This window comes from Alteribacillus persepolensis (assembly GCF_900099605.1).
Classification (GTDB): domain Bacteria; phylum Bacillota; class Bacilli; order Bacillales; family Marinococcaceae; genus Alteribacillus; species Alteribacillus persepolensis.
Genome location: NZ_FNDK01000004.1, coordinates 115,343 through 158,299, shown reverse-complemented (window position 1 = coordinate 158,299; position 42,957 = coordinate 115,343). Strand labels below are relative to the sequence as shown.

Below are 42,957 nucleotides of genomic sequence, written 5' to 3'. Positions count from 1 at the left end.
GCAGGTTGCCCACGTGTTACTCACCCGTCCGCCGCTCGTTCCACAATCGTCACCCCGAAGGGATCAGACTGCTTCCCGCGCTCGACTTGCATGTATTAGGCACGCCGCCAGCGTTCGTCCTGAGCCAGGATCAAACTCTCCATGAAAAATACATCATAAAGTGTTTAATACAGGCTGTTGCTTCTTGTATAAAGAAATTAACAGACGCTTGACTTTCATTCAATTTTCAAAGGACAACTGCTCGCCGCCTTTCAAAGCGACAATTAATATCATACCAAGTTGTGCAATTAATGTCAACAACTTTTTTGATGTTTTTTGTCGTTTCTGCGCTGTCTTTTCAGCGACAACTAATAATATAGCATCTGAGATAATGAAACGCAATAGTTTTTTTAAAAAGATTTTTTCAGAGACGAATAATCGCTCTTGTGCAATCTGTGTTTCTCATTCTAAATATATATCTTCTATAATGCAACCCTTTTTCGACAGGAATTTTTTTGAAACGACATTAGGTTTATACCCATTATACGCCAGCAGCTCAGTTCGGTTCCAAAAAAAATCCTATGAAAGTTGAGCCCCTTCATAGGAATACTGTTCTCTTTTTTTATTTAACTTTCGCAAACGTTTTTTCCGCTGCTTCGACGGTTTGTTCAATATCTTCTTCCGTATGAGCCGTCGACAGGAACAAGCCTTCAAACTGAGAAGGCGCTAAAGAAATACCTTGCTGCATCATTTCTCTAAAGTACCTGCCAAACAAGTCAAGATCAGATGTTTTAGCCGTTTCAAAATTAATCACTTTTTCATCCGTAAAGAAAAGACCAATCATTGAACCTGCTCGATTAATATGATGCGGGATACTATGTTTTGCAGCCGCTTCCTCCAGTCCATCAGCCAATTGTTTTCCCAGCTTTTCAAACCGGTCATAATCCTCTGGAGTCAACTGCTGCAGCGTTTCATACCCCGCAGTCATAGCAAGAGGATTCCCTGACAATGTACCAGCTTGATAAATAGGTCCTGTTGGAGCTATTTGTTCCATAATTTCTCGCTTACCACCATAAGCACCTACCGGAAGTCCGCCGCCGATCACTTTTCCTAAACATGTTAAGTCCGGTGTCACACCAAATGCACCTTGTGCGCAGTTATAGCCTGTACGAAAACCTGTCATCACTTCATCAAAAATCAAAAGGCTGCCGCTTTTTTCTGTGATATTGCGAACTTGCTGCAAGAAACCTTCTTCCGGAGGCACAACTCCCATGTTTCCAGCCACAGGCTCCATAATGACTGCTGCAATATCTTCTCCGTATTTTTCAAACGCTAACTGTAAACTTTCAATATCATTATAAGGAACGGTTAAGGTGTTTTCCGCAATCGATCCTGGCACCCCGGGGCTGTCTGGGAGTCCCAGCGTTGCTACACCAGACCCCGCCTTTATTAACAATGAATCACCGTGGCCATGGTAGCAGCCTTCCATTTTGACAATTTTGTCGCGCCCTGTGTATCCACGGGCCAGGCGAAGAGCGCTCATCGTTGCTTCCGTGCCTGAATTCACCATACGTACCACTTCTACCGATGGTACTCGGTCTATAACGAGTTCTGCTAGTTTGGTTTCCATTTCATGGCTCGTTCCAAAGCTTGTTCCTTTTTCTGCTGTTTTTTTCAGCTGCTCTACAACATGATCATCTGCGTGGCCCCGAATGAGAGGTCCCCATGACAGGACATAGTCAATATATTCGTTGCCGTCCAAGTCTTTGATTTTGCTGCCTTTCCCTTCCGTCATATAGACCGGTGCGTGATCGACAGAATTATAGGTTCTTACTGGACTGTTTACTCCTCCAGGCATTAAAGGTTCCGCTTTGTTATACGCTGCCTGTGATTTTTCAAATGTTCTCATGTCAAGCACTCCTTTTTTCAAGCAACATTATCTCATACGTCTGCAAATAGAATCGGTTATTTTTCTTCGTCGATCCAGCGTGCTGCATCCAGGGCGAAATACGTTACAATTAAATCAGCGCCAGCTCGTTTCATGCTCGTTAATTTTTCCATGATAACTTCTTTCTCATCAATCCAGCCTTTTTCTGCAGCAGCTTTAATCATCGCATATTCGCCGGAGACGTTATACGCAACAACTGGCACGCCCGTTTTATCCTTTACATCCCGAACGATGTCCAAATAAGAAAGCGCTGGTTTGACAATTAAAAAATCAGCTCCTTCGCTTAAGTCGGACTGTGCTTCGCGGAGGGCTTCCAGGCGGTTGGGAGGGTCCATTTGGTACGTTTTGCGGTCGCCAAATGATGGAGAACTGTGGGCCGCATCGCGAAACGGACCATAGAATGCAGATGCAAATTTCACGGCATAGGACATGATTGGAATATCGGTGAATCCAGCTTCATCTAATCCTTGTCGAATCGCAGCAGTGAATCCATCCATCATGTTTGACGGAGCAATAACATCCGCCCCTGCTTCTGCCTGTGATACAGCTGTTTTTGTCAATAATTCAAGCGATGGATCGTTTAGAATCACACCATCTTCAATGACACCACAATGGCCGTGGTCGGTGTATTGGCACAAGCATGTATCGGCAATTACCGTCAGACTGGCATGATCTCTTTTTATTTGTCGAATCGCACGCTGAACGATTCCATTTTCCGCATAAGCTTCACTGCCGCAGTCATCTTTATGATTTGGGACGCCAAAGACGATAACAGAAAGTACACCGTGCTCTTCTAATTGATTCATTTCTTCGGTTAAGTTATCAAGTGATACTTGGTAGACCCCTGGCATCGATGGAACTTCATTTTTGACATTTTCTCCTTCAACGACAAAGATTGGATAAATGAGATCTTCTTTTTGAAGAATTGTTTCTCTTACCATCGCACGCATGCCGGCTGAGCGGCGCAGACGGCGATGACGATGAAAGTTTAATTCTCCCATTGCGCTTTCCTCCTCCGTTGCTTCTTTTTCCTTACCTATTTCCGATCTAGTAACGCCTGCAGCATCCCTTCTACTGTGTATGACTTTGCAACGTCAACCTGAGTGAAACCTTGTTTCATGGCTTCTTTTTCTGTCACTGGACCGATACAAATAACAGGAATACTTTCCCAAAGCGAGCGGTCTATATCTTGTACAAACTCACAAAATGCCTCTACAGTAGACGGGCTCGTAAAAGTCAGGACGTGGAGCTGCTTTTCCTGAATCTTTTGCATTAATAATGGTTTATTTTCATAAAAAGGTTCACTCGTATAAAGGGGCATGTCTGTTACCTCTGCACCTTGCTGCCTTAGAACGGGCGGGATGACATTTCTTGCTCGAGCGCTTTTTGGGAACAGAACACGCTCTCCCGGCTTCACATGATTCACTAATACCCTTGCGAGTGATTCAGCATCAAACTTGTCTGGTACAACTTCAATCGAATATCCTTCACGACGCAGCACATTAGCTGTTTTTTTGCCAACAGCTGCAATACGTGCCTGACCCGTAATATCGTGTTTGCATTCACGGAGCCATGTTTGAAAATAGCGTACGGCATTTGCGCTTGTAAACACAATCCAGTCAAATAATGCTGATTGTAACACATTGTGATATTGCTCCCACGCTGTTTGCAGGCGGACTGTATGAATTAAGGGAAGAACGCTGGCTGTCCCCCCCTTTTCTTCAATACGTTTGGCAAAATAAGATGCCTGCCGAAGCGGCCGGGTGACAAGAACCGAATACCCGGTTAACGGCAAACTCATTGGCCATCAAGCTCTGCTTTCACTTTATCCAAAATCTCTTTTGCTCCTTGTTCAAGCAAAAGGTGGGCGGCATCTTGTCCAACTTGCACAGGATCATATCCGCTCCGCATTTCTTTTAAAATTGTTTTCCCATCAGGGGAACCAACAAGAGCTGTCAGTTTTATCTCTCCATCGGCTTCTAATGTTGCGTATCCCCCAACTGGCACTTGGCAGCCGCCTTCTACCGCCTGCAAAAATGCCCGTTCTGCTGTTACTCTTTTGCGTACTGCTTCGTCATTTAGATGAGAGAGAATCTCCAGCACTTCCTTGTCATCTTCCCGGCATTCAAGACCGAGTGCTCCCTGGCCGACTGCCGGGAGAGACACGTCTGGATCTAAGTATTGAGTGACAAGTTCCTCGCTCCACCCCATTCTCTCTAAGCCAGCAGACGCTAAAATAATCGCATCAAAATTTTCTTCACGAAGCTTACGTAATCTCGTTTCAATATTGCCGCGAATCCACTTCACTTCTAAATCAGGACGGTAAGCAAGGATTTGAGCCGACCGGCGCAGGCTGCTCGTACCAACAACAGCCCCTGCAGGCAAATCTTCTAAGCGGACATGATTATTCGCAATGTAGGCATCACGCGGGTCAACACGATTTGTGATTGCACCAATCGTAAATCCATCCTGCAATTCACTTGGCATGTCTTTCATGCTGTGTACAGCGATGTCAATTTCCTTATCACTCATCGCCTGCTCAATTTCTTTGACAAACAGACCCTTGCCCCCTACTTTTGAAAGCGTAACGTCCAAAATTTTATCACCTTTTGTGACAATCTTTTTTATGTCATAACGATATGGCAGATCAAATTTTTCTAGCTGCGCAATTACCCACTCTGTCTGCTTCATTGCTAAGTTGCTTTTTCTTGTTCCTAAAACAATCGTGCGCATGGTTTACCTCCAAATGTTTGTCATCAAGCTAAAAATACCAAAGATGAAAGTCAGTTAACTCTCCGGATAAAAAATAATTAATTAGCACCACTAAAAAGCCAGCTATATTTAACACCACCATGTTGTACCCTCGGCGCTGCCTTACTGCCCATAAGTACATATACAGGCTGTAAACGACTAGTACCGCTAACGAACCGATTACTTTTGCGTCCAGCCAAGGCATTTCCTGAAGCTGAATCGAAGCCCATACAAACCCTAAAATCAATCCAAGAAGCATACAAGGGACGCCAATTAAAGTCATTCGAAAAGACCACTTTTCCATTTTTGGTAAATTTTCCATCCTTAATAACTTTTTTCCCCATTGCTTCCGTTTTAATAACTGATGTTGCAAAATGTACATCAATGCAAATGCAAGCGCTACAGTAAACGCTGCATAAGCCAGCAAAACGAGCGTAATATGTACAACGAGCAGTTCCGATATTAATAAATCATGCAGCCCTGCTGGCACATCTCCACTTGGACGAAACAAACTAAACGCCATCATTGCAAAACCAACAATGTTCATAAAGAAGACGAGAAAGTCTATTCGAGCAAAGCGGTTGATAACGAGAGAAACTGTGACCAGGAGCCAAGCATAAAAAAATAAACCTTCAAAAGGTGTAATAATGGGAGGGCGGTCATATTCCAGCGCCCGAATAAAGAAAAAGACGGTTTGCAGCACCCAAACAATAGAAAGCAACCAGAAGGCGATACGGTTCACCTTCCGGTTGTTCTGCATAAAATCAATGAAATATCCAAGTACACTCAAGCTGTATAACACAATGGTTACAACATAAATGACACCTGCAGCAACCATATGTTAAAACTCCTCTCTCAGGAGCGGACTTTGACATCTTTTCCATAGGCGTAAGGAAGAAGAGAGTGTTTTTTGCGTTTATTCCATTGTGACTCTGCTTCCTCTACTTTTGCCTGCTGTTCTTCCGCTTCCTTGGCCAATTCGACCTCTTCTTCTAACGCAAATATCTCTGTAAACAATGCTAGAGTTTCATCGGCATCCGGTTCTGCAGCAAGTTCTTTTGCTCTTGTAATTGGGTCACGAAGCATTTGGTTAATAATACTTTTTGTGTGTTTGCGCAGGACCTTCTTTTCTCGTTCACTTAAGTCAGGCAGCTTTCGTTCAATGCTGTCCATTGTTTCAGCTTGGATGTTTAACGCTTTGGTTCTTAAAGCAGATATAACCGGCACCACACCAAGTGTGTGAACCCATTCTTTAAAGCGTTTGAGTTCATCTTGAATCATTTCTTCAATTTTGGCCGCTTCTTGCTTGCGCTCTTCTAAGTTAGCTGCAACGATTCCTTGTAAATCATCAATATCATACAAAAAGACATTGTCCAAGCTGTCCATCCCTGGGTCTAAATCTCTTGGAACCGCAATATCCACCATAAAAAGCGGGCGGCCTTTACGCTTTTTCAATACATGTTCCATCATGTCTTTTTTGATGACGTACTCGTTTGCCCCAGTTGAAGAAATCACAACATCCGCTTTTTGGATGCTTGCTTGAAGCTCTGTCATGCTTTCTGCTTTGCCTAAAAACTTCTCCGCCAGCTCCGCAGCTTTTGCATACGTACGGTTTAATACCGTGACGTCTTTGGCACCATTGGCATGCAGATGCTTTGCTGTTAATTCACTCATTTTGCCGGCACCAAGAATCATGACGTGCTTGTCCCTAAAATCGCCTAAGATTTTTCTGCCAAGCTCGACTGCAGCATAGCTGACCGATACAGCATTATCATTGATTTCTGTTTCATGGTGAACTTTTTTTGCAAATGTCACAGCTTGTTTCAATAACTCATTAAAGACGGTACCTGTTGCACCTTGTTCTTGAGCTAATAAAAAGCTGTCTTTTACCTGACCTAAAATTTGCGTTTCTCCTAGTACCATAGAGTCCAGGCCAGTAACAACCCGCAGCAAATGCTGCACAGCAGCATCGTTTTCACGAATATTTAAATAAGAGTTGAACTCTTCAACAGGCACATTAAACCATTGTGATAGAAACTTTTTAATAAAATGGCGGCCGGTATGCAGCTGGTCGCATACAGCATACACTTCCGTCCGGTTACAAGTTGAAACAATGGTGCACTCTAACACGCTTTTCATGCCGCGAAGCTGCTGAAGGGCTTCCGGAAGCGCATCATCTTGAAAAGCCAATCTTTCTCTTATTTCCACAGGGGTTGTTTTATAATCTAGTCCAGCTGCTAATATATGCATGGTTGTTCCCCCCACATTCCTTTCCACATCAAACATAAAATCATTTCAACAGCTTAAACAGGCGAAAATACATGCCCCTTTGCATTAAGTTGCTGTTCGTCTATTCCTTGTTTTTATTATGCTCTATTTATAACAATTATTATTATAACACGCATGGCAAGTGCCGCAAAAAATTTAATTTGAACACTCCTTGACATTCATTAAAACAGGCACTCAACTCCTTTATATGCACGCTTTACGTACTCATTAAATGCCTGATTTCTTTCCACGCTTCTTCTTTTCCTTGTCCCGTCTCAGCAGAGAACAAAATAATCTTATCCTCTTTTTCAAGCTGCATTGCTTCTTTTACTTGTTTTACATGTTTTGGGCGTTTATTTTTTGATACTTTATCTGCTTTTGTTGCAATAACAATGACCGGGAGCTGAAAATATTTTAAGTACTCATACATCTGCAAGTCTTCAGCGCTCGGTTTGTGCCGGACGTCGACAATTTGGACCACACCGCGCAGCTCCTTACGCTCTGTTAGATATGTTTCAATCATTTCTCCCCAAGAAGCCCTTTCTGCTTTGGATACTTTTGCATATCCATACCCTGGGACGTCAACAAAAGTAAGCTCATCATTGATGTTATAAAAGTTCAGTGTCCGGGTTTTTCCGGGCTTGGAAGAGGTGTGAGCCAAGTTTTTTCTTGTCAGCAGTGTATTAATAAACGTTGACTTTCCAACATTGGACCGTCCTGCCAGAGCGATTTCCGGCAGACGGTTCTTTGGATACTGTTCGGTTTGCACGGCGCTAATAATCAGCTCCGCTTTATTTACTTTCATGTTTCTCCCCCAATGCATGCTCTAATACTTCGTCTAAATGTGTAACAGTCACATAGGTTAAGTCTTCTCTGACGCTTTCCGGGATGTCTTCTAAATCTTTTTCATTTTCTTTTGGAATAATAACTTTTTCCAAGCCAGCTCTATGAGCACTCATGCTCTTCTCTTTCAAGCCGCCAATCGGAAGGACTCTGCCGCGCAGGGTAATCTCCCCTGTCATCCCTACTTCTTTCTTCACTTTTCTGCCAGTGAGTGCAGAAATCAGTGCTGTCGCCATAGTAATACCTGCAGATGGTCCGTCTTTTGGTGTAGCTCCTTCTGGCACATGGATATGAATATCATATTTTTCGTGAAAATCCGGGTCAATTTCCAGGTCGTCCGAGCGCGAGCGGATATAGCTAAATGCTGCCTGAGCAGACTCTTTCATGACGTCTCCAAGCTTACCGGTTAATGTCAGCTCGCCTTTTCCTTTGGCAAGCGATACTTCAATCGACAACGTATTGCCGCCCCCAGTCGTATAAGCCAGACCAGTAGCAGCACCAACCTGGTCTTCTGCTTCCGCTTGCCCGTACCGAAACTTTGGTTTGCCAAGCATTTCCTCGACTGTGTTTGGCGTAACAACAACGCGTTTACGCTCTCCTGACACAATTTTTTTAGCTGCTTTTCGGCATACCGTCGCGATTTCACGTTCTAAGCTCCGTACGCCCGCTTCTCTCGTATAGTAGCGAATCAGCTTTAATAAAGCATCATTTTTAACTTGAATTTTCCCTTTCGTCAGGCCATGCTCTTCAACTTGCTTTGGCAGCAAATGCCCTTTCGCGATACCTTGCTTTTCAATTTCTGTATACCCAGCAATCGAGATAATTTCCATTCGGTCTAAGAGCGGCTCTGGAATCGCCGAAACATTATTTGCTGTTGTAACAAACATGACCTTGGATAAATCATATGTTTCTTCAATATAATGGTCACCAAACGCGTTGTTTTGTTCTGGGTCCAGCACTTCAAGCATCGCAGAAGAAGGATCACCGCGAAAATCGCTGGCCATTTTGTCAATTTCATCAAGCAAAAACACAGGATTAATCGAGCCGGCTTTTTTCATGCCTTGAATAATTCGTCCCGGCATAGCTCCAACGTACGTCCGTCTATGTCCGCGGATTTCTGCTTCATCCCTTACACCGCCTAATGAAATACGGACAAAGTTCCGCTCTAACGCACGGGCAATTGAACGAGCAAGGGAAGTTTTTCCGACACCTGGAGGGCCGGCTAAACATAAAATCGGACCTTTCAGAGATTGCGTCAGTTCTTGTACCGCAAGATATTCGAGAACACGCTCTTTCACTTTATCTAATCCATAATGGTCTTCATCTAAAATATCTTGTGCGTGGTTAATGTCAAGCCGGTCGGTCGTTTCTTCCTTCCACGGAATTTGAGTAAGCCACTCAATATAGTTTCGAATGACGGAACTTTCTGCAGATGTAGACGGCATTTTCTCGTAGCGGTCCAGCTCTTTGTAAGCCTTTTCTTCTACATTTTCAGGCATGTCTGCTTCTTCTATTTTTCCGCGCAGTTCCTCTACTTCTCCCAATTTACCTTCTTTTTCACCGAGTTCTTTTTGAATGGCTTTCATCTGTTCACGCAAATAATATTCTTTTTGCGTTTTTTCCATGGATTTTTTTACACGCTGGCCAATTTTCTGTTCTAAACCCAGCACTTCTTTTTCGTTATTTAAAATTTCTAAAATGCGCATCAGTCTATCACGCACATTGATGGTTTCTAGCAGTTCTTGTTTTTCTGCTACCTTCAAAGGAAGATGTGATGACACAATATCGGCTAGTCTCCCCGGTTCCGATATATCTTGCACAGATTGCAGCGTTTCATTTGATACTTTCTTCGAAATATTAACGTACTGCTCAAACTGCTCAATAACGTTACGCATCAGCGCTTGTTCTTCGGAATCTTTTCCACTGTCTTCTTCTTCTAAAACGGCCATTTCGATTTCAAAATAGTCTTCTCTGTCCATGAAATGGTTGATTTTGGCCCGCTTCAACCCTTCAACAAGGACACGTATCGTGCCATTCGGGAGCTTTAGCATTTGCTTTACTTTAGCTAATGTTCCGTTATGATACATATCATCTTCTTCGGGCTCATCTACAGACAAATCAATCTGGCTCGTTAGAAAAATCTCGCTATCGTCTACCATTGCTTGTTCTAAAGCCTGTACCGATTTTTCCCGTCCCACATCAAGATGAAGCACCATCGTTGGAAAAACAAGCAAGCCTCTAAGCGGTAGTAATGGTATCGTTCTCGTCTTTTGATCGCTCACCAGACAGCACCCCCAATAATCTTATCTTAGTATACCTGACAAGGCAGGATTGTCATACATAAACGTCTTACATATGTATTCAATGTTGTGATAAAAAAGCCCGCTTTTTGTGGATTTCATGAAGCGGGCTTAAGCTTTTTTATTTTCAACACCCGAAAGACACTGTATCAATTCTATCCTATTTATAGAGTGTTTGTCTAATAACGGAACTATCGCTGTTTTGCCCAGCTGGATATTCTTTTATGACAGACTTGCCGGAGAAACTGGCGCTTCATGCAGGGGAAGCACAGGCTCTTTCCATTCTTCCTTTTCGTCTACCAGGAGTGCTTCTTTTAGCAGTTCTTCCATCCGCTTTAACGGCTGCACCGTGACGCCTTCATACATGTGAAATGATTGCTGGTCATTGTCGATTGGTACGAAAACGTGCGTAGCTCCTGCTTTCACCGCTGCGTCTACTTTTGCAGCAACACCTCCAACAGGCTTAATATCTCCGTGAATACCTAATTCTCCTGTTACAGCAACTTTTTCACTTACTTTAAAACGCTTAATACTTGAATAAATAGCCAACGCCATCGCTGCACCTGCAGATGGTCCATCAATTGGTATTCCTCCTGGGAAGTTCACATGAATGTCGTACTCTTTCACTGGCAAGTGAAACGACTGCAAAACGGTGACAACATTTTCAACAGAGCTTTTGGCTAGACTTTTTCGTTTCATGGAATACGTTGCACTGCCATGGTTTTCTTCTTCAACAATACCAGTTACCGTTACCTCTCCTTGACTTTTGACTTTTTTGGCTGTTGCTTCAATTTCAATGAGCATGCCATTGCCAGCTCCAGTAACAGCTAAACCATTCACCACACCTACTTGCGGCTTCTCTCTCACTTGCTTTTCTAAACGAGGACTAAGTCTGCTTTGTGTAACAACCCACTCAATGACGTCTTTTGTAATTTCTTTTTTGTTCTCTTCCGCGGCAACCCCAGCTGCTATTTGCACGGTGTTCACAGCTTCTCTTCCGTTGTGTGCATATTTAGCAACTAAGTCAGCCGCTTCTTCGCTTAGCACAATCCGGCTCTTTTTAGCAGCATCTTTAGCAATTGTTTTAATTTCATCCGCATCCAATCCACGAAAATATATTTCCATGCAGCGCGACCGTAAAGCTGCTGGCAGCTCTTCTGGCTTCCGTGTTGTTGCACCGACAAGCCGGAAATCAGCTGGAAGGCCGTTTTGAAAAATATCGTGAATGTGGACTGGAATCTGACGGTTTTCTTCACTGTAGTAGGCACTATCCAAATAGACTTTTCTATCTTCCAGTACTTTTAATAATTTATTTAATTGTATACTGTGAAGCTCCCCGATTTCATCTATAAAAAGCATTCCCCCGTGTGCTTTCGTGACAGCCCCTTGTTTCGGTTGCGGAATCCCTGCCTGTCCCATTGCACCGGCACCTTGATAAATCGGATCATGCACCGATCCTATTAATGGATCTGCTATCCCTCTATCATCAAAGCGCGAGGTAGCACCGTCCATTTCTACAAACGCCGCATCTTGTTTAAACGGAGATAATGAATTTTTTTTAGCTGCCTCCAGCACTAATCGTGCAGCCGCAGTTTTCCCTACACCGGGTGGTCCATAAATCAATACATGCTGAGGGTTTTCCCCGCACAGTGCCGCTTTCAATGCTTTGACTCCTTCTTTTTGTCCAATGACTTCATGCAGTTGAGACGGGCGGACTTTTTCTGATAAAGGTTCTGAAAGAGACAGTGCACGCAGACGTCGCAGCTGCTCCATTTCTTTTTTTGACTCACGGTCAACAGTAACTTTTTGAGAGCGTTGGTTTTTTAGCAAGTTCCAAAAATACATCCCGATAATAACACCGAAGACAAGCTGTATCAGAAGTGCAATCGTTGTGAAATTCATATGGATTTCCCCCTATTTCATCCGTCTGTGTGGTCTTTAGTATGGTTGATCGTTTGAAAAATCATACGAGACCTAATGACACAAATCCTCTTGCTGATGACCGATTGTACTAACGATGCTTTTCCTTCCTCCACTTGTTTGATATATAACACTTTTCATAAGGAAATTCCGTCGAGAGCATATTTTCTGGAAACGAATGTTTTTGGTTACTCCGCTTATTACGCCGTTCCCACCCAGCATTGGATGCAGAATCTTTTTCTAAAACCCCAACAAATATTGTCGAGCAAAAAAAACGTCCCGGCTAAAAACCGGGACGACTTTCACTATTTCCGTTAGGCACTTTCACTTTTTTTCGTCTCTGCCTGCTCTAATGAAATTTCTTTTCCATCTTTTGTCTTAAGCACTGGTGATGCTCCATCTGTTACGCTCTCTGCTGTAATCACACAAGTTGCAATGTTTTCTTTTGATGGAAGATCATACATTACATCAAGCATGATTCCTTCGATAATAGAGCGAAGACCGCGTGCCCCTGTTTTTCTTTCAATGGCTTTTTGCGAGATTTCTTTCAGTGCATCATCTGTAAATTCTAATTCCACATCATCAATCTCGAGCAGCTTTTGATATTGCTTCACGAGTGCATTTTTCGGCTGGGTTAAAATTTCTACCAGCGCTTCCTCGTCAAGCTGGGAAAGACTTGAAATAATAGGCAGGCGCCCGATAAATTCAGGGATTAAACCATAGCGCAGCAAGTCTTCCGGTAAAATCCTGCTCATATACTCATCCTTATCCAGATCAGACTTTTCCGTTTCTGACCCAAATCCAATAACTTTTTTACCGAGACGTTGTTTTACAACTTGATCAATGCCATCAAAAGCACCGCCGCAAATAAACAAGACGTTTGACGTATCAATTTGAATAAATTCTTGGTGAGGATGTTTACGTCCACCCTGCGGCGGTACACTTGCTGTCGTTCCTTCTAAAATCTTTAACAAGGCTTGTTGTACACCCTCGCCAGATACATCACGCGTAATCGAAGGATTCTCTGATTTTCTAGCTACCTTATCAATTTCATCGATGTATATAATGCCTTTTTCAGCTTTTTCAACATCATAATCTGCTGCTTGAATGAGCTTCAAGAGAATATTCTCCACGTCTTCACCAACATAACCAGCTTCTGTTAGAGACGTTGCATCCGCAATCGCAAACGGAACGTTTAAAATACGCGCTAATGTTTGCGCAAGCAATGTTTTCCCGCTTCCTGTCGGACCAATTAAACAAATATTACTCTTTGACAACTCAACATCTTCCGTTTTTGTAGAAGAATTAACACGTTTATAGTGGTTATACACTGCAACAGACAGTGATTTTTTCGCTCGCTCCTGACCAATAACGTAGTCATCAAGAATTTCATTAATTTCATAAGGTTTCGGAATTTCTTCAAATTCTACTTCTTCTTCCGTACCAAGTTCTTCTTCCACAATTTCCGTGCAAAGTTCAATACATTCATCACATATATAAACACCTGGACCAGCTACAAGCTTGCGCACTTGATCCTGTGTTTTTCCGCAAAAGGAACATTTCAACTGCCCTTTTTCATCGTTAAATTTTAACATGGTCTTCACCCCTTACTTATATATTGTACACGAACGATTTATTTTCAGTACACTAAAAAGGCTTTTCCTGCATTTTTCTAAAACGCCGTGCACCCAAATTCCACTTCTTTGAATAGGTTATGGTTTGCATTGTATCACACAAACATACCCGACATGAAATAATACGATAAACCACCTGAAATATCCTGCCTCAAAACATAACTATCAGCAGAATGCTGTGTCTATTCTTCCCTTCCTGTTAAAAAACATCCAGTTTCATCAATAAATTCTTGTTATGTAAACACCCTTTTTAAATAGCTGCTTTGTTCCTACTATACATGTTTTTACCGAGAGATAAAAGTCAGAGCTATATCTGTTATGTGTAAAGGAAAACAAGCCCTAAAAGTCAAGTTTGGCTTTCAGGGCTTGTTTTTTTTATTATTCTTCGCTGTCACTACCCTCTTCGTCACTGTCTTCTTTCTTTGGAACAGTTTTGCTTTCTTCTACGAGGAAGTCAATGGCCTTTTGAATGCGAAGATCACCTTTCAAGGCATCCGTTCCTCCTTGCATAGCAAGCAGATTGCGGATTTCTTCTTTATCGCGCTGGTACATTTCAGCCATTTTGTCTAATTCTTTTTCTGCATCTTCATCTGTTGCTTCAACATTTTCTGCTTCAGCGATTGCTTCTAGTGTTAAATTCATGCTAACACGCTTTTCTGCTTCTGGCTTGAATTGTTCCTTCATGCCTTCTTCATCTGTGCCAGCAATTTGGTAATACATGTCTAGAGATATTCCTTGTGCTTGCAAGCGTTGATCAAACTCTTGCATCATACGGTCCATTTCTGTAGAAATCATTGCTTCTGGTATATCAACACTCGCATTTTCCGCAGCTTTTTCTACAACGGTGTCGCGCTCATGATGCTCTTTGGCATGCTCTTTATCATGCTTTAGTTTTTCTTCTTGCTTCTTCTTCAATTCCTCTAGCGTTTCCACTTCTTCGTCTGCATCTTTTGCAAATTCATCATCCAGTTCTGGAAGCTCTTTGCGTTTTACATCATGTACTTTCACTTTGAATGCCGCTTCTTTTCCAGCTAGTTCTTCCGAATGATACTCTTCAGGGAATGTTACATTGACTTCTGTTTCATCCCCAGGATTCAATCCTACCAGCTGCTCTTCAAATCCAGGAATGAAAGAGCCAGAACCGATTTCAAGAGAGTAGTTTTCTGCTTGTCCGCCTTCAAATGCTTCACCGTCTACAAAGCCTTCGAAGTCCATCACAACGGTATCTCCGTTTTCAATAGTTCCTTCTTCTACAACAACAAGTTCCGCTTGGTTTTCTTGCAGTTGTTTCAATGCTTCTTCCACTTCTTCTTCAGTAACAGTCGTGTCATACTCTTCTACTTCAAGCCCTTTATATTCGCCAAGCTCAACTTCTGGCTTAACGGTAACTGTCGCTTTAAAGATGAGGTTTTGACCTTTTTCTACCTGTTCCACATCAATTTCAGGACGGTCTACCGGTTCAATTCCAGTTTCTTCCACTGCCTGGGAATATGCTTCTGGAAGAATGATATCCACAGCATCTTGGTAGAGTGCTTCAACACCAAAGCGCTGTTCAAAAATTTTGCGTGGTACTTTTCCTTTTCGGAAACCAGGTACATTCACCTGTTTTCTTACTTTTTGAAATGCTTGATCCAGAGCATTGTCGAATTTCTCAGATTCTACATCGACAGTTAATACGCCCTGGTTGCCTTCTTGCTTTTCCCAATTGGCGCTCATTTATCTTTTCCCTCCAAGTTTCATAGGTAGTTATCCGTATTTACAACCATTACATTATAACATATCGCCTATTCATTTCAATGGATAACATTGATTGAAATACGGTTGGCTCATTTTTCCATTGCTTATATCAAATGTCTGATAATGTCGGTTTTATTTTTTCATAATCTTGCAGCACCTGGCAAAACTGGTCGTCTGATACGTCATATTGCTGTGTGATGTGTGACACATCCGTATGTATTCCGCTCTGTCTGGCAGCCTCATAATGCAGAACCGCTGTTAACGGTTCAATTTGCATAGAAGGTGGAAAGGGATAATAAAACAATAAAATTTCTTTTAACAATTCCAGTGCATGGTGCATTAATACTGGGTTATCGTGACCAAGGGCTTTCTCAAGCCACTGTGATGACTTTATGTAAGAAGTGCTGTCTTTTACTGGTCGAAGGGTAGCAGGAGAAAATTCCCCTTTGCGGCCTAACTTTTCTACCCATACACTGTCTTCCACTTTCCAATCTTTTAACAAAAACAACATAAAACTTTGCAGAAGCGGCGATGCTTGCTCGTTGCCCAGAAGTTTTTTTAAAAGCGGCAGGACTTCCTGCGGCTGACGTGTCCGCATATCATGTATCGTCTTTAATTTTTGTTCGGAACCACCGTGCCAAAAAGTATTTTCCCAGCTGGCAAGCTGTTCTTCTAAAACAGGTTCCAACTCTTCTGTTGGCATTGGCTCCGCTTTTGTTTCACTCATATGGCGGGACAGCTCTAGCAGTTCATAAAACTGTTCAGCCATCCGCGCTGGAAAAGGCTGCTCTGCCAGTACTGCTTCGAGCATGGTGACAATATGTTCATATTCTCCTAATTGAGCGAGAATAGAAACATATACTTGCAGCACTTCAAAATAATCGCCAATAGCTTCCTGCATCATTTTTTCCGCCAGTTGTTTTCCCTCTTGAAACTTTCCTGTATCGGCATACGCCAGCAAAAGTCCATAAGAAGCTTCTTCATGACCAGGCTCGTGCTGCAGCGCTTCAAGAAACTGACGAAGAGAGTCGTGCTTATCACCTTTTTTTAAAAGTTTCAAACCGTCATTTACCAGTTTGTCTGCTGATCCAGGGAAAGGGACGATCTTTTTAGCTGTGTCTTCCCTCTTCATCCCATGTCCTCCTTATTCCAGTACGACAAACTGCTGTATGTACAAGAAGACGGCCTTATGACAGGCCGTCTTTCCTGCTTTATGCATTCATCTTCTCTTCGTACTGGGAAATCTTATCTTCATACTGGAGTGTAAGGCTGATTTCATCCCAGCCTTTTAACAGCATTTCCTTCCAGTATGGATCGATATCAAAACTTGCTTTGAATTCATTACCGTCTGTAATCGTCTGGCTTTCAAGGTCAACGGTTACTTCGTATATATCATCTTTCCCATTTTCCATTAATTTATAAACATTTTCTTCATCTAATCTAATAGGAAGGATACCATTTTTAAAACAATTATTATAGAATATGTCAGCAAAGCTTGGGGCAATAATAACGCGAAAACCATAATCTTGCAATGCCCAAGGCGCGTGCTCTCTAGAAGAGCCGCAGCCAAAGTTATGGTCAGCTATTAAGATTGTTGCGTCTTTTGCCTGCGGTTGATTTAATTCAAAATCTGGGTTGTCTTTTCCATTAGCAAGAAAACGCCAGTCAAAAAAGAGAAATTGTCCAAAACCAGTGCGCTCTACACGCTTTAAAAACTGCTTTGGAATGATTTGGTCTGTATCTACGTTAACACGTGGCAGTATCCCAGTGTTCCCTTTATGTTTAGTAATAGGTTCCATATTCATCACCTTCTTTGTTTTGTTCGAAGCACGTACGCGTATCTCTTAAACCGTAGCTTCTTCCATCTCACGGATGTCGACAAATTTACCGTTCACTGCAGCAGCCGCTGCCATTGCCGGGCTGACTAAGTGTGTTCTTGCCCCTTTTCCTTGACGGCCTTCAAAGTTACGGTTCGACGTAGAGGCACAACGCTCTCCTTCCGGCACGAAGTCTGGATTCATACTCAAACACATGCTGCAGCCGGACTGCCTCCAATCAAAGCCGGCTTCCATAAAGATTTTATCAAGCCCTTCTTTTTCTGCTTGCAGCTTGACTTTTTGAGACCCTGGAACAACCATCGCTCTTACACCATCTGCCACTTTACGCCCTTCTGCTACTTTGGCAGCTTCGCGCAAGTCACTGATACGAGCATTCGTACAGGAACCAATAAATACATGCTGAATGGAAACATCCGTCATTTTTGTTCCTGGTTTTAAATCCATGTACTCTAGTGATTGTTCAATGGCTTTACGTCCGGCACTCGAATCTGCTTCTTCCGGGGACGGTACGCTTCCGCCAACACCGACACCTTGTGATGGATTCGTTCCCCATGTAACCATTGGTTCAATCTCACTGCTGTCAATTTCTACGACTGCATCGTACTGAGCACCTTCATCCGTCGCTAGCGCTTTCCACTCTTCTACTTTGCGCTCAAATGCTTCACCAGAAGGTACTTTTTCGCGTCCTTCAAGGTAATCAAATGTTACTTGGTCCGGGCTGATTAAGCCAGCACGTGCACCAGCTTCAATCGACATGTTACAGATAGTCATTCTTTCTTCCATCGTAAGTCCGCTAATCGCTTCACCAGTGTATTCCAATACATGTCCTGTACCAAAGTCAACACCGTATTTAGCGATAATTGCTAGAATAATATCTTTTGCTGTGACGCCTTTGGACAAACGGCCATTGACGCGAACTTCCATTGTTTTTGGCTTGGACTGCCAAAGCGTCTGTGTTGCTAGTGTGTGTTCCACTTCACTCGTTCCAATTCCAAACGCTAACGCACCAAACGCACCGTGTGTAGAGGTGTGGCTGTCCCCGCAAACAATGGTTTTCCCCGGCTGTGTTAAGCCAAGCTCTGGGCCGATAATGTGCACGATACCGTTGTTTGGGCTGTCTAAGTCTGCCACTTCAATACCGAATTCCTTACAGTTGTTAGAAAGTGTTTCCATTTGCTTTTTAGCAACAGCATCGGTGATAGATTCACGGTTTTCTGTTGGAACGTTATGGTCCATCGTTGCAAACGTTAAATCAGGGCGGCGAACTTTTCTTCCGCTCAAACGAAGTCCTTCAAACGCCTGCGGAGATGTTACTTCGTGCACCATTTGCAAATCGATGTAGAGCAAATCCGGCTTCCCAGGTTCGGAATGCACCATATGATTTTCCCAAATTTTTTCAATGATTGTTTTTGGTTGTGTCATCAAACTTCCCTCACTTTGCTTGTAAGCTGTTTTATTTCAACGCTTGTAAAACTTTCTCTAGCATGTCATCAGTAGAAAGAACGTCTTCGCCTTCTTTTGCGATATCTCCTGTGCGGTGGCCATCTGTTAAAACAGTGGAAACAGCACGGTCAATAGCTGCCGCTTCTTCATGCAGCCCAAATGAATATTTCAACATCATCGCTGCCGAAGAAATCGCTGCCAATGGATTAGCTTTGCCCTGCCCGGCAATATCTGGAGCGGAACCGTGTACAGGCTCGTACAATCCTGGTGTTTCGCTTCCGATACTAGCGGATGGAAGCATTCCCAATGATCCGGTGAGCATGGAAGCTTCATCGCTTAGAATATCACCGAACATATTTTCTGTTACGACAACATCAAACTGTTTCGGATCACGAATTAACTGCATCGCTGCATTATCAACGAGCATATGGTCAAGTTCGACATCCGGATAGTCTTTGCTCACTTCCTCGGCTACCTCTCTCCATAAGCGGCTCGACTCTAATACGTTTGCTTTATCCACAGAAGTCAACTTTTTGCTGCGAACTTGGGCCAGTTCGAACGCTTGGCGGACAATCCGCTCGATTTCGGATTTTTTGTATTGCAGTGTATCTACTGCTGCCTCTTCTCCATCTACTTCCCGGCGCTCTTGCGGCTCGCCAAAGTAGAGACCTCCGGTTAATTCACGAACAATCATTAAATCTACATTATCTACTACTTCTTTTCGAAGAGTAGAAGAATCTGTTAAACTCTCATGCCCAGTCACTGGACGAAGATTTGCAAATAAGTTGAGCGCTTTGCGAATACCGAGCAGTCCTTTTTCTGGACGCTTATCCCCCGGCAGATTGTCCCATTTAGGACCGCCAACCGCTCCCAAAAGCACTCCGTCACTATTTAAGCATGTGTCAATTGTTTCTTGAGGGAGCGGATTATCATGTTTATCGATAGAAGCCCCCCCAATATCTGCGTATTGATATTTAAATGAATGGCCGTACAGTTCAGCTGTTTTATCCAGTACAGCTGTAGTAGCCTTTACTACTTCTAAGCCAATGCCGTCACCAGGCAAAACTGTGATTGTTTTCTCCATCTTCTTCCTCTCCCTTTACAACTGCAGCGTAATAATTATACGTGTACTTTCTCTGTTTTAGGACGCGGCCACCTTTTAAGGTTAAGAATGCGGTTCACCGAATTAATATACGCTTTTGCAGAAGCTTCTAGCACATCGTTTGCCGTTCCACGGCCAGATGCTTCTTCCCCATCATAACCGATGTGTACATATACCTCGGCTAGTGCATCTCTGCCGCCAGTAATAGACTGAATACGATAATCATTCAACGTTACTTCTTTGCCCAGGATGCGTTCAATCGTGTTATACACAGCTTCCACACTTCCAGAGCCAGTTGCTGCTTCTTGCACGATGTCTCCATCCGGGTTTTGCATCGAAACGGTTGCGGTAGGAACATTATTCGTTCCATAATTAACTTGCAGCGTTTCTATTTCATAGAACTTAACCGCTTCGCCAGCTTTTTCATCTGTCATTAACGCAAAGATATCTTCGTCTGTAATTTCCTTTTTCTTATCAGCCAAATCTTTGAATGCTTTAAATACTTTATTAATTTCTTCTTCTGTTGCATTGTATCCAAGCGCTTCGACTTTCTCTTTAAACGCGTGGCGGCCAGAAAGTTTACCAAGCACCATACGGTTTGCATGGACACCGACCAATTCCGGAGTGATAATTTCGTACGTAGATGTTTCTTTCAGTACTCCGTCTTGGTGAATACCCGATTCATGGGCAAATGCGTTATCACCAACAACCGCTTTGTTATTTGGCACTGCCATTCCTGTTAATTTGCTGACGAGGCTGCTAGTGCGCTTAATTTCGTTTAAAGTTAAGCCGGTTTCGGCTTGATAAAAATCATTTCGGATTTTTAGGGCGACCGCAATTTCTTCTAGGGATGCATTACCGGCACGCTCACCAATCCCATTAATCGTACACTCCACTTGTCCGGCACCTGCTTCAACGGCTGCCAGGGAGTTAGAAACTGCCATGCCCAAATCATCGTGGCAATGCGTGGACAACACTGCTTTATCAATATTTGGAACCGTTTCCCGAACGTGGCTGAACACGTGACGTATTTCCTCTTGTGTAATGTAGCCAACTGTATCAGGAAGGTTGATTACGTCAGCTCCTGCATCAATTACTTTCTCGATAATTTTTGTTAAAAAATCAATATCGGAGCGGCATGCATCTTCTGCTGACCACTGCACATGCGGAAACCGCTTTTTAGCATACTTTACCGATTCAACTGCATTTTCAATGACTTGGTCTGGTGTCATGCGAAGTTTATGGTTCATATGGATAGGAGAGGTAGCAATAAATACGTGAAGTCTTGGCTCCTCCCCGCCTTTTAACGCTTCCCACGCCGCATCGATTTCTTTTTGTACGGAACGAGAAAGTCCGGTAACAGAACTTCCCTTTACTGTATCAGCGATATTTTTCACCGATTGGAAATCTCCTTCAGAAGCTGCCGGAAAGCCGGCCTCGATGATATCAACACCGAGGCGTTCCAGCTGTGTCGCAATTTGAATTTTTTCTTCAAAATTCAAATTCACGCCAGGGGTTTGTTCCCCGTCACGAAGCGTCGTGTCAAAAACGTTAATTTTTCGCACTACCCACCACTCCTTTTGATTTGCCTTTAACAAACGGCATCATTTCACGCAACTCGCGGCCAACTTCTTCAATAAGATGGTTATTTTCACGGGCATTTGTAGCATTGAACTCCGGACGATTTGCTTGGTTTTCAAGAATCCATCCTTTTGCAAATTTACCAGTTTGAATGTCTTTCAAGATATCGCGCATAGCGTCTTTTGTTCCTTCATTAATTACACGAGGTCCAGCTTGGAAGTCTCCCCATTGTGCTGTGTCGGAGATGGAATAGCGCATACCTTCGAGTCCGCCTTCATACATCAAGTCAACAATAAGCTTTAATTCGTGCAGACACTCGAAATAAGCAACTTCTGGTTGATAACCAGCTTCTACAAGAGTTTCAAAGCCAGCTTTTACTAACGCAGATGTACCACCGCAGAGTACAGCTTGCTCACCAAACAAGTCTGTTTCTGTTTCTTCTTGGAATGTTGTTTCCATAATACCTGCACGGCCTGCACCAATTTGTTTTGCGTAAGCAAGCGCAGTATCTTTTGCTTGACCGCTTGCGTCTTGATAAACGGCGATGAGCGCTGGAACACCGGCACCTTCTTCAAATGTACGGCGCACGATATGCCCCGGGCCTTTTGGTGCTACCATAAATACATCTACATCAGATGGTGGTACGATTTGATTAAAGTGAATGTTGAAGCCGTGAGCAAATACTAATGATTTTCCTGCTTCTAACACTGGCTTAATTTCATTTTCATAAACAGTTGGCTGCAGTTCATCTGGAAGCAAGATCATGATAACATCTGCTTTATCAGCTGCTTCGCCTACAGTAAGTACTTCAAAACCGTCTTCTTCCGCTTTCTCCCAAGACTTCCCTTTGCGAAGACCAATAACAACTTCTACGCCGCTTTCTCTTAAATTCTGTGCATGTGCGTGCCCTTGGGATCCATAACCTACGACTGCTACTGTTTTCCCTTGTAAAATTCCTTCGTTTACATCTCCGTTATAAAATACTTTTGCCATGATTCCTCTCTCCTTTAATATCTTGTTATTTTTTAGTTAATAATGGAATATTTGGGACTTTCAAAAACACTTTTGTTCGTCCCCCGCTTAAAGGCAGTAATACCTGTACGGGCTAATTCTTTGATGCCATATGGTTTTAATAAATCAATAAATGCTTCGACTTTTTGCTGATCTCCGGTTATCTGCAATGTCACGCTTTCTCTTCCAACATCAACAATGGACGCACGGAAAGGCTCAGCAAGCGACGATATTTCTCCGCGATGCTGCGGAGCAGCCACCACTTTAATTAAAGCAAGCTCTCTTGCAACAATCGCATCATCGGTAATATCGCGGACCTTCAATACATCCACTTGCTTGTTGAGCTGTTTGATCACTTGGTCGAGCCCTCTTTGATTATCCACATTCACAACAAATGTCATACGCGATACAGATGGGTTTTCTGTCATCCCAACAGTAATGCTTTCTATATTAAAGTGTCTGCGCGCAAACAAACCAGTGATTCTGTTCATCACACCAGAAGTATTGTTTACAGTTGCAATGATTGTACGCTTCACGGTTTAATTCCCTCCATTTCATGATGACCACTGCCAGGGGCAATCATCGGATAAACATTTTCTTCTTTGGCTACGCGGCAATCCACTAATACAGGACCGTTATAATCCAATGCTTCTTTTAGCGTTTGCTGCATGTCATTTGGATTTTCCACTTTCCAGCCTTTAATGTTATAGGCTTCAGCCATTTTTACAAAATCCGGCTGGATTGGAAAGAGGGAATTGGAATAACGCTCTTCGTAAAATAATTGCTGCCATTGGCGAACCATCCCAAGTGATGCATTGTTTACCAAAATAATCTTCACAGGCAGGTTTAACTCTTGCAATATCGACATTTCCTGAGCTGTCATTTGAAAACCTGCATCACCTAGAACAGCTACTACTTGCTTATCCGGCTCTGCAAATTGAGCGCCGATAGCTGATGGAAAACCAAAGCCCATTGTGCCTAGTCCGCCGGATGTTACCCACCGATTTGGCTTATCAAACTTATAGAATTGTGCTGCCCACATTTGGTGCTGTCCTACATCTGTGGTAACAACCGCTTCACCGCCGGTTTCCTCATAGATCATTTCAACGAGGCGCTGCGGCTTCAGCGTAGTATCATCCTCGTTGTACCAGAGCGGATATTCTGCAGCCCACTGCTGTACTTGTTCTTTCCATTCATCACATGCTGATGGGCGTCCATCTACTTCAACAAGCATACGAAGTGCTTCTTTTGCATCTCCGACAACTGGGATTGCTGTCTCAACATTTTTCCCAATTTCAGCAGGGTCAATGTCAATGTGTGCTACAACAGCTTCCGGCGCAAAATGCTTCAAGTTTCCAGTTAAGCGGTCATCAAATCGTGCCCCCACATTAATAAGCAGGTCTGCTTCGTGCAGCGCCATGTTTGCGGTGTACGTACCATGCATTCCGGCCATTCCCAAATGCAGCTTGTGACTGCCGGGAAATGCTCCGAGACCGAGCAGTGTGGATGTTACAGGAATCTGCTGCTGTTCTACGTAATCCAGCAGTTCTTTAGAAGCTTTGGAATGAAGAACACCAGCTCCGACTAACAGTACAGGTTTTTTAGCTTTTGTTACCGCTTCTGCCAGCTTTTTAATTTGCAGTTTGTTTGGTACAACAGTTGGCTGATAACCAGGTAAATCGACGTCTTGGTCGTAGTTGAAAAAGCCGCTTGCAACCGACACGTCTTTGGGTAAATCAATGAGCACTGGACCTGGACGTCCAGTCGTCGCAATGTGAAAAGCTTCTTTAATAACCCGCGGAAGCTCTTCTACTTCACGCACTTGAAAATTATGCTTTGTGACAGGCATCGTCACCCCGACTACATCGGCTTCCTGGAAGGCATCCGTACCGATAACAGATGTAGCAACCTGCCCTGTAATAACAACCATTGGCAAGGAATCAATCATCGCATCAGCCAGCCCCGTCACTACGTTGGTCGCTCCCGGACCAGACGTTACGACACAGACACCTGCTTTTCCTGATACTCTCGCATACCCTTCAGCAGCATGGACAGCGCCTTGTTCATGACGGGCTAAGATATGGCGAATGCCGGTTCGGTAAATCTCATCATAGGTAGGAAGAATGGCTCCTCCTGGGTAACCAAAGATGACATCCACATTTTCCCTTGCCAATGCTTGTATGAGCATGCTTGAACCTGTCATTTCCTGATTTTCTACCTTTAATTCGCGTCCGTCTACTTCTGTTACCTTTGGACTCATCTTTCACTTCCTCCTTATAACCGGTTACGGCTTTTGTGTTTCATTTTTCGCAAAAATGCGTGTGACAATGACTAATACTTACGTTTTCAGTAATGTGTATGATTGGATTCAAAAAAAAATCTTTTCACCCATTTCGATCAGGAAGTGACCTGACCGAAGGGGTGAAAAGATTTGCTTTCCACGGTACCACCCTTCTTCACGGCTGCACTAGCCGCCTCAGCGACAGAATAAAGCTCTGTCTATTTTGATAACGGGTGTAAAGGATATTGATTGCACCCGGCTTTTGCTAGTAGAGCGTCCGTTCACAAAAGCACTCGGAGGTGAGTTCATCCCTGGTGGCACCACCGCATCTCAGCTCACGCGGCTCTCTGTCGATACCTGAGCGCCAGAAATTACTTGTCCTCTTCATCGTAATTCTATCATAACAAATAATTATTTATTTTTCATGTTTTTTTGAGAATTCACCGAAGTTCTCATTCTTTGCAAATGTTCCCCCAGCGGCTGCTGCTTTTTGACAAAAAGCTCCCAATATATGCGGCGTCCTCACACCTGGTTTTCTGCCGCCTGCCAGTCAAACATATTTCGTCAGCCGTATACACATCACGGCGAAGAATGAAAAAGCTGTCTGCTGAATATTCAGCTGCATAACCTTCATCGCTAAGCATAAGTCCTGCACGAAAACCGGCAAGTTTTACTAATATATTATGAAGATAATTTAACGAAAAAATGTATTTGACGATTATAATACGCCGTTTGTTCTTTCTGGTCAACCACTTTTCAAAAATAATTAGACGATTCAAATTAACTGATTTCTATTGAATGCGTTTACAACTCTGTCAGAAAGGGTATTGTTTAATTTAAATATTTTTATGGATGTTTTAAAATATCCTTCCCTGTACAGGAAAATACTATGTAACATGGCGGAATTTACACGTTTACGCCAAAAACGTGCAAAAAGAGAAAGAAAAGTTAATATGTGCGTTAGCGGACCTTTTTATTTAACGAACATTATTAACCAACTTCAGGTTCAGCACAACACCATATCAACGTTACCTTCTCGGTTTCATATTGCCCCTCCCCCAACAAGTACCAGCGATTATCAACGACAGTTTTAAACGTCGCTTTGGCCTTCTTAAAACGGGGCTTACTTCCTTATGAACAAAAGATAAGAATACCGGCCCTAAAATAATAAATGCACACATTAACACATTAAATGGGCAGAAAAGTATTACATACACCTTTAAAAAAACGCTGCGGCATCATACCTGCCGATGGTTTTATGAATGGAAGAAACCAGCAATATAAAAAACAATCTTATCGCATTCAAGCAAACGGCGGGAGGATCTTTCGTTTGCTGGATTGCAGGAGACATGGAGAGTGAAGTTGATAATCCTGACAACTATTATTCAACCAACGAAAAAAGGACACCCCGACAGCATTCAGCTGCGGAACATCCTTTGGTTATGTAAGATATGGCGTCCCAGGAGAGATTCGAACTCCCGACCAACGGCTTAGCTTACCACTTTGGCTTTCGCCACCAACTGCAGTTGTTTGTGGTCTGGACTATATCTTCACCATTTCAGGTGCGACACGTATAGTCTCTACGGAACCTCACGATAATCGTTGCATCAATTATACTTTAGGATTTCTACCTTCAAGGAAAAGTGTCCTTGACCTTTCAAAACCCCTCAATCTCCTTAGCAGAGATCGTAAGTTTCCTCGGTGTTGCCATCAGCATCATCTGTTAAGGTTTCACCGATACAGTGTCGTTCACTCTATAGGTTCACCTTTCCCTATAGAGGCTCCTATTGTTGAAGGCCGTTGCTCTATCCTACTGAGCTACTGGGACAAATATTTTTGTCGTTTCAGCGACATTGTTTATAATAATACATTATTCCTTTGTCGTCAACCGTTTTTAAAATTTCTTTTTTTAAACTTAGCCGGCCCCTTTGTTCACCAGGCCGGCATGGTTCGTTATGACAGGGAAAATGTTTGCTCTAGTTCATGAATGCGCTGTCCGCTCTCTCGTTCAAAAAACCTGACTGTCGCTTGTCCACCTTTATCAAACTGTGCGATAGCATATGTTTGTTCCGGCCTATTTCTTGGCAAAAGCAAGCTGCCAGGGTTTACATAGACGACGCCATTTTCCGTGAAAGCTTCGGCAATGTGGCTGTGTCCAAAGCAGGCAAGCCTCGCCGCTTTTTCTTCTGCACGATAAGAAAGCGGAACACGGGTCATTTTTACGTTATACAAATGACCATGTGTTACATACACACGGATACCGTTTATATCTTCGGCGCGATCCTCTGCAAATGCCCCTGGCCTATCACAATTGCCTTCCACCACGTACACATCTTTTAACACCGGTGATGTCGCCGGAAGTTCCGAATCACCACAATGAATCATTGCATCTACCTCATGTACGTGTCTCTCAATCACTTCCGCTACTTCTTTTTCGGCACCATGACTGTCACTCATAATTAAGCATTGCATGTTACCTTTCTCCCTCTTTAAAAGATTGCATTCCACTGCTTCTGTAATTGTTTAAGCGCCTGAAAACGATGGCTGATTCGATTTTTTTCTTCTGGAGGAATCTCTGCCATTGTTGCATCTCTTTCTGGCAGATAAAAAATCGGATCGTATCCAAACCCGCTACCGCCTGCTTTTTCGAAGGCAATTCTTCCTTCGCACGTTCCGCGAAATGTGTATGTCTTTTCTGGTGCAGCAACGGCAATCACACATACAAACCGTGCTGTCCGCTTCCCAGCTGGAACACCTTTTAATTCATCTAACACTTTTGCTATGTTTTTGTCGTCATCTTTGTCCAGGCCTGCATACCGCGCTGAATAAATGCCGGGCCTTCCGTCTAAAGCGTCTATCTCCAAACCAGAATCATCCGCAATCGCTGGTGTCCCAAGTTCTTTCAAGACAGCTTCTGCTTTTAGCGAAGCATTTTCTTCAAACGTTTGACCTGTCTCCGCAATATCATTAAAAGAAATATCTAAAAGAGACTGAACGTGTATACCTGGCTCTAACATATCACGAAACTCTTTGATTTTTCCTGGATTTTTAGACGCAACCGTTATTGTCTGCATAGTTATGATTCCTTTTCCTCTGTTTTTTTGCCAATTTGTTCTGCTGCTTCACCTAGCACTGCTTTTTGCACAGCGAACAATTCCTGCAACCCTTTTTCACCAAGATCCAATAAACGCTGCAATTGTTCTCTTGAATAAGAAGCTTCTTCGCCAGTGCCTTGCAACTCAACAAATTGTCCGTTTCCTGTCATCACAATGTTCATATCGACATCTGCAGCGGCATCTTCTGTATAGCACAAGTCTAGCAACTCCTGCTGCTTGTGGTCAATGCCGACAGAAACGGCAGCCAGGTAATCCTTAATTGGAAGCGACTTGATTTTTTCTTGTTTTTTGTACTGCGCCAGTGCCATCGTCATAGCAACAAATGCACCGGTAATAGACGCTGTTCTCGTCCCCCCGTCTGCTTGAATGACATCACAGTCAATCCAAATTGTTCGTTCACCGATTTGGGTTAAGTCAACAACAGAACGCAATGACCGGCCGATGAGGCGTTGTATTTCCATTGTTCGTCCGCTGAGCTTCCCTTTTGCTGCTTCTCGAATGTTGCGTTGCTCTGTCGCTCTTGGCAGCATGGAATACTCTGCTGCAATCCAGCCCTTTTTGCTGCCGCGCATAAAGGGCGGAACTCTATCTTCAATTGAAGCGGTACAAATGACTTTCGTTTCTCCTACTGTGATTAACACCGATCCTTCCGGATGTTTTAAAAACTCTGTATCAATTGTTATTGGTCGTAATTCATTTGACGCTCTACCATCTGCTCGTGTCACAATTGTTGCCTCCCTTTCGATATTTGCCACTGAAACGAGTGTAGCACAAGGTAACGTTCATTGCTAAAACCTGCCGCACATCTTTTTTCCTCTCTTCCATACCTGAGCGCTTCAATTCTTTTTTGACAGTAAAAAGAAGGCAGCAGCGCCGCCTTAATGAAAATTATATTTACTGTATTTGAAAACAGTAACTACCAAGACTTTACACCATGACTCCCCGCAAAGAACGAGTCGTGGAAATACATACTTTCCTGGCCTAATGACTGCTGCGTTTTTTACTGTCTTTCATCTGTGTTCCAGCTTGCCGAATCTATAAATGAAATGTCTATATGCATCTCCGCTGTCAACTCGACACGCATCGTTATTTATAGTACTCACAACCGCTGCACGCCTTTAGACAATGAACTTCCTTTTACGACTCCACAGCATTAATAGAAGCCGGCCTGCTGAGTGGTTCATTTACTGGCTCACCAGATACTTGAATAACCTCGTCCACTCCTTCTACGTTCAACTCAACTGTTTCCACACCTTCTATTTCTGTTGCTGACAACGTAATCGCATGCAGTGCTTCTTCGGAAATCGCTGTTCCCTCTTGTTCCGTTAGAATAGCTTCATTAAAAAACACAGAGGCTGTTTCCCCGCCTAAGGCTGTTTCTTCTTGAAGCTCTGCTCCGTCCCGTATCACTCCATGTAAGGATGAGTAACTCGAAGACGGACCTTTCATTAACTCTTCCATCACCACTTGCAGCTCTTCTGACTTATCAAAGTTTTCTACTCGGCGGGTAACAGGAACATAATACGTACTGTCTCCCGTTTGAGAGAGAAAATAGACGGTCACACTGCCGCTGTTTGTCATATCCGCTACGTCCCCATTATCTAAATTAATTCCATTTTCTCTGCTGAAAGCTTCTCCGATTGGGGTATTTTCGACAGGCATGGTATCTTGGTCATACCCGTTAATTTGAAACTTTACTTGGTCTACATTATCAAATTGGGTAAGTGTCCATGTCACTGCTTGTAAAACAGCTTGTTCATTGTTCGGGTCATAATCTCTGAATTCAGGTGAAAAATCAGCAACTGCTGTTCCATCTTCTGTTAAATGTACGTCCACTTCAGTTCCTGGCGGCAGCACCGCTTGAAATCCATTTGGAATCATTGTAGAAATCGGGCCGTCTTGCACGAGGTATTCAAGTGACTGCCGCAGCGCACCCTCTTCAGCTGGAAGTTCAAACGTGTGCGGCACAACCATTCCGTCTTCACTAATTAAATACAATTCGCGCTCTGCCACTGTTTGTGAACCATCTTCTGTATTCTCCGCTTGCTCCTTCTCACTCTCAGCTGGTTCTTCAGCTGATTCGTCTTGCTCTTCAGCCATATCTCCAAACTCTTCCCACTGCACGTCCTCCGATAGTTCTTCTGGTGGTTCATCCATGTCAGTGGACACCTCATTATTGCCAAAACCGCAACCTTGCAGTACGAAGGGTACGATCAGAAATGCCGCTGCAGCCATCAACCATTTACCTTTCATCTTGATTCCCTCCCAGAGCAGTTTGTACTATTATTTATACGAGCCTGGGCAGGAAATAGACCAGCGATTATATGAAAAACATCTTGTATTCACTGAACAGCCGCTAAATGGATAGACTGTACGTTGTTTGTCCGTGTGTCGAGCCAGCGGTTGGCAATTCGCTGGAACCTCTCAGCAGAGCCTGTCGTGCAAAAGGTGTGGTGCGGCTTGTGATGATTAGTCGTAAGCATTCCCTTATAATGAAGAATCGTACTTACCTCACGAGCAGTTTCATCGCCGGAGGATATAAGTGCAATATCGTCTCCGACCGCTGTTTGAATAACATCATAAAGCAGCGGATAATGTGTGCAGCCCAAAATAAGTGTATCAAACGGCTTCGACCAAAGCGGCCGCAGCGTCTGTTGAACGATCGCCAAAGCTTCTTCCCCTTCACAAATGCCTTGTTCTACTAAAGGAACGAACGGCGGGCAAGCTAAACTATCCACCGTTACGTTTTCATTAATCGTATGCAGTGCTTTAACATAGGCACCACTTGCAATCGTTCCTTCTGTACCTATGACCGCTATATGATTGTTGGTGGTCACTTTTAATGCTGTAATCGCACCAGGTTGAACAACGCCGACTACCGGAATAGACAATTCTTGCTGCACTTCCTCCAGTACAACCGCTGTTGCTGTATTACAGGCAATAACCAGCATTTTTATATTTTCTTCTAGTAAATGATGGATCATTTCCCACGTGAAACTTTTCACTTCTTCAACCGGCCGCGGCCCATACGGACAGCGCGCAGTATCTCCGATATAAATCATTTCTTCTTTTGGGAGCTGACGAGCGATTTCTCTTGCTACGGTTAAACCTCCAACTCCCGAGTCAATAATGCCAATTGGTTGATTCACAGAGTGTCCCTCAATTTCCTTTAAATTTCTTGATGTTTCTTTTGTAACCTATGTTTTTATTTGAATAAAATATCCATCACCCCATGCTGTTCCTGCTTCATGTTCAAGCAGGCGCTGGATATATATCATGTATTTTCTCCTTTTTTCTGCCGCAATGCAAGACTCCTGTGCACAGAGCGGCAAAAAGTACTATTAGCAGTGTATGACAGCACTTTCTTTTCCGCTACCACCTACCATGATTTAGGCAGTTTTTCTTATGAATACCTATGTCAAAAAGCAAACACACTTGACGGTCGAAGCGGTTGAATGAAGGTAACAGCAGTTCTGCAAGAACTCCCATCTAAGAGGCTGAGGGACAAGCCGTGCTTTTCTCATCTGCAGCCTACAGATAAAACGCCTGCGGCAAGCAATCCTAAAGAGCTGTCCAACCAGAAAGAGAGAGGATAACCACAATGAACTTTATCGAGCCAAGTCTATATTTTCCTATCCGTGCAAGAAAAACCTCTGTCCGCTAAGGTTTACGTCACGGACAGAGGCTGTGCTTTTTAAGATACAATAAAGCCTTTATCTTTTACTAACTGAGCTACTTCATCTGCTGTAGACAGTTGAACAGCTTCTTTTGCAAGCTGCTCCGTTTCTTGTTTGGAAAGCTGTCGAAGCTGGCTTCGCGCTGGTAATACAGATGTGGCACTCATGCTGAATTCATCTAATCCAAGACCAGTCAAAAGCGGCACCGCCGTCTGCTCACCAGCCATTTCTCCACACATGCCAGCCCATTTTCCTTCTTTATGAGCTGCATCAATAACATTTTTCACTAACCGAAGAATGGCTGGGTGATACGGTTGATAAAGATGAGCCACTTTCTCGCTCATACGGTCAGCTGCAAGTGTATATTGAATTAAGTCATTGGTGCCGATACTAAAGAAATCTACTTCTTTGGCAAAAATATCTGCAGCCACAGCTGTAGCAGGTATTTCGACCATAATACCAACCTCAACGTTGTCAGAAACGTCTTTGCCTTCTTTGACAAGCTCTTCTTTGACATTCTGTAAAATGGCTTTCGCTTCTCTTACTTCTTCAACCGTGGCAACCATTGGGAACATAATCTTCAACGTACCGAATGCACTGGCGCGTAATAGAGCGCGAAGCTGGGTCCGGAACATGTCCGTTTCTTCAAGACAAAGACGGAGCGCACGGAAGCCGAGAAACGGATTCATTTCTTTTGGCAAATCCAAGTACGGCAGGTCCTTGTCACCGCCAATATCTAACGTGCGTATGACAACTGGTTTTCCATCCATTTGCTCTAACACACTTTTATAAGCTTTAAACTGTTCTTCTTCAGATGGAAGTTCGCTTCTTCCCATATATAGAAACTCCGTGCGATAAAGGCCGATCCCTTCTGCACCATTTGCAAGCACACCTTCCATATCATCCGGGGTACCGATATTAGCTGCGAGCTCTACTTGATGACTGTCCATTGTTACTGATGGCTCATTAACAAGCTTGGCCCACTCTTCTTTTTGGCGAAGGTATGCATCTAATTTTTCTCTATATGTTTCGAGTTCGCCTTCTTCTGGATTAATTAATACTTTCCCATCCATTCCATCCACAACCACCATATCTCCTGTCGAAACAGAAGATGTAGCTGATTTTGTTCCGACAACGGCTGGAATTTCCATTGACCGCGCCATAATAGCGGAGTGGGAAGTACGTCCGCCAATATCTGTGGCAAAACCAAGTACATAGTCCAAATTTAATTGTGCTGTATCCGAAGGTGTTAAATCCTCCGCAATCACAACAGTCTCTTCCTGAATTTCCGCTAAAGAAGTGTTTGTCACACCTAACAGATGGGAAAGAACACGCTCGGAAACATCTCGTATATCTGCCGCACGTTCTTTCATGTACTCATTATCCATGCCTTCAAACATTGAAACATACATATCAGCAAGCTCTTTTAAGGCAAATTCAGCGTTTACATGTTCATCTTTGATTTTTGTGGTGACACCATTGATAATTTCAGGGTCTTCTAGCACAAGTAAATGGGCGGCAAAAATCTCTGCTTTGTCTTCTCCCATTTCTTTCAGCGTTTTTTCTTTAATTTGCTCAAGTTCTGCTTTTGCTGTCCCAACGGCTTCTTGAAATCGTTGTGTTTCCTCATCTGCTGCTTTCACTGATTTCTTTTCCACCGTCAAGTCCGGCTGTTCCAAGACAAATGCTTTTGCAATCGCTATCCCCTTCGAAGCAGCAATTCCTTGTAATGTATGTGTCATTACTCTCCAAGCCCTTCTTTTACTACTTCATCCACCGCTTTCATTGCTTCTTCTTCGTCGGGACCTTCTGCTTTAATCGTTACTTCTGCACCTTTACCAACACCAAGTGACATAACACCCATAATGGATTTAAGGTTAACCGATTTTCCGTTATGTTCTAATGTAATATCAGAAGAAAATTGGCCTGCTTTATTAACCAATTGTGTCGCCGGACGTGCGTGAATGCCTGTATCGTTTGTGATGGTAAATGTCTTCTCTTGCATGAATCTTACCCCTTTTCTTTTTTTATTTATTATTTTAAAAACTGGTTATAGTGCATACGCCAAGATAAGCTGGTTAGTCTTACGTTACCACTTTCCCCTTTGTTTTAACCTTAAAAGGCCATTTATAAGGACAATTTTTTTCATTCACAGGTCCTTGCGCCGTGCACAAAAAAAGCATGAGTAAATGTGAAGAAAATACACCCATCCCATGGAAAGGCTGTTTCTTTCTGCATCTACTCATGCCTGATCGTGTCAGTAACACGTAAATGTTCCTATTATTTTCTTTACAGGTAAAACATGCGGCGTATGTAATGACGTTTGTATTTTAACACCAACGTGTTTTTCATACAAGAGTTTTTGCTTGTTCTTTTTGAAACGCTTTTACAGAAAAAGCCGGCCTTCGAGAAAGGAAAGCCGGTACGTTACTAAATCTTTAGTTCTCCCATTCTGATCAGCTCAATGACAGCTTGAGAACGCCCCTTTACTCCCAGTTTTTGCATCGTGTTTGAAATATGGTTGCGAACTGTTTTTTCGCTAATAAATAACTGGGCAGCTATTTCTTTTGTTGTTTTATCTTGCACTAACAATTCAAAGACTTCCCGTTCTCTTTTTGTTAAAAGAGTACGGCGGCCTCTGTCCATCTCCCTCAATGGCTTCACCCTTTCTTGACAAGGCTGTTCCCCGTCCTTTACCTTTCGGCGAAAGGGTCGGAGTATGGAAAGAATATAGTCAGCATATTTTATGCGGATATAAGACAGTCTGTTACGGGCATCTGTTGCCATATAAGGGATTTTTTAAGAAAACTTCGCGTGTGGACAAGTTTGTACAGTGTAAGGCGTCATTGTTCTAATAAACCGTAAACGTACAACAGACGGCTTTTTTGGGTCTCATCGAGCGAGCAGCTGCTGTTTTCGAGGTACTTACGCTGTTGATTGTGAACCCTTTCAAAACAGCAAAATCTTTCCGAAACATAAGCCATTATCTGCATTTTAGGTTTTCATTATATGCCAGGCTGCTCTTACATGCCGCCAAGATGCACATCGATCTGCACTCTTCTTTAACCGCCGCCTCCAAAATATTTCCTAACGCACAAAAACCTGCCCCGCTTAAGCAGGGCAGGTTCGAAAACACATTACATTTTGTCGCTTCCAAAGAAGTTTTTAAATGATTGCAACGCCGTGTCACGGTTAAGTGCTGCAATGGAAGTTGTAAGTGGAATCCCTTTTGGACAGGACTGCACACAGTTTTGGGAGTTACCACAATTGGCAAGGCCTCCATCTCCCATAATAGTCTCTAAACGTTCTGCTTTATTCATCTCACCGGTTGGATGAGAATTAAACAGACGTACTTGAGACAATGGGGCCGGACCAATAAAATCTGAATTATCATTGACGTTTGGACATGCTTCTAAACAAACACCGCACGTCATACACTTGGACAATTCATATGCCCACTGTCTCTTATTTTCAGCCATGCGCGGCCCTGGACCGAGATCATACGTTCCATCAATCGGAATCCACGCTTTTACGCGCTTCAATGAATCAAACATTCTGCTGCGGTCTACCATTAAATCACGAACAACAGGGAATGTTTTCATCGGCTCAAGACGGATTGGCTGTTCTAATTGGTCAACCAGCGCTGTACATGATTGACGCGGCTTACCGTTGATTACCATCGAACAAGCACCGCACACTTCTTCCAAACAGTTCATATCCCAAATAACCGGTGTTGTCTCTTTTCCTTCCGCATTTACAGGGTTACGGCGAATCTCCATAAGTGCAGAGATAATATTCATGTTTGGCCGATGCTCAAGTTCAAACTCTTCGACATACGAATTGTTCTCTGGACCTTCTTGGCGTGTAATAATTAAACGGACTTTTTTTTGTTCACTCATTGGTTACCAGCTCCTTGCTTGGACCCTTGTTTGCTCTGGGAGTAGTCACGTTTACGCGGTTTAATCAATGATACGTCCACGTCTTCGTATTCAAAGTCAGGGCCTTGTTTTGCAGGGTTATACTTCGCTTTGGTTGTCTTCAAGAACTCTTCGTCATTACGTTCAGGAAATTCTGGCTTATAGTGGGCACCGCGGCTTTCATTACGGTTATAAGCCCCTAGTGTAACAACACGCGCCAGGTTGAGCATTCCTTTTAATTGACGTGTGAAAGAAGCAGCCTGGTTACTCCATCTGGCAGTGTCAGTCATATTAATGTTTTCCCAGCGCTCCAGCAGCTCTTGAATTTTTTCGTCTGTTTGCAGCAGCTTATCGTTTTCACGTACAACTGTTACATTGTCTGTCATCCACTCACCAAGCTCTTTGTGAAGAACGTAAGCATTTTCTTGGCCGTCCATTTTCATGATTTTGTCAAAGTTCTCTTCTTCTTTTTTCTTTTCATTTTCAAACAAGGAAGAAGAAAGGTCTTCAGACGATTTATCTAAACCGTTAATATATTCAACTGCATTTGGACCTGCAACCATGCCGCCATAAATAGCAGACAACAAGGAATTTGCACCTAATCTGTTTGCACCATGCTGTGAATAGTCACATTCACCGGCTGCAAACAAGCCAGGGATGTTAGTCATTTGATCATAATCAATCCACATACCGCCCATGGAGTAGTGAACAGCCGGGAAAATCTTCATCGGTACTTTACGAGGGTCATCCCCCATAAACTTCTCATAGATTTCCATAATGCCGCCAAGTTTAACATCCAATTCCTTAGGATCTTTATGAGACAAGTCCAAATACACCATGTTTTCGCCATTGATACCAAGTTTCTGCTCCACGCACACATCAAAGATTTCACGTGTTGCAATGTCACGAGGTACAAGGTTTCCATAAGCTGGATATTTTTCTTCAAGGAAATACCACGGCTTGCCGTCCTTGTACGTCCAAACACGTCCGCCTTCACCACGTGCAGATTCACTCATAAGACGCAGCTTGTCATCACCAGGGATTGCAGTCGGATGGATTTGAATAAACTCACCATTTGCATAATATACACCTTGCTCATAAAGCTTTGATGCTGCAAAACCAGTGTTGATAACGGAGTTTGTTGATTTACCAAAGATAATTCCTGGTCCGCCTGTAGCCGCGATTACTGCATCTGCACGAAAGCTTTCCACTTCCATCGAACGGAGGTTCTGAGCAGTAATACCGCGGCAGCGTCCTTCCTCATCTAAAATAGCGGAAGTGAACTCCCAGCCTTCATACTTATTAACAAGTCCAGCCACTTCGTAACGACGTACTTGCTCATCCAATGCATAAAGCAGCTGCTGGCCAGTAGTAGCACCTGCAAATGCTGTGCGGTGGTGCTGTGTCCCGCCGAAACGACGGAAATCCAACAGTCCCTCAGGTGTACGGTTGAACATAACACCCATACGGTCCATCAAGTGGATAATACCTGGTGCTGCCTCTGTCATTGCTTTAACAGGGGGCTGGTTGGCAAGAAAGTCACCGCCATATACCGTATCATCAAAGTGTTCCCACGGGGAGTCACCTTCCCCTTTCGTGTTAACCGCTCCATTTATACCGCCTTGGGCACAAACAGAGTGAGACCGTTTCACCGGCACAACAGAGAAAAGGTCTACTTGCGTGCCTGCTTCTGCTGCTTTTATCGTCGCCATTAGTCCGGCAAGACCTCCACCGACTACGACAATTTTACCATTGCTCATGTTCGACCCACTCCTTAAATATTAGCTAAATCAGGATTAATGAAAGCTAGCAATGCTCCCATGCCTACGATAGAAAGTGCTATAAAAAGAACAACCGTTGCATATGTGGCAATTTGCTGTGAACGCGGGGTGACCGTAATGCCCCAGGACACAAGGAAAGACCAAAGTCCATTTGAAAAGTGGAATGTCGCTGACAACACACCAACAATGTAGAAAACAAGCATAAAGTTACTGCTTAGTATATCTGCCATCATATCATAATTTACTTCGGCACCCATAGCAGCTTGCACACGTGTTTCCCAAACATGCCACGCAATAAAAATAATTAAAAATACCCCTGTTATTCTTTGTAACAAAAACATCCGGTTACGAAAATGTCCAAACCGTTTTGTGTTGCTTTTTCCTTGAAACACAATGTACAACCCATAAATAGCGTGAAACAAAATAGGAAGATAAATAACAAAAACTTCCAGGAAAATTCGATATGGCAAACTTTCCATAAAATGAGCAGCAGCATTAAAAGACTCTGCTCCGCGTGTTGCAAAGTAATTGACCGTTAAATGCTGAATGAGAAAGATTCCAATAGGAATGACTCCCAAAAGGGAATGAAGCCTGCGATTCATAAATTCACGGTTTTCAGCCATGCTAATGTTCCTCCTAATCTTTTTTTCCTAATTTCCAGCAATCTACTGCCCTTTGTTCATTTTTCGATGAAACAACCTCCCGTTTTTTCCAAAGGTCCTTTATAAAGGCTTCCGGTAAAAATCCACCAAAAGAAAAACAGCTGTTCCCTGTAGGCAGCAACAGACTGTTTTTCTTTCAACGACCTAATTATGTATCGAAGACGCCCGTCACCTTTGGAGTTCATTTCTAGTGCTTGTCCTTAGAGGACAAAAATATGAATAAAAGAAAAGAGAACGAGACTGATTAGTCTGACGAATCAGCACACTTCTCCTTTCTTTTCATAAATCCGACAAATTTATTGTACTCTCAGTTTCATAGCTAGTCAAGAAAACGGATACAGCTTTTTTCTTTCTGCTATTACTCTTTTTTATTCCGCTATAACGTTCTATTAACCGATAATCATACGCTCTGTTGGATATTTATAATGAGATTTTGTCTCTTTTTTCTTCACAGAAAATAAAAATACTAAAATACCAACACGACCGACAAACATCAAAAACATTAATAGTATTTGGCTTGGCTGTGACAGATAAGGCGTAATTCCAGTGGACAACCCACACGTTCCAAATGCTGAACTCGTCTCAAAAATAATGTCAATTAATTCCACTTTGCTGTTTCCCTGCTCAAGTGCACTAATCATCATAACGGCAGCAAACAAACCAAACAAGAAAAACGATAAGACGATAAAAGCTTTTTGTTTGTCTTCTGGATGAATTTCACGGCCAAATACTTTCACATCACTTTTTCCAAGCGCAAAGCTTCGTATCGTTAAAAACATGACCGCAATCGTCGTCGTGCGGATCCCTCCCCCCACACTGGATGGACTCGCACCGATAATCATAAGGGATGAAATAAACAGCAAAGTCGGCAGTGTATACTCACCGATATCCATGGTAGATAAACCGGCACTTCTTGCTGTTGCTGAATTGAAAACGGAAAAGAAAAATTGTTGATGCCAAGTCATATCAGCATAAAACATGTTTTTTTCCAATAACCAAATACCAATGACACCGAAAATAAATACAAGAAAGTAGGTCGTAACTGTTATTTTTGTAAATAAGCTGAATTTAAAATGGCTTCCTCTTGTTCGGAAATATTCTTTTACCTCAAGCAATACAGGAAAGCCGATTGCTCCTGCGAAAACTAACAATATAACGACAAACTGCACGTAATAGTCATTAGCAAATGGAATGAGTGACTGCCCTGTCACATCAAAGCCTGAATTCGTAAAGGCACTGAGAGCTGCAAATCCCCCTTGATAGTATGCTTCTAGCGGGGTGTCAAAATGCTGGAGGTAATATGTTCCCAAAATAAGGGCACCCACCGTTTCGATTGCTAATGCAAGCAAAATAATTCCGCGCATCAGCTTAACCATACCCGAAAACTGATATTGATTTTGGTCGACCATAATAAGTAAGCGTTGGGATAAATTAATTTTTCGGCCAAATAACATCCATACAAATGTCCCAATCGACATAATTCCAATACCGCCAAGCTGCATAGCTAAAGCCAAAAAGAAAATACCGGTGTAGCTCAAAGTCTCTGATACGTTAACTACTGTAAGCCCCGTTACACTAACTGCAGATACAGATGTAAATAATGATTCCATGTAGGTTAAATTCACACCGTCCTGCTGTGAAACTGGCAGCCACAGCAAAAAGCTAAACAAAAACATCGACAGTATGTACGACACAATAATCATGCGAAACGGCGTCATAAATTGCTCTAAGCCCTTTTTCATATGATAACCTCCATCAGAATTCGGGCTTTAGTATATCATGCTTGGCATATGTTAATCCATATAGAGTTTTATCTTTTTAGAAGGTATAATATAGACGGGAAAGGACGGTTGAAATGGAAGAAAAAGAAAACATATATCCCGCGTTCAGTTATACGTTATTAAGAAATGACATCATCCCGGAATTATTAGGGCAGGAAGAGTCCGACATATTATATTGGAGCGGCAAACGCGTTGCTCGAAAATATCCAGCAGACAGTCTTGAAGATATTCATTCCTTTTTTCGGCATGCTGGGTGGGGAGAGCTGAAAACAGCAAAAGAAAAACGCAGAGAGGTGCACTTTGAATTGACCATCTCTCCTGCTGATGATCACCTTTCCATCAACCGGCATCTCGAGGCAGGATTTCTTGCAGAACAAATCGAGCATATAAAAGGGAAAGCTGCCGAAACATACATATTAGAAAAACGTGAATCTATCACTTTTGAAGTGCATTGGGACCGCTAAATGTGAAAGAAAAGTGCCAGCGCCCTCAATGAAGGGAAATTCTGCTAAGTGAATCAAAAGCATCCGCTTGCCTAAAAAAAGCGGATGCTCCTTAGTTGTCTTGCAGACGTTTTACGAGTTCTTTTGCTACATTTTCCGGCAGTGATAGCCGCTGTAAATCGTCCAATGATGCTTCTTTCATTTTTTTCATTGATCCAAAATGCTTCAGCAGCAGCTTTTTCCGCTTTTCACCAATACCGGGTACATCATCAAGAATAGACGTGAACATATTTTTCTTTCGTGTCTGCCGATGAAATGTTACCGCAAAACGGTGCACTTCATCTTGAATACGCTGCAGCAAATAAAACGCATGACTGTTTCGAGGAAGCGGCACAACATGAGCAGGTTCACCTATAATCAGCTCTGATGTTTTATGCTTTTCGTCTTTAGCCATTCCCGCGACTGGAACGCTTAACCCCAGCTCATCTTCTAATACGGACTTTGCTGCACTTAACTGCCCTTTTCCACCATCGACTAATATCAAGTCTGGAAGAGCTGCCTTTTCTTTCAACAGCCGGAGATAGCGTCTGCGGACGACCTCTTTCATGGAAGCATAGTCGTCTGGCCCATCTACACTTTTTACTTTGTATTTGCGGTAATCCTTTTTGAACGGCTTTCCATCAACAAAACTAACCATGGCAGAGACTGGGTCTGTACCTTGAATATTGGAATTATCAAATGCTTCAATACGATGCGGAACATCAATTGCTAACATTTCTCCTAACTCTTCTACAGCTTTAATTGTCCGCTCTTCATCCCGTTGGATTAATGCAAACCTTTCACGCAAAGCCTGCTCTGCATTTTTCTCAGCAAGCTGCAGCAATTCCCGCTTCTGCCCTCGTTTGGGCTGGATAACTTTCGTATCAACCAGTCTCTCCGCTAGTTCTTTATCAATGTTTTCAGGTACAAGTACTTCTTTTGGTTTTAAGTGATCCTCTTTTAAATAGAATTGTCCTAAAAACGTTAAAAAGTCTTCTTCTGGTGCCTGATAAAATGGAAAGATAGATACATCTCTTTCAATCAGCTTTCCTTGCCGCACAAAAAACACTTGTACACACATCCAGCCTTTATCGTAAAAATAGGCAAACACATCACGGTCTTTGTGATCATTAATCGTCATTTTTTGTTTTTCCATCACTTGGTCGATGTGCTGCATTTGATCCCGCATTTCCTTTGCTCGTTCAAAATTCAACTCTTCCGCTGCCTTTTCCATTTTTTCTTGCAGTTCCTTTTTCACGTCCTGGTGGCCGTTGTTTAAAAATCGAACGATATCAGAAACCATCTGCTGATTCGTTGCTTGGCCCACCTCAAATTCACACGGAGCCAAACATTGGCCGATGTGGTAATACAGACAGACACGATCTGGAAGCGTGCGGCATTTCCTTAGTGGATACAGCCGATCGAGCAGTTTCTTTGTTTCATTGGCCGCTCCAGCATTTGGATAAGGGCCAAAGTATTTTCCTCCGTCTTTTTTTATTTTCCTCGTCGTAATCAGGCGCGGGTGTGTCTCGTTCGTAATTTTTAGATATGGATATGATTTATCGTCTTTTAAAATAACGTTATATTTTGGTTCATGTTTTTTGATCAAGTTCATTTCCAGAATAAGCGCTTCCATGTTCGAAGACGTTATAATGTATTCAAAATCATGTATTTGACTGACAAGCTGTTGTGTTTTTCCATCATGAGACCCCGTGAAGTACGAACGCACTCGGTTTTTTAATATTTTTGCTTTCCCGACATAAATAACTGTCCCATGCTTATCTTTCATCAAATAACAGCCAGGCTGCTCTGGCAGCACTGCCAGTTTTTCTTTCAACTGCGGCACATGCCAGCCCCCTTTCTTTCACTTCTCGTGCAAACGCTGCTCAATCCAGTCTTTCAGCAATACCGCGTGATTGTATGTTTCGTCTTTGGCTGCATACAAAAGCGTAACGGTATGTGATGCAGCTTTCTCTACAAGTGCTTCAAACGCTTCGCTGCTGTTTTGATTTGATTGTAATTCTTGTTTGTATGCTTGTGCAAACCGTTGAAACTTTTCTGGGTCGTGTTGAAACCATTTTCTCAACTCACTGCTCGGAGCAACGTCTTTATCCCAATCATCAAGTGCTGCTTTTTCTTTTGATACACCACGAGGCCATACTCTGTCGACGAGTACACGTTCACCGTCGCTCTCCTTTGTTTCTTCATAGATACGCTTTATTTGTACACTCACGATTTCTCCCCCTTCATTTTGATATAAACGACTCTGTTACCAATAGTCATTGTTCGTGTAAACAAGCTAGTTAGACACAACACCTGAAAAAAATATCAGTCCCGCGTCAGCAAAACAAGACAGCTGCCAGGTGCCAAAAAGCAAACCGTTTCGGCAGACGCTCATAGACACCTTCTTTGCAACAACATCATGCACAGAACTATATAAAAAACTGCTGATCATTGAATCAGCAGTTTTTTATATATACTCGTTTTAGAGATGTTTATTTAATAGCTCTACTAATTGCTCCTTCGGCTGGAAACCGACTACTTGCTCAACCACTTCGCCGTCTTTAAATACAAGCAGAGTCGGGATGCTCATTACTCCATATTTTCCGGCAGTTTCTTGGTTTTCATCCACATCCAATTTTGCAATTTTAATGTTTTCGCCCATTTCAGAATCAATTTCTTCTAAAACAGGAGCAATCATTTTACAAGGTCCGCACCATGGTGCCCAAAAGTCGGCAAGTACGACACCTTGGGATGTTTCATCAGCAAAATTTTGATCGGATACATTTACAATTGCCATTAAGAAAGTTCCTCCTTTAATCATGCATTCAATGATTCATTGTCATTATAGCATTACGTGTATCTTGTTGCGAACATATTGCTTCTATTCTTATTTGAAGCATGA

General features: G+C 42.9%; 35 protein-coding genes and 1 rRNA gene. 1 reads left to right on the top strand and 35 read right to left on the bottom strand.

What is annotated here, in order from left to right:
• The 32 genes from BLT18_RS05710 to BLT18_RS05545 form a co-directional block, all read right to left on the bottom strand.
• Nucleotides 1–146: ribosomal RNA gene (locus tag BLT18_RS05710) — 16S ribosomal RNA — on the bottom strand; the annotation flags it as partial.
• Between the two features lie 455 nt (nt 147–601).
• Nucleotides 602–1,888 (bottom strand): glutamate-1-semialdehyde 2,1-aminomutase, encoded by a 1,287-nt coding sequence (gene hemL, locus BLT18_RS05705; RefSeq protein ID WP_091272041.1) that lies wholly within the window; start codon nt 1,886–1,888, stop codon nt 602–604.
• A gap of 56 nt (nt 1,889–1,944) precedes the next feature.
• Nucleotides 1,945–2,928 carry a porphobilinogen synthase gene (gene hemB, locus BLT18_RS05700; RefSeq protein WP_091272039.1) on the bottom strand — a complete coding sequence of 328 codons (984 nt, stop codon included), beginning with the start codon at nt 2,926–2,928 and terminating at the stop codon, nt 1,945–1,947.
• Between the two features lie 35 nt (nt 2,929–2,963).
• Nucleotides 2,964–3,728, bottom strand: a complete 765-nt coding sequence (locus tag BLT18_RS05695) for a uroporphyrinogen-III synthase (RefSeq protein ID WP_091272036.1) — start codon at nt 3,726–3,728, stop codon at nt 2,964–2,966.
• Nucleotides 3,725–4,660: a hydroxymethylbilane synthase gene (gene hemC, locus BLT18_RS05690; RefSeq protein WP_091272035.1), complete on the bottom strand. Its 936-nt coding sequence runs from the start codon at nt 4,658–4,660 to the stop codon at nt 3,725–3,727. Before hemC ends, BLT18_RS05695 begins: the two co-directional genes overlap by 4 nt.
• 28 nt (nt 4,661–4,688) lie before the next feature.
• Nucleotides 4,689–5,516, bottom strand: coding sequence for a cytochrome C assembly family protein (locus tag BLT18_RS05685; RefSeq protein ID WP_091272034.1), 828 nt, complete (start codon nt 5,514–5,516; stop codon nt 4,689–4,691).
• A gap of 17 nt (nt 5,517–5,533) precedes the next feature.
• Nucleotides 5,534–6,928: a glutamyl-tRNA reductase gene (hemA, locus tag BLT18_RS05680; protein WP_091272032.1), complete on the bottom strand. Its 1,395-nt coding sequence runs from the start codon at nt 6,926–6,928 to the stop codon at nt 5,534–5,536.
• A gap of 235 nt (nt 6,929–7,163) precedes the next feature.
• Entirely contained in the window at nt 7,164–7,751 is a 588-nt protein-coding gene (yihA, locus tag BLT18_RS05675) for a ribosome biogenesis GTP-binding protein YihA/YsxC (RefSeq protein ID WP_091272030.1), read from the bottom strand.
• Nucleotides 7,738–10,071 (bottom strand): endopeptidase La, encoded by a 2,334-nt coding sequence (gene lon / locus BLT18_RS05670; protein ID WP_091272028.1) that lies wholly within the window; start codon nt 10,069–10,071, stop codon nt 7,738–7,740. Before lon ends, yihA begins: the two co-directional genes overlap by 14 nt.
• Before the next feature lie 240 nt (nt 10,072–10,311).
• A complete protein-coding gene (lonB, locus tag BLT18_RS05665) occupies nt 10,312–11,991 on the bottom strand; it encodes an ATP-dependent protease LonB (RefSeq protein WP_091272026.1) in 1,680 nt (559 codons plus the stop codon).
• A 332-nt stretch (nt 11,992–12,323) separates the two neighbouring features.
• On the bottom strand, nt 12,324–13,604 hold the full coding sequence (gene clpX / locus BLT18_RS05660; protein ID WP_091272024.1) for an ATP-dependent protease ATP-binding subunit ClpX: 1,281 nt from the start codon (nt 13,602–13,604) through the stop codon (nt 12,324–12,326).
• 417 nt (nt 13,605–14,021) lie between these two features.
• Nucleotides 14,022–15,359 (bottom strand): trigger factor, encoded by a 1,338-nt coding sequence (gene tig / locus BLT18_RS05655; RefSeq protein WP_091272022.1) that lies wholly within the window; start codon nt 15,357–15,359, stop codon nt 14,022–14,024.
• Between the two features lie 130 nt (nt 15,360–15,489).
• The gene (locus BLT18_RS05650) at nt 15,490–16,512 is read right to left on the bottom strand and encodes a tetratricopeptide repeat protein (RefSeq protein ID WP_091272019.1); all 1,023 of its coding nucleotides are present in this window, start codon (nt 16,510–16,512) and stop codon (nt 15,490–15,492) included.
• Nucleotides 16,513–16,591: 79 nt separating this feature from the next.
• On the bottom strand, nt 16,592–17,179 hold the full coding sequence (gene leuD / locus BLT18_RS05645) for a 3-isopropylmalate dehydratase small subunit (protein WP_091272017.1): 588 nt from the start codon (nt 17,177–17,179) through the stop codon (nt 16,592–16,594).
• 45 nt (nt 17,180–17,224) lie between these two features.
• Nucleotides 17,225–18,640, bottom strand: coding sequence for a 3-isopropylmalate dehydratase large subunit (gene leuC, locus BLT18_RS05640; protein ID WP_091272015.1), 1,416 nt, complete (start codon nt 18,638–18,640; stop codon nt 17,225–17,227).
• A 31-nt stretch (nt 18,641–18,671) separates the two neighbouring features.
• Nucleotides 18,672–19,745, bottom strand: coding sequence for a 3-isopropylmalate dehydrogenase (leuB, locus tag BLT18_RS05635; protein WP_091272013.1), 1,074 nt, complete (start codon nt 19,743–19,745; stop codon nt 18,672–18,674).
• A 35-nt stretch (nt 19,746–19,780) separates the two neighbouring features.
• Nucleotides 19,781–21,328, bottom strand: a complete 1,548-nt coding sequence (locus tag BLT18_RS05630; RefSeq protein ID WP_245705187.1) for a 2-isopropylmalate synthase — start codon at nt 21,326–21,328, stop codon at nt 19,781–19,783.
• A complete protein-coding gene (ilvC, locus tag BLT18_RS05625) occupies nt 21,315–22,337 on the bottom strand; it encodes a ketol-acid reductoisomerase (protein ID WP_091272010.1) in 1,023 nt (340 codons plus the stop codon). The genes BLT18_RS05630 and ilvC overlap by 14 nt, the downstream gene beginning before the upstream one ends.
• Before the next feature lie 32 nt (nt 22,338–22,369).
• The gene (gene ilvN / locus BLT18_RS05620; RefSeq protein WP_091272008.1) at nt 22,370–22,891 is read right to left on the bottom strand and encodes an acetolactate synthase small subunit; all 522 of its coding nucleotides are present in this window, start codon (nt 22,889–22,891) and stop codon (nt 22,370–22,372) included.
• Nucleotides 22,888–24,615, bottom strand: coding sequence for an acetolactate synthase large subunit (ilvB, locus tag BLT18_RS05615; protein WP_091272006.1), 1,728 nt, complete (start codon nt 24,613–24,615; stop codon nt 22,888–22,890). Before ilvB ends, ilvN begins: the two co-directional genes overlap by 4 nt.
• Nucleotides 24,616–26,589: 1,974 nt before the next feature.
• Complete coding sequence (locus BLT18_RS05600) at nt 26,590–27,108, bottom strand: metallophosphoesterase family protein (RefSeq protein ID WP_091272001.1); 519 nt, start codon at nt 27,106–27,108, stop codon at nt 26,590–26,592.
• Nucleotides 27,109–27,125: 17 nt separating this feature from the next.
• Nucleotides 27,126–27,710, bottom strand: coding sequence for an XTP/dITP diphosphatase (locus BLT18_RS05595; RefSeq protein ID WP_091272000.1), 585 nt, complete (start codon nt 27,708–27,710; stop codon nt 27,126–27,128).
• Nucleotides 27,711–27,712: 2 nt separating this feature from the next.
• On the bottom strand, nt 27,713–28,477 hold the full coding sequence (gene rph, locus BLT18_RS05590) for a ribonuclease PH (protein WP_091271998.1): 765 nt from the start codon (nt 28,475–28,477) through the stop codon (nt 27,713–27,715).
• Between the two features lie 412 nt (nt 28,478–28,889).
• A complete protein-coding gene (locus BLT18_RS05585; RefSeq protein ID WP_091271996.1) occupies nt 28,890–30,005 on the bottom strand; it encodes a GerMN domain-containing protein in 1,116 nt (371 codons plus the stop codon).
• An 89-nt stretch (nt 30,006–30,094) separates the two neighbouring features.
• Nucleotides 30,095–30,901, bottom strand: coding sequence for a glutamate racemase (racE, locus tag BLT18_RS05580; RefSeq protein WP_091271995.1), 807 nt, complete (start codon nt 30,899–30,901; stop codon nt 30,095–30,097).
• A 545-nt stretch (nt 30,902–31,446) separates the two neighbouring features.
• Complete coding sequence (gene ptsP, locus BLT18_RS05575; RefSeq protein ID WP_091271993.1) at nt 31,447–33,171, bottom strand: phosphoenolpyruvate--protein phosphotransferase; 1,725 nt, start codon at nt 33,169–33,171, stop codon at nt 31,447–31,449.
• The gene (locus tag BLT18_RS05570) at nt 33,171–33,434 is read right to left on the bottom strand and encodes a phosphocarrier protein HPr (RefSeq protein ID WP_091271991.1); all 264 of its coding nucleotides are present in this window, start codon (nt 33,432–33,434) and stop codon (nt 33,171–33,173) included. The genes ptsP and BLT18_RS05570 overlap by 1 nt, the downstream gene beginning before the upstream one ends.
• A 425-nt stretch (nt 33,435–33,859) precedes the next feature.
• Nucleotides 33,860–34,075, bottom strand: coding sequence for a helix-turn-helix domain-containing protein (locus tag BLT18_RS05565; protein WP_407639919.1), 216 nt, complete (start codon nt 34,073–34,075; stop codon nt 33,860–33,862).
• Nucleotides 34,076–34,566: 491 nt separating this feature from the next.
• The gene (gene sdhB, locus BLT18_RS05560; protein ID WP_091271988.1) at nt 34,567–35,328 is read right to left on the bottom strand and encodes a succinate dehydrogenase iron-sulfur subunit; all 762 of its coding nucleotides are present in this window, start codon (nt 35,326–35,328) and stop codon (nt 34,567–34,569) included.
• Entirely contained in the window at nt 35,325–37,106 is a 1,782-nt protein-coding gene (sdhA, locus tag BLT18_RS05555) for a succinate dehydrogenase flavoprotein subunit (RefSeq protein ID WP_091271986.1), read from the bottom strand. Before sdhA ends, sdhB begins: the two co-directional genes overlap by 4 nt.
• A gap of 14 nt (nt 37,107–37,120) precedes the next feature.
• A complete protein-coding gene (locus BLT18_RS05550) occupies nt 37,121–37,750 on the bottom strand; it encodes a succinate dehydrogenase cytochrome b558 subunit (protein WP_091271984.1) in 630 nt (209 codons plus the stop codon).
• 428 nt (nt 37,751–38,178) lie between these two features.
• Nucleotides 38,179–39,531, bottom strand: coding sequence for a TrkH family potassium uptake protein (locus BLT18_RS05545; protein ID WP_091271983.1), 1,353 nt, complete (start codon nt 39,529–39,531; stop codon nt 38,179–38,181).
• A 113-nt stretch (nt 39,532–39,644) separates the two neighbouring features.
• Here BLT18_RS05545 and BLT18_RS05540 point away from each other — a divergent pair, with 113 nt between their 5' ends.
• Nucleotides 39,645–40,034, top strand: coding sequence for a DUF2507 domain-containing protein (locus BLT18_RS05540; RefSeq protein ID WP_091271981.1), 390 nt, complete (start codon nt 39,645–39,647; stop codon nt 40,032–40,034).
• A 91-nt stretch (nt 40,035–40,125) separates the two neighbouring features.
• Here BLT18_RS05540 and uvrC read toward each other — a convergent pair whose 3' ends face one another.
• From uvrC to trxA, 3 genes are all read right to left on the bottom strand, one after another.
• The gene (gene uvrC, locus BLT18_RS05535) at nt 40,126–41,841 is read right to left on the bottom strand and encodes an excinuclease ABC subunit UvrC (RefSeq protein WP_245705188.1); all 1,716 of its coding nucleotides are present in this window, start codon (nt 41,839–41,841) and stop codon (nt 40,126–40,128) included.
• 75 nt (nt 41,842–41,916) lie between these two features.
• Entirely contained in the window at nt 41,917–42,285 is a 369-nt protein-coding gene (locus BLT18_RS05530; protein ID WP_091271978.1) for a DUF488 domain-containing protein, read from the bottom strand.
• Between the two features lie 252 nt (nt 42,286–42,537).
• Nucleotides 42,538–42,852 carry a thioredoxin gene (gene trxA / locus BLT18_RS05525; RefSeq protein WP_091271977.1) on the bottom strand — a complete coding sequence of 105 codons (315 nt, stop codon included), beginning with the start codon at nt 42,850–42,852 and terminating at the stop codon, nt 42,538–42,540.
• Nucleotides 42,853–42,957 lie beyond the last annotated feature (105 nt).

What these genes read in the sequence shown, in the direction of transcription:
- BLT18_RS05685 (WP_091272034.1), bottom strand. Translation starts at nt 5,516, where the DNA reads ATGGTTGCTGCAGGTGTCATTTATGTTGTAACCATTGTGTTATACAGC.
- BLT18_RS05585 (WP_091271996.1), bottom strand. Translation starts at nt 30,005, where the DNA reads ATGAAAGGTAAATGGTTGATGGCTGCAGCGGCATTTCTGATCGTACCC.
- uvrC (WP_245705188.1), bottom strand. Translation starts at nt 41,841, where the DNA reads ATGAAAGATAAGCATGGGACAGTTATTTATGTCGGGAAAGCAAAAATA.
- hemA (WP_091272032.1), bottom strand. Translation starts at nt 6,928, where the DNA reads ATGCATATATTAGCAGCTGGACTAGATTATAAAACAACCCCTGTGGAA.
- tig (WP_091272022.1), bottom strand. Translation starts at nt 15,359, where the DNA reads ATGAGCGCCAATTGGGAAAAGCAAGAAGGCAACCAGGGCGTATTAACT.
- ptsP (WP_091271993.1), bottom strand. Translation starts at nt 33,171, where the DNA reads ATGACACATACATTACAAGGAATTGCTGCTTCGAAGGGGATAGCGATT.
- leuC (WP_091272015.1), bottom strand. Translation starts at nt 18,640, where the DNA reads ATGACACAACCAAAAACAATCATTGAAAAAATTTGGGAAAATCATATG.
- BLT18_RS05540 (WP_091271981.1), top strand. Translation starts at nt 39,645, where the DNA reads ATGGAAGAAAAAGAAAACATATATCCCGCGTTCAGTTATACGTTATTA.
- hemB (WP_091272039.1), bottom strand. Translation starts at nt 2,928, where the DNA reads ATGGGAGAATTAAACTTTCATCGTCATCGCCGTCTGCGCCGCTCAGCC.
- BLT18_RS05570 (WP_091271991.1), bottom strand. Translation starts at nt 33,434, where the DNA reads ATGCAAGAGAAGACATTTACCATCACAAACGATACAGGCATTCACGCA.
- BLT18_RS05600 (WP_091272001.1), bottom strand. Translation starts at nt 27,108, where the DNA reads ATGCAATGCTTAATTATGAGTGACAGTCATGGTGCCGAAAAAGAAGTA.
- trxA (WP_091271977.1), bottom strand. Translation starts at nt 42,852, where the DNA reads ATGGCAATTGTAAATGTATCCGATCAAAATTTTGCTGATGAAACATCC.
- BLT18_RS05650 (WP_091272019.1), bottom strand. Translation starts at nt 16,512, where the DNA reads ATGAAGAGGGAAGACACAGCTAAAAAGATCGTCCCTTTCCCTGGATCA.
- BLT18_RS05695 (WP_091272036.1), bottom strand. Translation starts at nt 3,728, where the DNA reads ATGAGTTTGCCGTTAACCGGGTATTCGGTTCTTGTCACCCGGCCGCTT.
- leuB (WP_091272013.1), bottom strand. Translation starts at nt 19,745, where the DNA reads ATGGAGAAAACAATCACAGTTTTGCCTGGTGACGGCATTGGCTTAGAA.
- BLT18_RS05565 (WP_407639919.1), bottom strand. Translation starts at nt 34,075, where the DNA reads ATGGACAGAGGCCGCCGTACTCTTTTAACAAAAAGAGAACGGGAAGTC.
- BLT18_RS05545 (WP_091271983.1), bottom strand. Translation starts at nt 39,531, where the DNA reads ATGAAAAAGGGCTTAGAGCAATTTATGACGCCGTTTCGCATGATTATT.
- clpX (WP_091272024.1), bottom strand. Translation starts at nt 13,604, where the DNA reads ATGTTAAAATTTAACGATGAAAAAGGGCAGTTGAAATGTTCCTTTTGC.
- ilvB (WP_091272006.1), bottom strand. Translation starts at nt 24,615, where the DNA reads ATGAGTCCAAAGGTAACAGAAGTAGACGGACGCGAATTAAAGGTAGAA.
- hemL (WP_091272041.1), bottom strand. Translation starts at nt 1,888, where the DNA reads ATGAGAACATTTGAAAAATCACAGGCAGCGTATAACAAAGCGGAACCT.
- leuD (WP_091272017.1), bottom strand. Translation starts at nt 17,179, where the DNA reads ATGGAACCTATTACTAAACATAAAGGGAACACTGGGATACTGCCACGT.
- hemC (WP_091272035.1), bottom strand. Translation starts at nt 4,660, where the DNA reads ATGCGCACGATTGTTTTAGGAACAAGAAAAAGCAACTTAGCAATGAAG.
- yihA (WP_091272030.1), bottom strand. Translation starts at nt 7,751, where the DNA reads ATGAAAGTAAATAAAGCGGAGCTGATTATTAGCGCCGTGCAAACCGAA.
- sdhA (WP_091271986.1), bottom strand. Translation starts at nt 37,106, where the DNA reads ATGAGCAATGGTAAAATTGTCGTAGTCGGTGGAGGTCTTGCCGGACTA.
- sdhB (WP_091271988.1), bottom strand. Translation starts at nt 35,328, where the DNA reads ATGAGTGAACAAAAAAAAGTCCGTTTAATTATTACACGCCAAGAAGGT.
- BLT18_RS05550 (WP_091271984.1), bottom strand. Translation starts at nt 37,750, where the DNA reads ATGGCTGAAAACCGTGAATTTATGAATCGCAGGCTTCATTCCCTTTTG.
- BLT18_RS05595 (WP_091272000.1), bottom strand. Translation starts at nt 27,710, where the DNA reads ATGCAGACAATAACGGTTGCGTCTAAAAATCCAGGAAAAATCAAAGAG.
- lonB (WP_091272026.1), bottom strand. Translation starts at nt 11,991, where the DNA reads ATGAATTTCACAACGATTGCACTTCTGATACAGCTTGTCTTCGGTGTT.
- ilvC (WP_091272010.1), bottom strand. Translation starts at nt 22,337, where the DNA reads ATGGCAAAAGTATTTTATAACGGAGATGTAAACGAAGGAATTTTACAA.